The 57671-nt window shown below is 45.6% G+C and carries 51 protein-coding genes, 1 tRNA gene and 2 riboswitches (2 of these 54 running past the window's edge); of the genes, 33 read left to right on the forward strand and 19 right to left on the reverse strand.

Annotated features, from left to right (window positions below):
* Both MHB56_RS16825 and serS read right to left on the reverse strand, forming a co-directional pair.
* Window positions 1-1278, reverse strand: partial view of a 5'-nucleotidase C-terminal domain-containing protein gene (locus MHB56_RS16825; RefSeq protein WP_341143778.1) — the 5' portion only. It extends 5055 nt beyond the left edge of the window; only the first 1278 of its 6333 coding nucleotides appear in the window; it begins with the start codon at window positions 1276-1278; the stop codon falls past the left edge of the window.
* Window positions 1279-1693: 415 nt separating this feature from the next.
* Window positions 1694-2983 (reverse strand): serine--tRNA ligase, encoded by a 1290-nt coding sequence (gene serS, locus MHB56_RS16830; protein WP_076124541.1) that lies wholly within the window; start codon window positions 2981-2983, stop codon window positions 1694-1696.
* Window positions 2984-3384: 401 nt separating this feature from the next.
* Here serS and ssuE point away from each other — a divergent pair, with 401 nt between their 5' ends.
* Window positions 3385-3933 carry an NADPH-dependent FMN reductase gene (gene ssuE, locus MHB56_RS16835; RefSeq protein ID WP_036682586.1) on the forward strand — a complete coding sequence of 183 codons (549 nt, stop codon included), beginning with the start codon at window positions 3385-3387 and terminating at the stop codon, window positions 3931-3933.
* A gap of 179 nt (window positions 3934-4112) precedes the next feature.
* Here ssuE and MHB56_RS16840 read toward each other — a convergent pair whose 3' ends face one another.
* The 4 genes from MHB56_RS16840 to MHB56_RS16855 all read right to left on the reverse strand — a co-directional run bounded on the left by MHB56_RS16840 (window position 4113) and on the right by MHB56_RS16855 (window position 10315).
* Entirely contained in the window at window positions 4113-5144 is a 1032-nt protein-coding gene (locus tag MHB56_RS16840; RefSeq protein ID WP_036682584.1) for a ribonucleotide-diphosphate reductase subunit beta, read from the reverse strand.
* A 284-nt stretch (window positions 5145-5428) separates the two neighbouring features.
* Window positions 5429-7762: a ribonucleoside-diphosphate reductase subunit alpha gene (locus MHB56_RS16845; protein WP_076142084.1), complete on the reverse strand. Its 2334-nt coding sequence runs from the start codon at window positions 7760-7762 to the stop codon at window positions 5429-5431.
* 55 nt (window positions 7763-7817) lie between these two features.
* Window positions 7818-8333 (reverse strand): anaerobic ribonucleoside-triphosphate reductase activating protein, encoded by a 516-nt coding sequence (gene nrdG, locus MHB56_RS16850; protein WP_076124537.1) that lies wholly within the window; start codon window positions 8331-8333, stop codon window positions 7818-7820.
* On the reverse strand, window positions 8330-10315 hold the full coding sequence (locus tag MHB56_RS16855; protein WP_341143779.1) for an anaerobic ribonucleoside triphosphate reductase: 1986 nt from the start codon (window positions 10313-10315) through the stop codon (window positions 8330-8332). The genes nrdG and MHB56_RS16855 overlap by 4 nt, the downstream gene beginning before the upstream one ends.
* 242 nt (window positions 10316-10557) lie before the next feature.
* Window positions 10558-10792: riboswitch (cobalamin riboswitch) on the reverse strand.
* 378 nt (window positions 10793-11170) lie between these two features.
* On the opposite strand from MHB56_RS16855, the gene MHB56_RS16860 reads away from it, so the two are divergent.
* The 4 genes from MHB56_RS16860 to MHB56_RS16875 all read left to right on the forward strand — a co-directional run bounded on the left by MHB56_RS16860 (window position 11171) and on the right by MHB56_RS16875 (window position 13666).
* The gene (locus MHB56_RS16860; protein ID WP_339281612.1) at window positions 11171-11479 is read left to right on the forward strand and encodes an MTH1187 family thiamine-binding protein; all 309 of its coding nucleotides are present in this window, start codon (window positions 11171-11173) and stop codon (window positions 11477-11479) included.
* A gap of 93 nt (window positions 11480-11572) precedes the next feature.
* Window positions 11573-11644: transfer RNA gene (locus MHB56_RS16865), tRNA-Thr, on the forward strand.
* Between the two features lie 234 nt (window positions 11645-11878).
* Window positions 11879-12046: a hypothetical protein gene (locus MHB56_RS16870; protein WP_175618960.1), complete on the forward strand. Its 168-nt coding sequence runs from the start codon at window positions 11879-11881 to the stop codon at window positions 12044-12046.
* A gap of 816 nt (window positions 12047-12862) precedes the next feature.
* Window positions 12863-13666 (forward strand): undecaprenyl-diphosphate phosphatase, encoded by an 804-nt coding sequence (locus MHB56_RS16875; RefSeq protein WP_076220559.1) that lies wholly within the window; start codon window positions 12863-12865, stop codon window positions 13664-13666.
* Window positions 13667-13941: 275 nt separating this feature from the next.
* On the opposite strand, the gene MHB56_RS16880 is transcribed toward MHB56_RS16875, so the two are convergent.
* The 3 genes from MHB56_RS16880 to MHB56_RS16890 form a co-directional block, all read right to left on the reverse strand.
* Window positions 13942-14157 carry a hypothetical protein gene (locus MHB56_RS16880; protein WP_076124528.1) on the reverse strand — a complete coding sequence of 72 codons (216 nt, stop codon included), beginning with the start codon at window positions 14155-14157 and terminating at the stop codon, window positions 13942-13944.
* A 225-nt stretch (window positions 14158-14382) separates the two neighbouring features.
* The gene (locus MHB56_RS16885; RefSeq protein WP_076124526.1) at window positions 14383-14712 is read right to left on the reverse strand and encodes a hypothetical protein; all 330 of its coding nucleotides are present in this window, start codon (window positions 14710-14712) and stop codon (window positions 14383-14385) included.
* Window positions 14713-15590: 878 nt separating this feature from the next.
* Window positions 15591-15935, reverse strand: coding sequence for a DUF3221 domain-containing protein (locus MHB56_RS16890; protein WP_076124523.1), 345 nt, complete (start codon window positions 15933-15935; stop codon window positions 15591-15593).
* 355 nt (window positions 15936-16290) lie between these two features.
* On the opposite strand from MHB56_RS16890, the gene MHB56_RS16895 reads away from it, so the two are divergent.
* Complete coding sequence (locus MHB56_RS16895) at window positions 16291-16704, forward strand: ASCH domain-containing protein (RefSeq protein WP_280753282.1); 414 nt, start codon at window positions 16291-16293, stop codon at window positions 16702-16704.
* A gap of 199 nt (window positions 16705-16903) precedes the next feature.
* On the opposite strand, the gene MHB56_RS16900 is transcribed toward MHB56_RS16895, so the two are convergent.
* Window positions 16904-17296, reverse strand: coding sequence for a hypothetical protein (locus MHB56_RS16900; protein ID WP_051491249.1), 393 nt, complete (start codon window positions 17294-17296; stop codon window positions 16904-16906).
* 495 nt (window positions 17297-17791) lie between these two features.
* A riboswitch (cyclic di-GMP riboswitch) is annotated at window positions 17792-17882 on the forward strand.
* A 108-nt stretch (window positions 17883-17990) separates the two neighbouring features.
* Between MHB56_RS16900 and MHB56_RS16905 the strand changes: the two genes are divergently transcribed.
* The 10 genes from MHB56_RS16905 to MHB56_RS16950 all read left to right on the forward strand — a co-directional run bounded on the left by MHB56_RS16905 (window position 17991) and on the right by MHB56_RS16950 (window position 29939).
* The gene (locus tag MHB56_RS16905) at window positions 17991-20270 is read left to right on the forward strand and encodes a choice-of-anchor A family protein (RefSeq protein WP_341143780.1); all 2280 of its coding nucleotides are present in this window, start codon (window positions 17991-17993) and stop codon (window positions 20268-20270) included.
* Between the two features lie 107 nt (window positions 20271-20377).
* Window positions 20378-21352: an alpha/beta hydrolase gene (locus MHB56_RS16910; RefSeq protein WP_256717233.1), complete on the forward strand. Its 975-nt coding sequence runs from the start codon at window positions 20378-20380 to the stop codon at window positions 21350-21352.
* Window positions 21353-22171: 819 nt separating this feature from the next.
* Window positions 22172-22561 (forward strand): NusG domain II-containing protein, encoded by a 390-nt coding sequence (locus tag MHB56_RS16915; protein ID WP_036681022.1) that lies wholly within the window; start codon window positions 22172-22174, stop codon window positions 22559-22561.
* Window positions 22545-23102 (forward strand): Gx transporter family protein, encoded by a 558-nt coding sequence (locus MHB56_RS16920; protein ID WP_076124520.1) that lies wholly within the window; start codon window positions 22545-22547, stop codon window positions 23100-23102. The genes MHB56_RS16915 and MHB56_RS16920 overlap by 17 nt, the downstream gene beginning before the upstream one ends.
* Window positions 23103-23131: 29 nt before the next feature.
* Window positions 23132-23986, forward strand: a complete 855-nt coding sequence (locus MHB56_RS16925; RefSeq protein WP_076185195.1) for an ATP-binding cassette domain-containing protein — start codon at window positions 23132-23134, stop codon at window positions 23984-23986.
* Entirely contained in the window at window positions 23977-24879 is a 903-nt protein-coding gene (locus MHB56_RS16930) for an energy-coupling factor transporter ATPase (RefSeq protein ID WP_076124517.1), read from the forward strand. Before MHB56_RS16925 ends, MHB56_RS16930 begins: the two co-directional genes overlap by 10 nt.
* Window positions 24872-25663, forward strand: coding sequence for an energy-coupling factor transporter transmembrane component T family protein (locus tag MHB56_RS16935; protein ID WP_076193689.1), 792 nt, complete (start codon window positions 24872-24874; stop codon window positions 25661-25663). Before MHB56_RS16930 ends, MHB56_RS16935 begins: the two co-directional genes overlap by 8 nt.
* A gap of 43 nt (window positions 25664-25706) precedes the next feature.
* A complete protein-coding gene (locus MHB56_RS16940; protein ID WP_341143781.1) occupies window positions 25707-27632 on the forward strand; it encodes a peptidase U32 family protein in 1926 nt (641 codons plus the stop codon).
* 97 nt (window positions 27633-27729) lie between these two features.
* Window positions 27730-29016 (forward strand): aspartate aminotransferase family protein, encoded by a 1287-nt coding sequence (locus MHB56_RS16945; RefSeq protein WP_341143782.1) that lies wholly within the window; start codon window positions 27730-27732, stop codon window positions 29014-29016.
* Window positions 29017-29054: 38 nt separating this feature from the next.
* A complete protein-coding gene (locus MHB56_RS16950) occupies window positions 29055-29939 on the forward strand; it encodes a UbiA-like polyprenyltransferase (RefSeq protein WP_036681005.1) in 885 nt (294 codons plus the stop codon).
* Window positions 29940-30508: 569 nt separating this feature from the next.
* On the opposite strand, the gene MHB56_RS16955 is transcribed toward MHB56_RS16950, so the two are convergent.
* The 4 genes from MHB56_RS16955 to MHB56_RS16970 all read right to left on the reverse strand — a co-directional run bounded on the left by MHB56_RS16955 (window position 30509) and on the right by MHB56_RS16970 (window position 35023).
* Complete coding sequence (locus tag MHB56_RS16955) at window positions 30509-31489, reverse strand: polyprenyl synthetase family protein (protein ID WP_341143783.1); 981 nt, start codon at window positions 31487-31489, stop codon at window positions 30509-30511.
* Window positions 31490-31505: 16 nt separating this feature from the next.
* Entirely contained in the window at window positions 31506-31955 is a 450-nt protein-coding gene (locus MHB56_RS16960; RefSeq protein ID WP_076124508.1) for a hypothetical protein, read from the reverse strand.
* A 245-nt stretch (window positions 31956-32200) separates the two neighbouring features.
* A complete protein-coding gene (locus tag MHB56_RS16965; protein WP_076179739.1) occupies window positions 32201-34081 on the reverse strand; it encodes an FAD-dependent oxidoreductase in 1881 nt (626 codons plus the stop codon).
* 48 nt (window positions 34082-34129) lie between these two features.
* Window positions 34130-35023 carry an FMN-binding protein gene (locus MHB56_RS16970; protein ID WP_076124505.1) on the reverse strand — a complete coding sequence of 298 codons (894 nt, stop codon included), beginning with the start codon at window positions 35021-35023 and terminating at the stop codon, window positions 34130-34132.
* A 460-nt stretch (window positions 35024-35483) separates the two neighbouring features.
* Here MHB56_RS16970 and MHB56_RS16975 point away from each other — a divergent pair, with 460 nt between their 5' ends.
* From MHB56_RS16975 to MHB56_RS16995, 5 genes are all read left to right on the forward strand, one after another.
* On the forward strand, window positions 35484-35687 hold the full coding sequence (locus MHB56_RS16975) for a CsbD family protein (RefSeq protein ID WP_036682530.1): 204 nt from the start codon (window positions 35484-35486) through the stop codon (window positions 35685-35687).
* 169 nt (window positions 35688-35856) lie between these two features.
* A complete protein-coding gene (locus tag MHB56_RS16980; RefSeq protein ID WP_076179738.1) occupies window positions 35857-37269 on the forward strand; it encodes an ATP-binding protein in 1413 nt (470 codons plus the stop codon).
* A 95-nt stretch (window positions 37270-37364) separates the two neighbouring features.
* Window positions 37365-38639, forward strand: a complete 1275-nt coding sequence (locus MHB56_RS16985; protein WP_051491245.1) for an MFS transporter — start codon at window positions 37365-37367, stop codon at window positions 38637-38639.
* 19 nt (window positions 38640-38658) lie between these two features.
* Window positions 38659-39324 (forward strand): oxidoreductase, encoded by a 666-nt coding sequence (locus MHB56_RS16990; protein ID WP_339246153.1) that lies wholly within the window; start codon window positions 38659-38661, stop codon window positions 39322-39324.
* Window positions 39325-39417: 93 nt separating this feature from the next.
* Complete coding sequence (locus MHB56_RS16995) at window positions 39418-39798, forward strand: RidA family protein (protein WP_341143784.1); 381 nt, start codon at window positions 39418-39420, stop codon at window positions 39796-39798.
* 94 nt (window positions 39799-39892) lie between these two features.
* Here MHB56_RS16995 and MHB56_RS17000 read toward each other — a convergent pair whose 3' ends face one another.
* Entirely contained in the window at window positions 39893-40660 is a 768-nt protein-coding gene (locus MHB56_RS17000) for a TspO/MBR family protein (RefSeq protein WP_076124500.1), read from the reverse strand.
* A gap of 463 nt (window positions 40661-41123) precedes the next feature.
* On the opposite strand from MHB56_RS17000, the gene MHB56_RS17005 reads away from it, so the two are divergent.
* The 3 genes from MHB56_RS17005 (at window position 41124) to MHB56_RS17015 (ending at window position 46337) form a co-directional block, all read left to right on the forward strand.
* Window positions 41124-44219: a DEAD/DEAH box helicase gene (locus MHB56_RS17005; protein WP_076124498.1), complete on the forward strand. Its 3096-nt coding sequence runs from the start codon at window positions 41124-41126 to the stop codon at window positions 44217-44219.
* Window positions 44220-44252: 33 nt separating this feature from the next.
* Window positions 44253-45044 (forward strand): hypothetical protein, encoded by a 792-nt coding sequence (locus MHB56_RS17010; protein ID WP_076124497.1) that lies wholly within the window; start codon window positions 44253-44255, stop codon window positions 45042-45044.
* Between the two features lie 141 nt (window positions 45045-45185).
* A complete protein-coding gene (locus tag MHB56_RS17015) occupies window positions 45186-46337 on the forward strand; it encodes a WD40/YVTN/BNR-like repeat-containing protein (RefSeq protein WP_076282514.1) in 1152 nt (383 codons plus the stop codon).
* A gap of 364 nt (window positions 46338-46701) precedes the next feature.
* Here MHB56_RS17015 and MHB56_RS17020 read toward each other — a convergent pair whose 3' ends face one another.
* Complete coding sequence (locus tag MHB56_RS17020) at window positions 46702-47391, reverse strand: GTP pyrophosphokinase (RefSeq protein ID WP_051491247.1); 690 nt, start codon at window positions 47389-47391, stop codon at window positions 46702-46704.
* A 243-nt stretch (window positions 47392-47634) separates the two neighbouring features.
* Between MHB56_RS17020 and MHB56_RS17025 the strand changes: the two genes are divergently transcribed.
* From MHB56_RS17025 to MHB56_RS17040, 4 genes are read left to right on the forward strand one after another with little or no spacing between them, the layout of a single operon-like run.
* Window positions 47635-48426, forward strand: a complete 792-nt coding sequence (locus MHB56_RS17025) for a zinc ribbon domain-containing protein (protein WP_076193702.1) — start codon at window positions 47635-47637, stop codon at window positions 48424-48426.
* Window positions 48427-48466: 40 nt separating this feature from the next.
* Window positions 48467-49285, forward strand: coding sequence for a TrmB family transcriptional regulator (locus tag MHB56_RS17030; RefSeq protein ID WP_076124492.1), 819 nt, complete (start codon window positions 48467-48469; stop codon window positions 49283-49285).
* A gap of 25 nt (window positions 49286-49310) precedes the next feature.
* Window positions 49311-49613: a hypothetical protein gene (locus MHB56_RS17035; RefSeq protein WP_038568522.1), complete on the forward strand. Its 303-nt coding sequence runs from the start codon at window positions 49311-49313 to the stop codon at window positions 49611-49613.
* Between the two features lie 42 nt (window positions 49614-49655).
* Window positions 49656-50249 (forward strand): xanthine phosphoribosyltransferase, encoded by a 594-nt coding sequence (locus MHB56_RS17040; RefSeq protein ID WP_076101352.1) that lies wholly within the window; start codon window positions 49656-49658, stop codon window positions 50247-50249.
* Between the two features lie 113 nt (window positions 50250-50362).
* Here MHB56_RS17040 and MHB56_RS17045 read toward each other — a convergent pair whose 3' ends face one another.
* The 3 genes from MHB56_RS17045 to MHB56_RS17055 form a co-directional block, all read right to left on the reverse strand.
* Window positions 50363-51319, reverse strand: a complete 957-nt coding sequence (locus tag MHB56_RS17045) for a diacylglycerol/lipid kinase family protein (RefSeq protein WP_076193704.1) — start codon at window positions 51317-51319, stop codon at window positions 50363-50365.
* Between the two features lie 110 nt (window positions 51320-51429).
* Window positions 51430-51768 (reverse strand): DUF4870 domain-containing protein, encoded by a 339-nt coding sequence (locus MHB56_RS17050; protein WP_036682511.1) that lies wholly within the window; start codon window positions 51766-51768, stop codon window positions 51430-51432.
* A gap of 93 nt (window positions 51769-51861) precedes the next feature.
* Entirely contained in the window at window positions 51862-52851 is a 990-nt protein-coding gene (locus tag MHB56_RS17055) for a serine hydrolase domain-containing protein (protein ID WP_076146865.1), read from the reverse strand.
* Window positions 52852-53320: 469 nt separating this feature from the next.
* Here MHB56_RS17055 and MHB56_RS17060 point away from each other — a divergent pair, with 469 nt between their 5' ends.
* The 5 genes from MHB56_RS17060 to MHB56_RS17080 form a co-directional block, all read left to right on the forward strand.
* Complete coding sequence (locus MHB56_RS17060; RefSeq protein ID WP_019913840.1) at window positions 53321-53509, forward strand: hypothetical protein; 189 nt, start codon at window positions 53321-53323, stop codon at window positions 53507-53509.
* Between the two features lie 403 nt (window positions 53510-53912).
* Window positions 53913-54959 (forward strand): cytochrome c oxidase subunit II, encoded by a 1047-nt coding sequence (gene coxB / locus MHB56_RS17065; RefSeq protein ID WP_076124488.1) that lies wholly within the window; start codon window positions 53913-53915, stop codon window positions 54957-54959.
* Between the two features lie 126 nt (window positions 54960-55085).
* Window positions 55086-56933: a cytochrome c oxidase subunit I gene (ctaD, locus tag MHB56_RS17070; protein WP_076185229.1), complete on the forward strand. Its 1848-nt coding sequence runs from the start codon at window positions 55086-55088 to the stop codon at window positions 56931-56933.
* Window positions 56930-57556 carry a cytochrome (ubi)quinol oxidase subunit III gene (locus MHB56_RS17075; RefSeq protein ID WP_038568531.1) on the forward strand — a complete coding sequence of 209 codons (627 nt, stop codon included), beginning with the start codon at window positions 56930-56932 and terminating at the stop codon, window positions 57554-57556. The genes ctaD and MHB56_RS17075 overlap by 4 nt, the downstream gene beginning before the upstream one ends.
* A 5-nt stretch (window positions 57557-57561) precedes the next feature.
* Window positions 57562-57671, forward strand: the start of a protein-coding gene (locus MHB56_RS17080; protein WP_036682505.1) for a cytochrome C oxidase subunit IV family protein. It continues 217 nt past the right edge of the window; the window shows 110 of its 327 coding nt (coding positions 1-110); the start codon lies at window positions 57562-57564; its stop codon lies beyond the right edge, outside the window.

Below are 57671 nucleotides of genomic sequence, written 5' to 3' on the forward strand. Positions count from 1 at the left end.
TTGGCTAGCAGTCACCGTGCTGCCATTTACATTGTCTATGGTCACATTATTCATAGTTACCAGCTGAGCTTCGTGGCTTTCGCCGTTCGCGGCAGACAAGTCGGTTGCTGTAATCAATTTTGGTGCAGGCACCCCAACATTTTGTGCAGCTACATTGTATTGAAGTCCACTTTGGAATTTGATTTCTTGCAGGTTGCTGTAGATATCCATTGTGCCGCTTACTTCAACACGATCTCCAACGTTTGCGAACTCTGGGAAACCATAAAGTACGATCCCGCCGGATTCATCCTGAATATACATTTTTGCTGCATTAATGTGAGTTACGATACCTTCTGTTAAAATATTCTGACCTTTACTAGCAAGGCGTGCTGTTGCAACATCTGTTTTGGCCAGAATAGTGTAATCAAAAGTCGATATAGGGCTGTCTGGCATATTTGGTTCTGAAGCATACGCTTTAATCGTAGTGTCCTCAGTTAAGGTAATAGGCCCTGTGTAAGGTTGGAAATTAGTTGAACCACCTGATCCATAAACAGCTGCATAGACGGATGCTCCAACCGTTGGAGAATTCAAAGATATTTCTGTACCAGCCGGCCAGGCATTAGGGGCTGGTAAAGCTACTGCGGAACTAGCAGTTTCCGGTAATTCAGGTAACGTACCGTAGGTGCTGTTCCGTGGACTTGGTGCTTGGACAACAAAATCCGTAGAGTTGTTATCCGTATCTAGACCGCGGCTGTCTGCTGGTGCACCAGCCGCAGCTTTACGGATAGCGGCTGTCGTATTGGAGAGAGCAGCGGTCGCACTTCCCTCGACATTTGTAGCTGTTCCGTAGCCAACTAAATCAATTGTTGTACCTGATTTATCAACGAGGTCGACTTTGCCGTTTGTACCACTCATAGCAAGGATTCCCTTGCTAACATCAGGAGTAGGCAAGTCGGTAGTTCCTCCCGTTCCAGTGGCCTCCTCAATAAGGAAGTATCCATTTGCCGGGATGGTTCCATTTAAGTCTGTTCCGCTACTAAAGGTTCCGGCCGCTGAGGTATAGCGAACTTTCCATCCAGTCAAATCTACTGGATGATTTGTAGGATTGTATAATTCAATAAAATCATTTTTAAATTCCGCTCCGCCGTTTCCACCACCACCATAGACCTGCGAGATAACAATATTGCTATTATCCGGTGCTGCCTCGGCGGTCTGGACAGCTGGTAACACACTGCCGGCAACCATTAACATTGCCAGTCCAGTAGCGAACCATTTCCTTACTCTTGAAGAAATAATCATTTGGATAAGTCATTCTCCCCTCGAATCTTTTATTTACAACCTATTAAATCTTAGCATTCAAATGTAAAATGAAAGGTTGTCTTTCATGAATATAAATTAAAGTTTGCATCATTTAAATCTAAAAATTGAAATGTTGTGATTTTAGTATAAAAACAGTGCATAAATACAATATTAATTATAAATTTAGTATTTTTATGGTTAATAGATCACCGATATTTTAATTTTATGTTATATATATTGTTGAATTTATTATGGATTGCGACAAATTTATTCTAGAGTTTTGTTAATTTTTACATAGGGAAAACAATAGTGATTAGAATTATATAGAATGTATCGGAACAAAAATAATGCCCCTCCAGCTTCTTATCGAGAAGTGGAAGGGCATTATTAATTTTAAATCTACTTGGACAACACATCACTGCTGGTGCGGAAGCTCAAGCCGTTCAATTCCATCCATATATTTACGCAGTGCCTGCGGAATGTAAATAGATCCATCCTCCAGTTGATGATTCTCCAGCAGCGGAATTAGGATCCTTGGTGTAGCCACTGCGGTGTTATTTAAGGTGTGGCAGTATTGCAGCTTACCGTCGGCATCCCGGTAACGAATGCCCGAACGACGAGCTTGGAAATCGAGCAGGTTGGAAGCCGAGTGTGTCTCTCCGTATGCCTCTCTGCTTGGCATCCAAGTCTCGATGTCATACTGCTTATGTGTCTTCAGGGACATATCTCCTGTGCAGACAGACATGATCCGATAGGGAAGTTCCAAGAGCTGTAGAATATGCTCTGCATTCGCAAGAATCTCCTGCAGCATGCCTTCTGATACGCCCTCATCATTCCGACATAAGATAACTTGTTCAATTTTTGAGAATTGATGAACACGGTACAGGCCACGCACGTCTCGTCCCGCCGATCCTACCTCACGTCGGAAGCAGGCCGACATTCCGGCGAGTCGCATTGGCGAATCCAGTTCGACAATCTCATCGCTATACAGCGAGACAAGCGACACCTCCGATGTGCCTACCAGCCAGCGATTGTCTCCGTTTAGCTCATAGGTCTGATCCATCCCGCCGGGGAAGAAGCCCGTACGTTCCAGCGCTTCCGGACGGACAATTACGGGAACATCCATCACCGTGAACCCGCGGGCAGTTAGTACATCAATGGCCAGCCGCTGTACAGCGAGATGTAACAACAACCCTGCACCCTTCAGCACATAGCTGCGTGGGCCGCCTGCTTTGACGCCACGGGGGATATCGATGATATTGTGGAGCTCGCCTAGCTCTACATGATCACGCGGTTTAAAGCCGAATTCCGGCAGCGTTCCGGTTCGTCGCAGTTCTACATTATCTTTATCATCATGGCCAATCGGTGTATCCTGCGATACAGGGTTTGGTGCGAGCAGCATGAGTTCTCCACAGCGCCGGTCTGCCTCAGTTAGTTCTGCCTCATAGAGATTCAGGCGGTTGTTCAGTTCTCTTACTTGTTCTTTAACTGCTTCTCCTGCCACGCTGTCACCCTGTCGTAAAAGTCGTTCAACCTCTTTGGTCAGCCCGTTACGCTGGGCTCTCAACTGTTCCGTATCTTGGCGCAATTCGCGCCGTTTCTCATCCCATTCCAGCAGTTCATCCAGTGGGAAGTCGACTCTTTTCCAAGCCGTAATGTTTCTTACAAGTTCCTGATTGTCTTTGATCCAGTTCATATCCAGCATACCGTTTCGCTCCTTTTTGGTTAAAAAAACGCAAAAAACGCCCTCATCCATGGGACGAGGAGCGTCAGCTCGCGGTGCCACCCAGGTTGATCGAATCTCCTTAACTGCAGGAACAATCCGACCCTCTTTGGTCTTCGCGGTAACGGGCGAAACCCGGTGAACTTAGGGAGTTGTTGTAGACTCCGGTCGCAGACGCCTCACGGTTGGATGCCGATCATTGGCCTGATTGTTGGAATTAATATTGTTGCTTAGTATAACGTAAGAGCGGGAGGAGCGCAAGTGATTATGGTTTGACAAAAATATCAATTCTACGTTAGGATTAGTATTAATTTAAAGTAATTTTGTCGGGATAATAAATAAAGCAGTGTGAGCTGCTTAAGTGGGATGGAAGAGGTGGAAAAGTGGCTAAAATTGTTGTGATTAACGGAACGCCTTCCCTGGTATCGCGTATCAATGCAGCTATAGAATATGCGGAGGCCAGCTTAACCAATCAGGGCTTCGAGGTTGAGCGTATTAACGTAGCAGAGCTACCAGCGGAGGATTTGATTCACACTAAGTTTGAAAGTGAGTCTATCGTCAAAGCCAATGGCCTTGTAGCGGAAGCTGATGCGGTAATTGTGGTTAGCCCGGTTTATAAAGCTTCTTATACAGGCGTGTTGAAGACCTTTTTAGATCTGGTTCCACAAAAGGGATTGGCCGGAAAAGTTGTACTCCCGCTGTTCATGGGCGGCAGTCTTGCACATCTGCTCACAATTGATTACGCATTGAAACCTGTGTTGTCTGTACTGGGCGCGCGTTACATTCTTGGCGGCGTCTATGCCGTGGATTCTCAAGTGGTTCGTAATGATCACGGAGTGGTAGAGCTTGCTGAGGAGCTGAAGCTGCGCCTGAACGATGCATTAGATGAGCTTGCAGAAGAAACTACACATCGTGTGGAACGCAAGGCATAAGACTAAGTAGCATGCCTTCTGTGCTTAGTGCTAATAACAAACGTATAAGCGTCTCTTTCATCCCTGATACCAGGGGAGAGGGCGCTTTTTGCATTATATAAGCTATAGCAAAAAGGCCATCTCACTAAGAAAGTAGAGAATGGCCTCTTTTTTATATAGGGATCGTTATATATCCGGTCTTACAAATCGTCGAATCCGTTATCGTCGCCAACCTTACCATAGTTGCGGGACTTAGCTTCGAAGAAGTCAGTTTTGGTAGCATTAAGCGCATCATCGGAGAAGGGTTTGATCCAAGGCATACAGTTAACGTCAACACCTTGATAAGCTTTTTCCATACCCATCAAAGTCAGACGCTTGTTCGCTGTATATTTGATGTAGTCGCTAAGCTCGTTAAGATCAATACCACGCACGTTAGTAAGTGTGTAATAAGCCCAGTTGGTTTCGAGCTCTACCGCGCGGTCGATGGTACGGTATACGTAATCCATGTTTTCTTTGGTGTTCAGCTCAGGGAAGTCTACAAGCAGCTGCTTAAATACTTCTGCGAAGAAGTAGCAGTGCTGATTCTCGTCACGTTGAATATAAGAGATCATTTGGCTAGTCGCCATCATCTTCTGGTCACGGGCCAGATTGTAGAAGAAGGCGAAAGTGCTGTAGAAGAAAATTCCTTCCAAGATGAGATCTGCTACCAGCGCATGGAAAAAGGTCTGTCTCGTAGGGTTATCACGGAACTCTTGATAAATATCAGAGATAAACTGATTACGCTCCAGCAGGACAGGGTCTTTTTTCCAATATTCAAAAATTTCCTTCTGCTCACTCTCCGACACGATAGAGGAAAGAACATAGGAATAGGATTGGTTATGCACCACTTCTTGCTGCCCGATAATAGCGGAGATAGCTTCCAAAGAGGAATCGGTGAAATAACGCTTCACGTCGCTCACGAACATCGTCTGCATCGAATCCAGCACAGCGAGTAGGGAGATATTAATCTTAAATACGCGTTGTTCCTCGGCATCCAGCATCGGGAATTGTTGCGCATCCTTGGACATTGGAATTTCATCCGCGATCCAGTGATTAAGCAGCAGTACCTTATACAGCTTGTACATATGAGGCATGCGAATATCATTCCAGTTCAGAATACCTGAGCATTCACCGTCGATAATGCGTGTGGATTGGTTAGGTGCTTCAGTATTAAAAATCTTTTGTAATTGCATTTCTTATCCCTCCATTTTTTGCGCTGGTAATCTTTCTTGGTGTCTTGTTCATAGAAAGACGGTGATGGAGTAACGGAGAGGAAGTTTGGAGCTGTAGGAGCGTCAGCGTTCGCCCGAAAGCTTTCCGTAGGAAAGCTCGCATCGAAAGTATATGCTGTCATCGGATGTCATCCGCTAATAGCGGTAAAGATCTAGACCTCTGATGACAACAGCGGCCGGAAGCCCAAACATTCCTCGCAGTTACGAAATTCATCATCGTTTTTCTATTCAGGGCACTAAGATAATTAGCTAGCGCAAGATTCACACTCTTCTATAGTCAAAGCACGGCTACGCACATAATAAGTTGATTTCAAGCCGCCCTTCCAGGCATTCAGATGCAGTTCCAGGAACTCGGTAGCCTTGATGTCAGGACGGACATACAGGTTGAAGCTTTGGCCTTGATCGACGTGACGCTGGCGAGCAGAAGCCATGCGGATCGACCAGTTTTGGTCAATCGTAAATGCTGTCTTATAGTACCAGATCGTTTTGTCGGACAGATCCGGTGCTGGGTTAGCAATCTTATAAGTTGTTTTTTCTTCATAGGAAAGCAGTTCATACAGCGGATCAATGCTGGCGGTGGAGCCGGCAATAATCGATGTAGATCCATTCGGCGCAATGGCGAACATCCAAGCGTTACGTACGCCGTCCTTAGCTACTTCTTCTTGCAGCTCGCGCCATTGCTCAGTCGTTACATATTTACCTTCTTGCTCACCGCTAACATAACCGCGGGAAGTGAAGTATGCGCCAGTCTCCCAATCGGATCCAGCAAATTTCGGATAACGGCCTTTTTCACGGGCAAGCTCCATGCTCGAACGAACCAACAGGTAGTTGATATGTTCATATAAATGATTGTTATATTCTACGGCTTCATCGGATTCCCAACGAATGCCCTTGAGTGCCAATAGGTGATGCAGGCCGAATGTGCCGAGACCTACTGCGCGGTACTGGCTGTTCGTGTATTGTGCCTGCAGAACTTCAATATTATTAATGTCGATTACGTTATCAAGCATACGAACTTGGATCGGAACAAGTCTTTCTAATACGCCAGCTGGAATCGCCCGTGCTAAGTGAATCGAATTCAGATTGCAGACTACGAAGTCGCCAGGGATTTTGGAAATAACGATCCGGGTCTGGCCATCTTTAGTTACTAATTCTTCTTGCTCAATAACTGTTGCAGACTGATTCTGCATAATTTCTGTACACAGGTTGGAGGAGAAAACCATACCTTGATGACGGTTTGGGTTGGTCCGGTTCACGGTATCGCGGTAGAACATGTACGGTGTACCCGTCTCTAGCTGTGATTTCATAATCCGTTTCATGATGTCGATCGCAGGAACAGTGATCCGGGATAATTCCAGGTTCGCTGTAGCCTCAGCATATTTTTCACGGAAAGTACCTTTGCCAAGCTCTTCATCGTAGAAATCTTCCAATCCTAGTGGACGGCCATTTTTATCTGTCCAGCCCATGACCTTTTTCACCTCATGAGGGCAGAAGAGGTTCCAATGGCTGCGCGATTCTACAGCTTCCATGAACAGGTCAGGCAGGGAGACGCCATGGAACACGTCATGTGCACGCATGCGCTCGTCACCGTTGTTCAGCTTAAGATCGAGGAAAGCGAGAATATCTTTATGGAATACATCAAGATAAACAGCTACAGCACCTTTACGTGTGCCCAACTGGTCTACACTGACTGCTGTATTGTTCAACTGGCGAATCCAAGGGATTACGCCGGAGCTTGTGTTCTTGTGGCCACGGATATCCGAACCACGTGCTCGTACTTTTCCGAGGTAAACGCCGATGCCGCCACCCATTTTGCTTAGACGTGCTACGTCTGTATTGGAGTCAAAGATACCCTCTAGGGAATCGTCTACAGTATCAATAAAGCAGCTGGATAGCTGTCCAGCGACCTTTTTGCCGGCATTGGACATTGTAGGTGTAGCAGCAGTCATATAGATGTTGCTCATAGCCCAATAAGCTTCTTTTACAAGCTCAAGACGTTTCTCAGCTGGCTCACGGTGCATCAGGTACATAGCAATAATCATATAACGTTCTTGTGGAAGCTCCATTACACGGCCGTCAAAATCATGCGCCAAATAACGGTCGGATAGCGTAAGCAGACCGATATAGTCAAACAAAAGGTCGCGTGTATAATCGATACACCCGCCTAGTTCGATAATTTGTTCTTTGGTGTAATGACTTAGAAGTTCTTCGCGATAGATTCCTTTTTTCACGAGATCCGTAATTAGTGGATACAATTCACCGTAAGGCTCTTCCGGATAAGCTTTGTAGCGGCGATGGACGGCAGCTTTTTTATAAAGGGTAGTCAGAAGGGCGCGGGCAGCTGCGAACTTCCAGTTAGGCTCTTCTTTTGTTACAAGCTCTAGAGCGCTCATGGTGAAGGCGTTGCTGATTTCTTCTCCGCTTACCGAGTCACGACGCAGTTTGGAATTCACTCCACGCAGCAAAGTTTCTTTATTTAGTTGATCGAGACCTTCCAGAATACGGTCAGCGTAGACGGAAAGACGGTTCTCATCAAAAGCCAGTTGGCGATTATCCGGTTTTACTACGAATTGCGGCATGGTTAGTTCATCCCTTCTTATTTCAAATTAATTTTCAATATCAAAAATTGATATATTATAGCGCAGCAGGCTGCCACAGAAAGACCTCCGAGCCGTTCATGCTGGCCGGAATGTCGATAATGCGTTGGTTGGAGCTTCCCCGGTAGAGAAGCGTAGTATCTTTCAGTTCTTCTACAAATCTTCCATCTATTAACACCTGACACTGTTTAAGTAGATTCCACTCCGGCGTACCGGGAAGGGCTGTAAGTTCTTCGTACGTATAACCACTGTAAATCCAGATTGAGAACCCTGGCAGTACAGTGCGAAGCTCATGAATGAACCCCAGCAACTCTTCTGCTGAGAAAAAAGGATCGCCGCCTGCCAGTGTCAGACCATCCAGCAAAGGGTTAGCGGCGATTTCTGCGATGATTTCATGTTGTCGTTCTAAGGTGAAGACTTCTCCATATTTAAAGTTCCATGTCTCGGGATTAAAACATCCCGGGCAACGATGGCGGCAGCCGCTGAGAAAGAGGACGGCCCGCATGCCCTCTCCCTCGTTAATCGACTCCGGATAGTAACCGCAAATATTCATAGATGCTTAACGCGATCCCGAACTTCAGCTTGTTTGGCGGCATTAAAGCGGGTCTGATAGTCGCCGGTTAAATAACCTGTAACTCTGCGCAAACGGCGGATGTGCACGTCATTCTCATTTGCGTTGCAGGAAGGACAGTTTGTCCCAATTACGCCTTCGTATCCACAGCTGGAGCAGCGGTCAATCGGATGGTTAATGCTGAAATAACTGACCTCTTGTTCGAGCGCATATTTAATGATTTTGATAAAAGCCGATGGGTTGTTGCGGGCATTGCCGTTTAATTCGACATAAGAAATAGCCCCGGCATTGCAGTATTCATGGAAAGGAGCTTCCAAGCTGATCTTCTGAGCAGCACCCAGATCGAAGTATACAGGGATGTGAAAAGAGTTCGTATAATATTCACGGTCGGTTACGCCCGGAATGGAACCCAGTACCTTGCGGTCAACTTTGGTGAATTTACCGGACAAACCTTCTGCTGGAGTAGCGAACAGGGTGATGTTAAGATCCAGTTCCTCACTTTTCCGATCGCAATAGTCCCGCATATGACGCACGATAGCCAGCGCCTTGGCATGAACTTCCATATCCTCGCCATGGTGTTTGCCGTACATAGCTTTCATACATTCCGCCATACCGATGAAGCCAAGAGACAGACTGCCATGCTTCAGCAGATCGCCTACAGTGTCATCGGGTGCAAGATGTTCGCCGCCTTCCCAGACGCCTTCTCGCATCATGAAATCGGAAGCTTTAGCTTTTTGTGCGGTTTGGATGTGGAAGCGATGGAGAAGTCCTTCCAGCGCAATATCCATATAATGATTTAGATCTTCATAGAAGCCAGCTTCGTCTGCGACGGTACGTCTGCCTGTTACTGTGCCGTGTGCCAGACCTAGCCGAACCAGATTTAGTGTATTAAAGGAAAGGTTGCCCTTCCCAGAGCAATGATTACGCCCAAAACGGTCACCGAGCACTCGGGTTCGGCAGCCCATTGTAGCGAACTCCGTATCAGGATCACTTGAATCATAATACTGCAAGTTGAGCGGAGCGTCCAGATTAGCGAAGTTTGGATATAGTCTGCGCGCAGAACATTCAGCTGCTTTTAGGAACAGTTCATAGTTAGGATCGCCTTGCTGTTGATTGATTCCTTGCTTGCATTTGAAGATTTGAATCGGGAACACTGGTGTTTCTCCGCTGCCAAGTCCGTTCATAGTTGCGGTTAGCAGAGAACTGATCACAAGCTGACCTTCTGGTGAAGTACAAGTACCGTAGTTGATGCTGGTAAACGGTATTTGTCCACCGGATCGGCTGGACATGGTATTCAGATTATGTACCATACTTTCAGCCGCTTGCAGAGTTTCGATTTCGGTTTCCTTTAGTGCAAAACGGAACGCTCTTGGATATGACTCCGCCAGATCGGTCCGGCTCATCGTAATCTCGCCCAAAGATTCGTCAGCTTGTCCTTCTTCAAAATAATCCAGACCCTTGCGGAACAGCTTGGCGAAGGATTTGGTTACATAAGGTGCCAGATCGTAATCGAGTTTATTGGCGGATACACCACCATATTGAGCATTTTGCTGGGATTGGAAAATAATCGCTACCAGAGACATAGCTGTCATTATTGAGTTCGGAGGACGAACGCTGCCGTTGCCGGTATTGAAACCTTCACGGAGAAGTTTATCAAACGGGATAAAAATACAGTTCGTCGTTCCAATCGCGTATTGATCCAGATCATGCACATAGACGACATTGTCATCAATAGCCTGCACTAGCTGTGGCGGCATCGTAAAATTGCGGGCGTACCATTTTGAATATTCACTGCCGAACTTGCTCATTTTACCGGAGAAACTCTCTCCATTCAAATTGGCATTCTCGCGCAATAGGTCCATATCCCGACTGTCGATAATATCCCGGCCTAAATCAATGAGCTCTTCTAAAAGAACTTCCCGTGCATTTTCTACTCCATTAAATTGTCTCTCCAACAACGTCATTGTACAGCTCTCCTCTCAGTATAAAAGAAAAACATCTATCATCAAATCCATATATCCATAAGAAGTTGGACTGCTATAAGCAGTCGTATATTTGTTCAGATTACATAAAAAAAGCATCCCCTACCCGAGGATGGCAGAAAATGCCCGATGCGTTATGTAAATATCCACACGGATATTTGCAGAGGTCTCTACGTAGATGACCGCATGCGGACACCATCCCTGTTCCTCGCAGGCATCAATAGTTGGTGTCGTCGAAACAGGTAGGTCTCCTGGCTTCCGTGGGATCTCTCGGCGCCTTCCCAAGGGTGTTCCTAACCCTCAGTGGCATTTGCCGGGAGATGTGGATTCTCAAGCTTCCCAGAAGCTTAAGAAGGCCATCCGGTTACAGTGGCGGGACCGCAGCGGATTCTCACCGCGCTTCCCTATTAAGCTCTAAATCCGGTTAAGGATCAAAGCGCCTGTCTCCACTATATTTTGTTGTCGTTAGATAAAAATAACCCAAGATGTTGTGTTTGTAAACAGTTTTTTAGAAAACCCGCGCGGGGAGCGGGTTCTTTAAAAGTACTCCACAAATGATCCACAGGCTGTCCATAAGTAATCCACAATTGATCCACAGGGAGATGCGAAATGATTCATAAATTGTCCGAAAAGATGCCACAAAGAGTCCATAAATATAGTGCAGATGACCCTAGAATTTGCTCATGAGAAAATACTCTTAGCCCAAAGTCATATTTTGGAGTAATCAGAAGAAATAGAAGAGATAAGGGAGGATAATCTTGCTTAGTTTGTGACAGAGCGGTGGAATTGTTACAATGGAAGGAGACAGCTACTATAAAATTTCGAGGAGGTATTCTCATGCCTATTGCTGAAGTTACAGTTATTCCAATTGGAACAGGCAGCACCAGTCTTAGCAGCTATGTTGCGGATATGCAGCGGGTGCTGAAGACAGTAGAAGGGATTACTTATGAACTTACGTCCATGGGGACGATCATCGAAGGGCCTCTGCAACGCATTTTTGCCGCGGTAGAAGCTTTGCATGAGTCTCCTTTTGACGCAGGTGCAGAACGTGTCTCTACCTCACTTAAAATAGACGACCGCCGCGATAAACCCTCTACTAGCCGTGGAAAGTTAGAGTCTGTGGAGCGTAAGCTACAGGTGGATTAGCAGTTTAGAAGGGCGGAAAACAGGGAGAGATAGGCTTGCGTTTCTGGCTGGAAGTTGTATAATATTTTTTGTTTGACAGAAAAACAGCGTTAAGCTGGTGTAGCTCAGGGGTAGAGCAACGCACTCGTAATGCGTAGGCCGGGGGTTCAATTCCCTTCACCAGCATATCTAAGAATGGCGCAATGGCGCGGTTTTCCGGGATTCCGGGACCGTGCCATTTTTCGTTAAATCCCCCTGACTTCTTCCATTCTTCTACCCTTTATCCGAGTAAAGTGGGTGTCTCGTCAATTTTCTCCACTTCTTTTCGGGTTCCTAGAATAGAATCTCCGATACATCGGGGCACCGCTTCCTGCAGATTGGGGAGAACATGTGAATAAGTATCCAGAGTGATATTTATTGATGAATGGCCTAATCTTTCCTGAAGTCGAATATGATGGACAGCCCCTGCTGTTCCCTGTTCTTCTGGAGAAACGTATCAAGGAAGATAAGACATGGCGCGAAATCGGTAATGAAAACGGTATGACTAGTGGTCACTGTCGAGCAGATGGAAGGCGTGTCGCAAGCTGACAGCAATCAGAATGAAGGATGTGGCGGAGGTGCAGCATAAGCTGCTTTTCTCTTGCGGGGGCAGATCGGTTAGATGGTAATTACTATAAAAATAAAAAAGACACCACAAGGTGTCTTAGTACAGATACTTTTCGCTCGAATTTCACGAGCTCGTCAGTGAACTGAGTTCATAAGCAAGACTGGCTACGGCTAACAGATGAAGAGATAAAGTAATATCAATGTTAAAATGTGCGGTAATATTAATTTTCATAGATAACCACGCTCCTAAAGTATAAATACACATAAAGAAAACTTTATAAAGCGCTTGGCCTGCCATCATCAGTGCCAGGTAGCCATCCTGTACAGACGCCTTAGCGTTTCGACAATAACATTATACTTAATATTTTGTGTTTTGCCAAAAAAAGGACCCCCAATTCTTGGTCGGGGTGGCGGTTCTGTGTGGTTTCTCAGCGCTTTGGAATCATGATGGTCATTGAGGCTCCACGCACGCGGCTGCAGAATGATCAAATGGAAGTTACGTTTCGGTGTTCATATCTGCTGCATGCTCTGAAATTGATTATCCAAATAACGGGCAGCAAGTTCAGAAGGTTAACGGATTTTTTATTGATACAGGTTGAATTTAATGTTTGATACTGTTGTTATGCTAACGGGAAAGGATAGTTTAATAAAGGAGTTACTTAAGACTGGAATAATGAGCAATGTGACAATTATGTCATTCTGAATTGAATATTGTTAGGTTAATCGATGGGGAAGTTTACTTGTCTCCCTTATACTGGAAATTAAATGATTTTATTTCCGAAAGGGGACAATGCACTGATGACTGATGTAATTAAAGCAATAATACTTGGCATAATAGAGGGCTTAACTGAATTTTTACCAGTATCATCTACTGGACATCTTATTCTAGCAGGCGATTTGCTTAGCTTTGAGGGAGATGCTGCAATAACTTTTAAAATTGTTATTCAGTTGGGTGCAGTGATGGCAGTTTTAATTCTTTATTGGAAAAGGTATTTGGAGATTGGGGTTAATATGATTAGAATGGATTTTTCCAAAAGCAAAGGATTAAATGTCATTCATATGATTTTGGCTATGTTACCAGCATTAACCCTATATCTTCTCTTCAAGGACACAATAAAAAGCCAATTATTTGGCCCAACCCCTGTTTTGATAGGTCTAGTTGTTGGTGGCGTGTTGATGATCATTGCAGCGCGGAATAGGCGGACTGAAACCGCTGATACTATCGATGGGATTAATTATAAACAGGCTTTCGGAATTGGTCTGTTTCAATGCTTGGCGTTATGGCCGGGATTTTCGAGATCAGGTTCGACGATTTCAGGTGGCCTGTTGCTTGGCACTAGCCAAAAAGCCGCTGCAGATTTTACATTCCTTATTTCTGTGCCTGTTATGTTTGGTGCAAGCTTGTTGGATTTGTATGATAGTCGTGATTTGCTGAGTTCTGACGATTTGCTTCTAATGTTAATTGGCTTTGCGACATCCTTTCTTGTGGCAATGATTGCAGTAGTGACGTTCATCAAACTGATTAAGAGACTTCGATTGGAGTGGTTTGCTCTATACCGGTTTGTTTTAGCAGCTCTCTTCTATTTAATTGTCATACAGTAATTGGATTAGTCAATATGAACATCATGGGAAAGAAGCTTTTAAAAAGGCTATACATCATATCCTGCACAGATTTAACTAGAGGTTAAAACAAGGGGAAATCACCAAACAAGACAAAGCTCAAGTAGTCTATGAACTAAGGAATGAATTTTCGGTGTAAGCACTTCTACAGCTAGCCATTATCCCTCGTTTGTTTCTTCTACCATTAATATCACAAAGTGATTATACAAGTGTTTGGGAATATGAAAATCCCCACCAGTTTAAGGTGGGGATTTTGCTTACCAAGTATTATAGTTCGACTGATACTTAACATGTTTGTTCTCATAGCTCTCATTTGGGTAATCACGTCTGACAGACTGCAAGTAGCCTGAAATTGCAAATGCTGCAATAAGCCCTCCTATAATTCCTGTGATTAAGCTGAATGTTGAAAATCCGAATGTGGCAACTACTCCAATGGAAGACAATGCTACAAGCAATAGACTGAATATTTTCATCTTTATACACACCTTCATTTTGTATATATAGTAATTTGGAAATTAAGATTGATACGTTACCTTGTTTGATCGGTTTCGATAAAAATAATAAAAATTCAGCAAATCTTTAGACGGGCTTCATACTTATTTAAGCTAAGAGGATTATAGTAATTACATAACCCCCTTATAATATAGATCTAGACCCTGCCGGAAGTTGGTGGGGTCACTTTTTTGCACAGAGTAATTTTATAAATATGGTTGCCCAATATAGAAGAGAAACAAGAAATATAAAATGTAGAGAATGGGTAGCTTTATTTTTAATTTCTTGCAGGAATTTTTGAATTTTTCTGAGGTCTTGGACAGATTCTTCATCACATATCCATAAATGAGGAATTGTCCAATAACAAAGAAAATGAGCTTAAGGGGAAAGTTGCCCATTTTTATCTCAGTGAAAATAATAGTGAATGTGACACTCACAAAGGTTAGTGATACAACTTTTAAAAACTGTTCATAACGATCTTGTGGTTCTTTGATAGGATCCTGCTGCCCCCATTTTCTCTCATCAATTTCTGTCATGGTAAACCTCCAATCTACTGAATGTTATTAGTATTTCACCAGATTGAGATGCTTTTTGAACAGGGAGAATTAATTGGGAAACCATTATGAGTATAGTTGTCTGTTGCATCTTGTTGAAGGCTTACTTGTTGTGGAGATAGTACACTTGAATTTGATTGATTTGCTGATGCGAAAGGAGCAATTGCGGTAGTCAATAAAGCGATTGATAAAACTACGATTAGTTTTTTCATACTTTGATAATCCTCACATATGAAGTGTTTACTTACATGGATAATAGTAAATTTAATGGTTAATGATGTATATGAGCTATAAGATCGATTTGAAAAATGAGATGTTTTGTAAGTTTTTATAAATAAACGTCGAATATTATAATAAGAGAGTTTTATTGGTGTAGATGACCTAGGACTAATTAATTGTGATGAATTTTAAAAATACGAAACCCGCCGATGCATGTCTCGCGGGTTTGTGCTGATCCTGTATCTTCAAGTAGATCCTTCGTGTTATTAGGTACATTGCCAACAACTGTAGGGACTTTATAAGCTCCTATAGTTGTTACATGGTAAGGTTTCAGTAATTCCAACAAAGAGTAAATTCCCAAATGCTTGGGATTATGCCCACTGGCTTCGGTAGGTGAGCTTTTTTTGTTTACAGAATGTTCCAGAATTATTATATTCAGATTATGTAAATGTTTCGTCCGGAAGAGATTATTCATAGTATATGTTCGGAAGGGTATTTCTGCTTCAGGAATTCCCGTAACAGAGATGTTGAGAGTATATAATGTTCCATATTATATACTCTGATTTCTCCTTAAATCTACACAAAGAAGCGCCGTCCCTTTGGAGACGCCGCTTCTTTATAGTAGATTCTATTCTTTTTGCTCAATTCTTGATTTTGGTGATCTTTTTGGCGGTAACTTGTGCAGGGAATGAATCATCACTTACTTCAAAAAACACTTTAATCTCATCTCCTTTTTTATATTTAGAAGGTGCAACTTTATTTACCCAAATGGCTTGAGAGTACTCATTAGATTCGAGAATTTCCTTGTATTCCTTGTTCAAGTCTTCTTCTTTTAATTCAGAAATTACTAAAATTCTTTTATTTTCTACATCTATTGTGTGTACAATTCCTTTCAAAACTTCATCATTCTTACTACAGGCGGTGACTAATAACAAAAAAACAAAAATAAGAGTCCATTTAATAGTAGTACGTGGTTTTTGAATCATGGACCTTCCCCTCCAGTGGTTACGACATTAGTTTAACATCGGTTGCACAGGCATAGCAGTTAGTACATTACCAATATAAGAATAAACAGCAGCCTTTCCATTATGACGACCTTTATTGATTCTGGGGAGTTACAGGTGAATGTCTGTAGTATTGATATTTTCATAAGAACTTTTGTTTGTATATAATAAAAATAAATGTTCTTATTTTAGAGGCGATCAATGATGGAAATGAGTATCGACCAAACGGTTGGGATTATTTAATTTATCAGGTCAAGGTGAGCAAGATTACACAACGCGAGATCGAGATCCGTGCATCCGTGACAAACGTCCAACATAAACGAAGGGGATAAATATCATGCGGTGTATAACAATACGGCAGCCTTGGGCGACTTTAATTGCTCTTGGTGAAAAAGAGTTTGAAACTCGTTCATGGAGAACAGCCTACCGCGGCGAGTTAGGCATCCATGCCGGAATGAGGATTGACAAAAAGATTTGTGAACAGGAACCGTACAAATCAGTATTGGCGAAACATGGCTATACAGCGAATAATTTGCCGACAGGAGCTATTATTGCTACAGGTCAGCTCGCGGGATGTTATGTGGTTACTCCAGAGGTGGATTTAAGGGAATGGATCAATGGGAACGAATATGATTTTGGCGACTATAGTGAAGGACGGTTTGCCTGGAAGCTTGAACGGGTTCATCCATTAAGCCATCCAATTCCAGCTAAAGGTCGGCTAAGCTTGTGGGAGCACTCTAATCACTTCTGAACGGCGAACAATATTTTTAATGTAATTTTTATGTGCCTATCAGCTTTTTTTCAGGTTCGAGGTATATATTAGAGACACCAAACACCCCCCAGTGTTTTGTGGTATATCTCTCTCAGGTCTTGCCAACTCCCATGGTAAGGCCTATTTTTTTGTTCACTAATTGATTGGGGGGAGAGAGCGCAGCGGCTTCTATACAGCTTTACTTAATCTGGTACTGTTCTTCGTAACTCTTAAAAGATGAAATATCCAGCCCTAGGTATCTGCGCATATGGATGGCAGCCTGAGCCGCAACAATGTCATTCAACAGCAGCATTCGTTCATGATAGCCACGACATATATACTTGGCTTCAATTCCAGTATTAAGTCTGTTTTGCTCATACACCTTGATTCCCCGTCTTCTCATTTCTGCACGAACATCCCTTAGATCTGTTGTAGCTACTGCAGCAGCTGTTCCAAGCACCTCCAGATAAGGGGCGGGTGTTCGTAAGTGTGTAGATAAAATGGCGGAGTCCCGTTCGAAAGCTGATAAAATCATCGGAAGCAATAAATAAGATTTCACCAGCATGTTGTCCCTGCTTTCTGCTCTATGCATGAATCTCATCACCTCTAATAGGAACGTATATTCGTATTCTACCCCGATATTCCAAAAATAATCAATGGTATTTCTAAACAGTTTATCCAATGTGATTAAATTCACAACTTAATAACGAAGAATAAATTATATTAAAAATTGTAATAATAAAAATTAATGTATCGAACGCAAATAAAGGAGAATTATGATGGAAAAAGAGGGCAGCCTCCAGCGTGGATTGTTTTTTGGTTTAATTCTGAGTGTTCCCTTATGGATATCCATATTGGGCTATATACAGTTACTTTAAAATTTAATGAAAAACCTTATGCGAAGCGCCTTTAGGCGCTTTTTTTGTGTGGTACTAATGCGGGGAATTATCGAAAGGAATTGATTGACAATTGTGGGTGTCGGGAGCTAAACTGTTATTAATTCAAAAGTATTAAAAGTCATAGACTGTTATTGGATAGAATGCTTCAGCTACCAGTTCTGGACTTGCAGTGTAATACATATATATAGTCATGATAATAGCAAACCGTCTGAAAGGGCGGGACGCAAAGTCCAGGAGTCTAAAGTGTCTTAAAGGCACAATGACCGTCCGACTGCCATGAGAAGGGAATTTCACTTCTTTTTGGCGGTCTTTTTTGTTGTTAGGTCCTTTAGAGTTTCTGGTAATTATTCTGATTAATATAAATCATAGTTTTAGGAGGTGTGCCATTTGAAAAGAAGAATAAAACCGTTACTCTCGCTTGTATTAGCTGGGATTTTGACGGTAGGTAGTGGGCTTTCCTCATTGGGAGCTGGAGTTGCTGGAGCTAGTAGTTCTTCTACATTGGGAATTGCAGCGGTCTACAACGTGTTTATTCTAGGGGATATAACGACAGTTTCGGATACGGAAGGAAGGTTTGCTGCTGGAGGTAACGTTAACTTAACCAACTATAGTGTTGGAGATAGGTTGACCGCTGCAGAGGTTTCCCTGACTGACACACTTGTTGTTGGAGGGAATCTTACTTTCAACGGAGGTACTGTTTATGGGAATATCGTGCACGGGGGAGATTTTTCAGGGAATGTAACGCTCCTCAAGGGTGGTACAAAAAGACAGGGGAGTACGATTGACTTTTCAGCCGTAGGTCAGTCTTTGAAGGACAAATCAGCAGAACTTGCAGCATTGCCGGCGAATGGAACAACAGTGTACCAATATGGCAGCCTTACCCTGACAGGTACAGATCCTGCGGTCAATGTTTTTAATGTTTCAGGAGATAACGTCTCTAATACCTACGGAATTACAATAAATGTTCCTTCAGGATCTACTGCAATTATTAATATTGATGGTTCTAACGTAAAAATGAAAAACTTCGGATTTCTACCTAATAACGTGTTGAACAGCAAGAAAATTTTGCTTAACTTTAGCCAAGCTGCGTATCTTGATATGGCAGGCATAGGTGTAATGGGAAGCATACTTGCCCCCTATGCTCATGTTGATTTTATTAATGGTCAGATTAACGGTACTTTAGTGGCGGCTTCACTCAAAGGTACTGGTGGTGGTGAATTTCACCACTATCCATACGATGGTGATGAACCCGGACCAACGCCGACACCAACGCCGACACCAACGCCGACAGTGACGCCAACACCGACGCCGACACCAACGCCGACAGTGACGCCGACACCAACAGTGACACCAACGCCGACGCCGACAGTGACACCAACGCCGACACCGACGCCAACACCATGTCCGACGCCGACAGTGACACCAACGCCGACGCCGACACCAACGCCGACAGTGACGCCAACACCGACACCAACGCCGACAGTGACGCCAACACCGACACCAACGCCGACAGTGACGCCAACACCGACACCAACACCAACACCGACGCCAACACCGACGCCAACGCCGACAGTGACACCAACGCCGACGCCGACACCAACGCCGACGCCGACACCAACGCCGACACCGACACCAACGCCGACGCCGACACCAACGCCGACAGTGACACCAACACCGACGCCAACGCCGACACCGACACCAACGCCGACGCCGACGCCGACACCAACGTCGACGCCGACACCAACGCCGACACCGACACCAACGCCGACACCAACGCCAACGCCAACGCCGACACCAACGCCGACAGTGACACCAACACCAACGCCGACAGTGACACCAACACCAACGCCAACAGTGACACCAACGCCGACAGTGACGCCAACACCGACACCAACGCCAACACCAACGCCAACGCCGACACCAACGCCAACGCCGACGCCGACACCAACGCCAACGCCGACACCAACGCCGACAGTGACACCGACACCAACGCCGACAGTGACACCAACGCCGACACCAACACCGACGCCGACAGTGACGCCAACGCCAACACCGACACCAACGCCGACGGTAACACCTGAGGCGACGCCAACGCCATCGCCGACGGTAACGCCTGAGGCAACACCAACACCGACGGTAACGCCTGAGGCAACACCGACACCGACGGTAACGCCTGAGGCAACACCAACACCGACGGTAACACCAGAGGCAACACCGACACCGACGGTAACGCCTGAAGCAACACCAACACCGACGGTAACGCCAGAGGTAACACCAACGTCGACACCAGAGACTTCTGTGTTCCCGACACCAACGCCATCATCCGTAATTGGCACTATAGTTCTTGCAGAAGATCCTGTGCCGCTTGGGCCTGTAGCTTCGCCGACACCATCGCCAGTACCAACACCAACACCGTCGAATAGCACAGAAGTACTTGTTGATGATGATGAGATCCCATTAGGTCCGGTACCGGCAGTGACACCAACGCCAACACCAACACCTGATGAAATCATCGTAGTGGACGATACGATCCCATTAGGTAAGCCACCTGTGAAGGAATTGCCAAAAACGGGTGAATCAAGTCCTGCACCTTACTATGTAGCAGGTTTAGGTTTTGCACTTATCGGATTATTAATGAGAACCAAGTTCTCCAAAAAGAATAAATAATAAAGGGTAGATCAACATAGAGTCGCTTTCGGGAGTGTTCCGATGGCGGCTCTATTTGTATGTCATGATTGCGATAGTTTGGTGCATTCTAAGTAGATGGTATACTCTTGTTGGAAAAGAAATGTAGAGGGGATGGCGAAGGCGAATTGATATGGTTCATTATTAGCGCTGTAATCATCATAGGGATTCTAATCTATGTGGGATTTTTCTTCTATGGTATTGCTATTAAACGAGCGCCAAAGGTATTTCTAAGTAATAATCCTAATCTGAAGGCTGATCCTCCGGTTGCCGGAGCTTCTTGGGGGGAGGGGAAGGATTGGGTCTCTCGCCAGAGCTTCGAGAATATTGAGATCGTATCTGCAGATGGACTTAAACTAAGGGGTTACTTACTCCAATCTAATCGTGCTGCGGGACGCACAGCCATTCTAGCCCACGGTTATTCAGGTAAAGCAAAGGATATGGGGGCGTACGCCAAAATCTACTACGAGAACTTAGGCTTTAACATCCTAATTCCCGATGCAAGAGGGCATGGAGATAGCGCAGGGGATTACATTGGTTTTGGTTGGCCGGAACGAAAAGATTATTTGCAATGGATTGAATACATGATTAAAAAGACTGGGCCCAGTGCTCAAATTGTGCTTCACGGCGTCTCTATGGGCGGTGCTACAGTGCTAATGACCTCAGGGGAAGATCTTCCGCCGCAGGTAAAAGCTATTGTTGCGGACTGCGCTTATACCTCAGTAAAAGCACAATTATCTTACCAACTACGACGCATGTATCGCTTGCCAAGTTTCCCTTTCGTTCAAAGTGCAAGTCTAATCACCCGCTTGAAGGCGGGGTATGGTTTTGGTGAAGCCTCTGCATTAAAACAAGTGCGGAAAGCGAAGGTCCCGATTCTTTTTATTCATGGGGATGCGGATAACTTTGTACCTTTTGCTATGATGAATGAATTGTATGAGGCATGCCAGAGTCCAAAAGAGAGACTCATAGTGCCGCAAGCGGGGCATGGATTGTCTTATGATACGGATAAGGCGGGGTATATAGATGTAGTAACAGCTTTTGTAAGTCGATATGTAAAATAAGTCCTGAACGTAGACAGCGCCCGATATCCGCTAGGTAGCGGTTATCGGGCGCCTATATTTTTCCACACATGACGTAGTCCTTGAATAAGGATCGTACCGTCATGCTTTCTCGTTATATTCATCCCCCGCCGTTCGTGAGTAACGGGTGTCTTAATTCCTTGTTATTTCCAGCAGCCGTGTGGCGAGAATAATCCTTCCAATACGACAAAAGCCCTACCTCTCTTTTGCCCTTGCGGCTCCATTGACCGCGCCAGTGTGAATCGGAATGCTATATTTCGAATTTAATCTCATAAAAAGGAAGAGTACTGCAAGAAAACATAAAGCCTCTTTGTCCAAAATGCCGATGTGTATAATAGTCGGCCTGACATCTTCTTGGTGGGGATATTCAATATATCGAAAAACAAATACCATATAAATATAACACACTATTGTTTAAAAGGCAAATATAATAATGAATTCCAAGATAAGGTTTATTTGATTCTAGAGAGGAACAAACCTCGATAAGGGGCGCTTAGATTTTGAAAGTAACTTAAATTGGGTTAATTGTGAATTATTCCGGAAAAGCTAGTATACCAGAGGAGATGGGCGATCTCGGTGCAAATGGGCTAAAATGTAAGTTGGATATTTTTGCAAACGCTACAAACTTCAACTGAAAATGCCAGAGACGAATGGGTTGTGTCTGCTGGGGTTATTTTGCGTGCCTATTTTGTGAACAGCTCTCTAAAACTGACAATAAACTCCAACATTGATTGAAGGATTGAGGGTAGACCGTTATAATTAATAAGTCTGGATTTTAATTAAAAAATAAGGGAGATTTTTATGAAACGCGCAGATGTGTGGCTGATTTCCATCGTATTGATTGCTGCGCTCGCTTTTCTCGTACCGAGATGGTTTTCGGACAATGATGACAAAGGTGGGGCCGGTAAAAATCTCATAGCCAATGTAACGGTGGACGGTGAGTTATTTAAAACGGTAAAGCTTACAAAAGAAGAACAAACCATTGAGGTCCGCACGGAACGCGGCTATAACATTTTGAAGGTGCATGATTACGGGATTGAAATGTACGATGCCGATTGCGCTGATAAAGTTTGCCTAGGTTTTGGTTTTATTACCCTGCCCAAACAGACGATTGTCTGTCTACCGCATAGAGTATTAGTCGAAATCACCAGTGCGTCGGGGGAGGATGATATAGATGCCTATGTCCAGTAGTGAATCTGCAACAGCTTTAAAAAGAACAGTGATTATTGCGATTTTCGCCGCAGTGGCAGTAGTGTTAAGTTTAATAGAGGCACAGATTCCGTTATCCGGGATGGGACTGGTGCCGGGTGCTAAGCTCGGACTGGCCAACATTATGATTTTGACTTGTATTTACTTTTTACGTGGACGGGATGCTTTGCTGCTTGTCATCCTCAAAACACTGCTTACTGCATTTCTGCTAGGTACCTTCTCAAGCTTGCTGTTTAGTTTATTTGGTTCACTTTTTAGCTTTGTTGTTATGTTTGTGCTGATGCTGATTAGTGGCAAAGGTAAGAGTATAAGCTTGATCGGAATTAGTATAGCCGGTGGGATTGCGCATAATATCGGTCAGCTGCTGGCAGCTTCTATGGTATTTGCATCACTTAGTATTTTTTATTATCTTCCCATGCTGCTGATCACTGGGGTAGTAACAGGAATTGCCGTGGGCTATGCAGTCCGTTATTTGGTGGCGTCATTGTCAAAAATATCGCTGTTTGAAGAATTTTTGGACTGATTAGTCACATCAGCGGAAGGATGACTAACATGAATGAATCATACGAAGGTCAAGACTTAGAGGGAGAAGGACAAGCAGTCATCTCTCTGGATGGGGTATCGTTTGGCTATGATCCCGAGCATCCGATTCTTCACAATATAACGTTATCTATCTCTCAAGGACAATGGGTCAGCTTGGTTGGTCCTAATGGCTGCGGGAAGTCTACGTTGGTCAAGCTGCTCAATGCTCTGCTGCCTAAGGGGGCTGGTGAGATTGTGGTTAGTGGCATGCTGCTTAGTGAGGAAACGATCGGAAGCATTCGGCAATGTATCGGAATGGTGTTCCAAAATCCGGATAATCAGTTTATTGGAGCCACTGTAGAGGAAGATATCCTATTCGGCCTGGAAGGGCTTTGTTTGCCGTACGAAGAGATGGCTGAACGTTTGCACTCCTATACGACGAGACTAGGAATAAATCATCTGTTGTCCAAGCATCCGGGTGAGCTGTCGGGAGGTCAAAAGCAGCGTGTTGCTATCGCTTCCATTCTTGCTATGGAACCAGGCATCGTCATTTTTGACGAGGCCTCTTCTATGTTGGATGAAGGAAGCAGAAATGACCTTCTCGGTATTCTGCAGGATATGCGGGCAGAAGGAAAGTACACGATCCTCATGATTACGCATGATGCAGATGAGATTTTGGCATCGGATCGGGTGCTTGCGCTGCATGGAGGTGGTTTGGCTGCAGATGTTACACCGGCGGAGTTGTTCCGGAACGAGGAGCTTCTGGAAAAATGCCATCTGCGTGAACCTTATCCTTGGCGCCTTGCACGCGAGCTGCAGAACCAGGGTATTCATGTGGATGTTCCGACCAGTGAAAAGGAGCTTATAGACACGTTATGGCCATAGAATTACAGCAAGTAAGTTACACCTACGCTGACCGAAGCCTCTGGAAGCTGACGGCGCTCCGGGACATTAACCTCAGTGTACCCATTGGCTCGATGGTTGGTATTGCGGGGGCGACGGGCTCAGGTAAATCGACGCTGCTGCAATTGTTTAACGGGATACTGAAACCAACCGAGGGTACGGTAAAAGTGCTTGATGTAACCATTCAGGCTGGTGAGAAGTCACCTAAGCTAATGCCACTGCGCCGCCGAGTCGGATTGGTATTTCAATTTCCGGAGCAGCAGATGTTCGAAGATACGGTCGAAAAGGATCTCATTTTCGGTCCCCTTAATTTCGGCATGAGTCTCGAAGAGGCAAAGTCACGTGCACGTCAGGCCATGTCAGATATGGGGCTGGATCTCGCACTGCTAGAGCGGAATCCTTTCCAATTGAGCGGTGGACAAATGCGTAAGGCGGCTATCGCTTCCGTGCTAGCTATGGACCCTGAGGTCATCGTTCTGGATGAGCCCACGGCAACGCTTGATCCCATTAGCCGTGCAGAGCTAATCAGCTTGCTGGAGAGATTATGTCGTGAGCAGGGCAGAACGATCATTATCGTTACGCATCGGATGGATGAGTTATTGCCCTATGCGGACAGCTGGGTTGTACTTAAAGAGGGCAGCACGGCGTTTCAGGGCAGTGTAAAGGCGCTTGCAGATGATCCTTCGATTCTGGAACAGTGTGGTTTGACGGTTCCGCAGTCCCTTCGTTACTGGCGTGCAGTTGCTGATCATTTAGGTCTTGTGGATGAAGCCCCCCGCTTGACGGCTGAGAGTCTGGCAGAGCTTATAGCTTCGCTGCCAGCGGAATCAATAAGCACTGGTAAGCCCGATGGAAAGAGGGATGACCATGAATGAGAAACTGATCTTAGGTCGGAGTATTGAGACCGGTTCGTGGGTGCACAAGCTGGATGCTCGTGCCAAAATCACTGGCATGCTATTATACGTAGCTGTTATCCTGCTCTCACGTTCGTGGATGGCCATGGCTGTGCTGGCTATTTTTTCGATAGCCGTTATGGCTTCAACGAAGATTCCGCTTAAATACTTCCTGAAAGCAGCTAAGCCTTTACGTTATTTAATGTTGTTTATCTTTATTGTGCAGGTGGTGTCTGTAAAGACAGGGGAGGTAATGCTGACTCTTGGTTCCTGGTCTATCTATGAGGGAGGGCTAAGATTAGGGGCATTTTCGGTCATCCGCATGTTCTTTCTTATCACCTTTACAGCGCTTCTGACCTTCACAACAACGCCGGGGAAGCTGAATCAAGGGCTGGAGGGGATCTTGATACCCTTCAAAAAGCTTGGCTTATCCCCTGACCGTATCACGCTGATGATCAGCATTTCACTTCGTTTCATTCCTACGATTCTAGATGAATCGCAGATCATAATGAAAGCGCAGGCCTCAAGGGGAGCCGATCTGAAAGAGCTGCCTTTGAAGGAAAAGGGACGGATGTTAGTCTCCCTGCTGGTCCCGATTATCGCCAGTGCTTTTAGGCGTGCTCAGGATCTGGTGTATTCCATGGAGGCCCGCGGTTTTCGCATGGATGCTCCCCGCAGTCGGTATCACCGCCTAAGGTGGGGCAAATTCGATACTGTTTTTATTGGGATGTTTGTGGTCATGGGAATTGCAGTAGCTTTGTTATAATACTCATTCCCTATTAGTAGTATCAACTTGGGAGGGAACTTGAATGGCACGTTATTTTAACGGTAGAGAAGTCGAATTACTCGCACCCGCAGGAACGTTTGAGATTTTCAAGGAAGTGATCCAATCACGGTGTGATGCAGTTTATTTTGGTGGACCTGTATTGAATATGAGAATGATGCGTAAAGGTTATAACCTTACTCATGAAGAGATCGTAGAGGCACTTGATATCGCACATCGTCTAGACAAAAAAGTGTATATCACTGTGAATAATCTTTTTAGTGAGGAAGATGTGGAGGAAGCTAGAGAATACTTGCGTTTCCTTGATGGTGCTCGGCCAGATGCTTTGATTGTTCAGGATATGGCAGTGTTGGAGCTTATTCGGGAGATGGAGCTTAACCTTCCTATTCACTCTTCCGTAATGATGAATGTTCACAACCTGGAGATGATCTATGCGCTGCGTGATCTGGGTGTAACTCGTGTAGTTACCTCGCGGGAAATGGACCTGCAGACAGCTAAGCTGCTTGGTCAGCGGAGTGGTATGGAGCTGGAATATTTTATTCACGGGGATATGTGCTCTGTGCATGGTGCAAATTGTTACTTCAGTTCCCATGTTTTTGGCATGAGCAGCAACCGGGGAAAATGTATGAAGCCTTGCCGCTGGGATTATCGGGTTAAAAAAGACGGATATGTATATCCTGCTGAATATCCACTGGCTGTCAAAGATATGTTTATGTATGAGCATCTTCCGGAATTGATTGAATCAGGCATTACTTCCTTCAAAATAGAAGGCCGTATGCGTGATAAGGATTTTATGGTGATGCTGGCGAATAGCTACGGCGAAGCCATTGACCGATATATCGATGATCCGATTGGCTTTGATCGTACGGTTGATACTAAAGAGCTGTACAACAACCGCAAGCGTGACTTTTCGACAGCTTATGCTTTTGGTAAACCAGGGTTAGCTAACATTAACCGTCGTTATGAAGGTACGGGCAAATTCTATAGCACTGGAAAAGTATTTAGCACACCAACCGCAGAACGTGAGCTATCTGAAAAACGTGTAGAGGAATTGCGGGAACGTTTGGCGCAAGAAAAGAAACCAATGGCAACAAAAGCTAAGTTGGTTGTACGTGTGAATAATATGGAACAGGCGCGCGTAGTATTGGAGCTGGGTGTGGATAGTTTATACTTGCCGGGGGATGTATTTGAACCGGACAGACCTTTTACAAAACGTGATATTAAGGAACTTGGTGAGCTAAAAGGCGATAGCAAAATCTATTTAGGGTTGCCACGCATGATGACCGAGCTGCATTTTGATCAATATGATCAATTGCTTGGTGGAGAACGCTTGCCGATCGACGGTATAATCGTTACTAATTTGGGAGCGATTCGCAGATACAGTTCTACAGGTTATCCGTTAATTGGAGATGGTAGTTTAAATGTCTACAATCATCTTTCAGCCCAATTATATGCAAAATTAGGTTTAACTCAGCTTTCGGTTTCACCGGAAATGACGCTGGAGCACTTTGCTACCTTTGCCTCGCGTTGTGACACGCCTTTGGAAGTTGTTGTACATGGTACACCTGCACTAATGTATATGGAACATGACCTTTATGAGAATACTGAAGTAATGGAGCCTATCGCTGAAGAGGATAATCAATATGTGCACAATAATGTATTGGTTCTAAAAACAGACAAAGGTGAAAATCCGGTATATCGTGATCAGCACGGCCGTTGCCATCTTTTGTTCGCGAAAGAGCTCTGCTATTTACCGTTGCTTGGTGAGATGATTGATCTAGGCATATCTAGTTTCCGTATTGAAGGAGCGACATATAGCGCTCAGCAGTTGCGTGAAATTATAATTTCTTATCAACAAGCTATGAATCGTACTGAAGTAAAAGATGATATGCTAGGTGGTCTTGAGCCCATTTATGCGGGTTATACTCTAGGTTCGCTGCAATTTAACTAATTCTATTTTTTGGGGCAAAATACCGTCTGCTAGTAAGAAGAATGCACAGTACTCTATGAATAAGTTACTATTTTCACAAGAAGAGAGGGAATCAATCATGGAACAACAAGAATTCATCGGAAGAGAAGCCGTAGCGGCAAAGCGTAAGCAATATTTCTATCCGTGTACACAGCATTTTTACCGCGATGCGCCTCAGCTTGTGCGAGGTTCGATGCAGTTTGTGTATGATGAAAATGGCAAACAATATACAGATTTCTTCGCAGGTGTATCTGTAGTTGCCTGTGGGCACTGCAATCCAGCCATAACTGAACATACGATTGAGCAACTGCAGCAGCTGCAGCATACGTCTACGATCTATTTAACTCAGCCAAATGTGGATTTGGCTGAACGTCTGGAAGAGGTTATGCCAGGCGGTCTACGCCGAACCTTTTTCGTGAACAGCGGCTCAGAGGCTAATGAAGGCGCACTGCTGCTCGCTCGGATGTATACAGGACGCAAGGGGTTCATTGCACTGGAAAGTGGTCTACACGGCCGTACCAATCTAACTATGAGCGTGACAGGTCTGCCGATGTGGCGTACCGATAAATACTTGGATCATGACGTTGAGTTTATTCCTCGCCCATATCATCCAGAACTATCTCTAGAGGAAGCCGCTGCACTATCCCTGGAATCTCTGGAGCGAGTGCTTGAGGAGAAGGGGAATACTATCGCCGCAATGATCGTAGAGCCAATCCAAGGCAATGGTGGTATGATTATGCCAACGCCAACCTATTTCAGTGAGGTCAAAATGTTGCTGGAGAGATACGGCGTGCTTCTGATCGCTGATGAAATTCAAACTGGATTTGGTCGTACAGGCAAAATATTTGCTATGGAGCATTTTGACGTAGTGCCCGATATTATAAGTATGGCCAAGGCACTGGGGAATGGAATTCCGGTGGCAGCCTTTGCGACAACGGATGAGATTGCACTCGCGCTGAACCGTCCGTCGGCTTCAACCTTTGGAGGCAATCCGGTATCTGCTGCAACGGCGCTGGCTGTGCTTGATTATATTCGCGATGAACGGCTTCCTGAACGCTCAGTGCTGCTCGGAGAACGATTGAAAGCAGGGCTAAAGACCCTTCAAGACCGTTATCCTTCGCTTATTGTGGATGTACGGGGAATTGGGCTTATGTTGGGAGCGGAGCTTGCTGGTGAGGATGCAGAAGGCTCTGCGGCGCTTACAGATCAAGTACTGGAAGCGATGAAAGACAGAGGATACCTGATCGGCAAAAATGGCATAGGACGCAACGTACTAGCCTTTCAACCGCCGATGATTATTACGGAAGAGGATATCGACGGGCTGCTTTACAACCTGAATGAAGTCCTTGCGGAGCTTAATGACTAATATAATGAATTTCAAGTAGCGAAGAAAGAGGAAAACGAATGGCTATTCTAAACATTTTTAAAACTGCAGGCCTAAAGCTTAAAATGTTCAGTGAACTGGTGATGTTCTCTCATACGCTTTTTTCGCTGCCGTTTGCCATTATCTCGATGGTGTGGGCTGCTGGGGGCTGGCCATCAGGGCATGTGATGATCTGGGGTCTGATTGCATTGATCGGTGCCCGTAATGGCGCTAATGCATTCAATCGGCTGGCAGACCGTACGTTTGATGAACAGAATCCTCGTACGGCACATCGGCATTTGCCACAACGGTTATTGGCAGAAAAAGAAGTGGTTGTCTTTGTTATTGTCAATTATGCCATCTTTATTGTGGCTTCAGGCATGCTGAACTTGCTCTGCCTGCTCTTATCGCCGGTAGCAATCGTGTTAATATCGACTTATTCTTATACAAAACGTTTTACCTTTCTAAGCCATTTATATTTAGGCTTTGTTATTGCTTCCGCACCGATTGGTGCATGGTTTGCCGTAACCGGAAATATCGCATTTACCCCGTTTGTGATCGGGACGGTAGTTATGCTCTGGATTGCCGGATTTGATATTATCTACGGCACTCAGGACATTGAATTTGACCGGCGGCATGGGTTATGGTCTATTCCGAGCTTCTTTGGATTAGAGAATGCGCTGCGTATCGCCAAAGGTCTACACTTCATTATGATTATGCTGCTATTATTTCTATACGTATGGCAGGATCTCGGATGGATGTATTTAGTTGGGATTGGTATCGCTACATTGCTCCTGATGACCGAGCATAAGATTATAAAACCTTCGAATCGTAAGCTGATGAAGGTGGCTTCTTATAATCTAAATCAGGTAATCAGCATAGTGATATTATTGTGTACGCTGATTGATTTTTTCTATGTTAGTTAGGGGGCTGGCTTTGGTGAGCAGGCTGGCTGAGCATTGGCGCATTGCCCTCAAACTAACAACAAAAGACAATAGCCTACCCCTTTTGGGTAGGCAAGGGAATTGGAAAGCTGGCTACGCTAGCTTTCTTTTTTTGTGTTGACTCGGTTCCCCGCTCTGCAAGGGGGAAGCTACGAGTTGAATGCAAAGATTAGGGAAAACCTCCCTAATCTTATTGAGTTTTTTATCCTTTGACTCTGTTTTAGGGAATTTCTCCCTGAAATACAGCTGGTTACTCTTAAAAGCATGCTAAAGTGTACTTTATTAGGGAGGAATTCCCTAATATCGTGGTTTTCAAACGATTATTAGCTAATTTTAGGGAGGTTTTCCCTAATTATATCCGATGGAGTAGAATGACTAAATTAGCTCATGTGCGCTACGCTGCGTTTGCGTGTTTAGCTTGTCTTGTTGAAGCAGAAAAATAGCAGTTTGAATTTGCGACAAGATCAATGAAATGATTTGTTTAAAGCAAAAAAACGGATACCCCCAAGTGAATGGAGGTATCCGTTTTTATTTGTATTAGATCGTACGCTTTAGCGATCACGGTCCGCAAAATATTGCAGCAACGTTTCCAGATCAGCATGCGCCGGGTAGGAGGAGAGCTGCTGCACAATAGCTGCAGCTTTATCCAGATAGTTCTGGCTGACCCTTTCAGCGCGAGCGAGGGCATCGCTATTGTTAATTAGGGTGAGCACATATGCTACTTCAGCGTCGGAAGAATCCGGGCCGATTGCACGGATCACAGGCGAGAGCTTAGGGTCCTGCAAGGCGTACAGCACTGGCAGGGTGACCTGACCATGTCGCAGGTCGCTACCGGCAGGTTTGCCTAGGACATCGGCGGACTGTGTGAAATCTAGCAAGTCATCTTGTATCTGAAAGGACATCCCTAAGGCTTCTCCAAAATTATAAAGGAGATTGGCAACTTCTTCGGTGCTTTCAGTGGACAGTGCACCAACCCGTAAGCAGGTTGCCATAAGAAGAGCGGTTTTGTTTAAGGATTTCTCCAAATACTGATCCATTGTAATTTCATAATCAAAAGCATGTTCCATTTGCTGATATTCACCCAGACACAGCTGAGCGGTGGCTACAGAGGATAAGTCATGAACGTATCTGTTTTTATCTCCTGTATATTTGCTCAACAGCTCGATGACCCGAGCGGACATGTAATTACCAACATGTACTGCTGACAATGTACCCGTCTTAATATGTAAGGCGGGTACGCCCCGCCGTAACTCTGAACGGTCAATGATATCATCATGAATTAATGAGGCGGCATGAATAAATTCAGCAGCAGCAGCTAATTGAAGCGCTCTGCGACCGGTATCCTTACGGCCAAACCGACTGCCAACAATGACCATGAGGGGACGAAGGCGTTTACCACCGGAATTTATAAGCTCTAGAACACTTTGCGCGAGCTGAGATTTCTTAGGTACATCTTTATCACGCGTCACAAGGTTTACGATTTCGCGGTTGATTTCATTTATGTCTATATTTAAGGCCTCATGCAGCTTCATTTATGGATCCCACCTGTCAAATGGCTTTGCTTGTGCGACTACGCTGTCTGCACTCTTGAATCAAGAACTCTTCGATTCCAGTAGCTGGATCATGTTCCGCGAAGTCTCCATTTGACCGTCTAATCTGCATTTTTTTGATCGAAGGAGCTAGATAAGCAACTAAGTCGAGCTCACGGCATTTCACCGCAAACTGCAGGTAAAAGCTATACAAATAATCTCCATCCAAAATGTTGCGTGTAAGGTCGGGATGATGTGGGATACATTCCATATGGCGCTCTGCTGCCAAAGTGAGAATAGTGTAAATACCCAGCAAATTGACTTTGCGGCTGTATTCCAGATCATGGCGTTCCAGTACCGAGATTAGCTGTTCACATGCAGCCGGAGAGGGCTGAAGCTCAATTCCGGCAATAGGTGACATTTCAGTATGCAACAACCGGAGGGTATCTTCTATGAGTTGTTTGTTCACAAGATTCTCTCCTTCTTGTCGGTTTTGCCGGAAGAAACCATACCCCGATCATCCCTACAAAACCATTCATTCAAGAAAAAACCACCATTTCCTAGGATTAGGAAGGTTATTTTCTTCTTGTAAATAAGGAGAGTAATGTGTCCTAGGGACACATTACTCTGAAGTATATCCATATTTAACCCTAATAAAATACAATTTGCACATATGTTCTATATGATAAATTACACAAATTCAGGGTTTTATTATCAGTCGGTGTATAGATACCATCGTCTGACGAGCGGAATTCTCTTCCACTGTTTCTTAAGCCAAGGAAGTACATAGTAGTCTAGACCAAGTGTGCTTCCCGATCCGCCGATGCAGGCAATACCAGCAGCAACGTACCATAACATTTCTGTCGAGGCCATTTTGGTTGACCAAATCATGACCGACATGCCTACGGTCGCTATAGAAGCAAGTGCTGTGAAGAGACCAACGATGAGCATAATACCGAAGACGATTTCTGCACATACCATACCGATTTGGAACCATTTCGCGAGGAAAGTGTAACTTCCGTCGTTGTTGTAAAACATCAAATCCATGAACCAGTTTGTAATGTTGTATACGAAGTTAGGTACAGGCAACGCTTCAACTGCTTCTTTTGCAGTGGATACTGCTGAAGCTGCAGATTGTGCATCTACGGTGTCTTTAACTGCATCTACTGCAACACTGGCTGCTGATGAAGCATCCGTTGCAAAAGGAGCAGCTGGAATCAAGAAAATCTTATCTGGATCTTTCCAAATCTTTTGGATCTTCTCAATACCTTCGTATAACCACATACCCCCAAGTAGAACACGAAGTGGAACGAGCCAGAAATTAGGTGAACGTTTGGAGAAGTGACCACCCAAGAAGCTCTTGCGGTTCTCAACATGGAAGAATTCATGCATCATATATGTCCATACTTTATTGAATCCGACAACCTGAGAAAGGTAGAACATATTAATAAAGTGTTTAGATAGCATTGCCATGAATCCAGTAAGCATAAAGAACTTACCTGGCAGACCAACGTTTGCTACACCGTAGCGGCTACCAATGGAGACCATTGTACCGTGGAAACCTGGTTTGTAAGCTTTTTTAGCAGTGTTCTGAATGTCGGCGGCAATGTTGCCAGCAACAATCGGAGCGGCTTGTTCAGCGTTCTCAACCATTTGTGGTACAGGACGAGTTTCACCTTCAGGAATGTAGAAAATGTTGTCCCCTACTACGTAGACGTTCTTATGATCTACACTTTCCAGATTCTCATTCGTAACAATCCGTTTGCGGCCTTGTTGTTGAACTTCAAGTCCACCAACGATTTCGGAGCCTTCAACACCAGCAGTCCAAACAATTGTTTGGGAATCAACGACGTTTTTCTCACCAAGTGCAACACTACCATTGCCTACTTCGGTGATTTTAGCGCCAGTAACGATTTCCACGTTCAGCTTACGAAGGCGAGCTTCAGCTTTTTGAATCAGCTTATCTGGAAGGATAGGCAGAATCTTCGGAGCCATATCAGCCACAATCAGTCTTACTTCGGATGGGTCGATAAAGAACTCCTTGCATAATTCCTCGCGTTGTTCAGCCATTTCACCAACCAGCTCGACACCAGTAAAGCCGGCACCGATAATAACGAACGTTAGCATAGCACGGCGTACAGCTGGATTTTTCTCCATAGCCGCCTTGGTATACATATCGCGGATTTGGCGTTTCAATGCTACCGCATCATCGTAAGACCAGAAGGAGAAGGTGTTTTCTTCTGCGCCTGGAATGCCGAAGAAGGTTGGTTTGCTACCTGTGCCGATTACAAGGTAATCGTACGCGTAGGTAGCTTTATCGGACTTAAGTTTTCTGTTTTTGAAATCGATATTGCTGATCTCATCAAGAACAACATCTACTTTAAGGCCCGCAAAAATTTTCTTAAGATCGATCTTGATTGAATCCTCTGGAGCACGGTTCGCGGCAACCTCATGCAGCTCAGTCAATAGAGTGTGATATGGATTCCGGTCGATCAGTGTAATTTCAACATCTTTGTTTTTCTTAAATTTCTTTGCCAGTTTCTTAGCCGTGAGTACGCCGCCGTAGCCGCCGCCCAAAATGACTATTTTCTTCAAGAGAAATTCACCTCATTCGTCTGATTAGCTGCAGAAGGTCCTGCGAAATTATTTCGCGCCTTCGAGTGCTTTTTCTGCAAGTGTAAAATATTCACCAACATGAATACTCACGCCGGAAATTGCATCAGTTTTGCCTTCAGCATCAAGCGTTGGAGCAGTACCTTTGTTTTCAAGGAAGTATTTTTCAGCCAAAGCGATTTCTTCATGCCATTCAGCAGAAGCGCCGCCAGCTTTCATACCATATTTACCATCAACGGAGAATTGCTTCTTGTCATCGCCAGCAGCATTCAAACCACTGAATTTAACAGCTACAACATTACCGTTAGCAACAGTCAGGTCAACAGTGGATTTCCAACCGGATTCAGCGTCCATTTCGCCTTCAGCATGGTAGCCTCCGTCTTTATATTGACCAGCTTCTACTGGACCAGCAGCAAGAGCAGCTTGAGCAGCTTTTACAAAGTCAGATACGTGTACGGATACACCAGAGATGGCATCAGTTTTCCCCTCAGCATCAAAAGTTATAGCTGCTGGATCTTGTTTTTCGATCAGGAATTCTTCAGCTTTAGCTGCTTGCTCGTGCCATTCAGAAGAAGCACCGCCAGCTTTCATTCCATATTTACCATCTTCGGAAACTTTTTTCTTCAGGTCGCCTGCAGTGTTAACGTTAAAGGCATCCCAGTCAGCTTTAGTGATCTTTCCACCTTCTACAGTTAAGAGTGCGAAATATTGCCAGCCAGTTTTAGCATCAACGTCAGCAGTACCGTAGTAAACTCCGTCTTTGTACTGTCCAGCTTCAGTTCCAGCGTTACCGGAATTTGTTGCAGGAGCAGTTGTTTCAGCTGGTGCGTTAGTAGGGGCTGCGGCGTTGTCTGTGTTGTTACCACAACCTGCGAGCAATCCAAGGATAAGTGCGCTCGACAAGATAACAGAAGCTTTTTTCATTTCAAATGACCTCCAAAAATATAGTTTAAAATATATATATTAAAATGTAAAACATTTTAATAGTCGAGCGAAGTGATAAAAATCACTTTATAAATGATATTTGTCACTTTAATCTCATACCTCATTACCCGTTTGTAACAGTATCATGACTTATATCGGCATAGATTAGAAAAAAATTTAATGATGTTGTTTTATCTCCGATGGCATTCTAGCACATGGACTAGGAAAACATTTGTGAAATAAATCACTTAAAAAATTAAATATTTAATTTATATCTGGATTATATCAAATTTTAAAAGATTTGAATACATAAATTTAAAAATATATGTGACAGAATACGACTTAATTTGCTAATGCCATGAATGGTGGAAAGATTCATAGCGAATGGGGAAGGGTAAGTAAAGGTAACACAGGATAACGATCCTACCCTAATTAATTCAGCTAAGGAGATGAGCTTATAATGGACAACAATGTATTTAAAGGGAAATGGAAACAGCTCAAAGGCGAGGCCAAGAAGCAATGGGGCAAGCTTACAGATGATGATCTTGACGTAATTGATGGTGAAAAGGATAAATTAGTAGGTAAACTACAAGAACGTTATGGACACACGAAAGAAGACGCGGAAAAAGAGTACCAAACTTGGGGACGTTCCTACCGCGATTAATTCGTTACTAATGACGTTTATAATAAAATTCCAGAAGAAGAGCGCAAATCGCATCTGATTTGCGCTCTTCTTCTGCGTCCTTGGGCGGTTAGTTATCGAATAGGGCTTTAGTATGGTAGTATTATGAGATGAAAGTTGTAATTTATTTTGCCAAGGTGGGAGTGAATCTATGGGTTATCTTAAAATATTTTTTGGAAACACCGCGATGCTAATAGCTGTAGCCTATTTGGCTAATCTTATATATAAAAGCACCATTTCAAATGCAAGTGTAAGAATAAAGAAAGTAAGCTGGGTATTACTGGCCATCTTTGCCGGGTGGATTAGTACTCTTTTTGGATATAGGCTGGATGAGCATGTGATTTTTGATTTGCGTTTTGTGCCACTTATTATTTCAACGCTGGCTTATCCGCATCCTTTCATTCTTGTTTTGATTGGTATAGGAACAGGTCTTACACGGTTAACTTTTGGAGTAAATGAGGCAGCAATGGCTGGTACAATTAATTTGTCCATTCTAGGATTTGTTTGTGCTGCGCTTAGCTACTGGGTCAGACGATCTAGCTTATGTATAGTGAACAAAGGTTTGATCGTGATTCTAGTCGTAAATGTAATGAATGCAATCAACATTATGGTGTTTGGTGTGATTCCCGCCCCAGAGTACATAAGAGAGATTATGCCGATTACTTTCCCTGCGGGGTTGATTCTAAGTGTTCTATTCTCCTTAATTATTCGTGACTTTCAATTAGGACTCTTACGGAATGTGCAGATTCAGCGTGCTAATGAACAACTGTCTGCCCAGACGGAGGAGCTGCATAAGAATAAGATAGCGCTTGAAGAACGTGCCGATCAGTTAATGATGGCTTCGCAATTTAAATCCGAATTTTTGGCCAATATGTCTCATGAGCTTCGAACACCACTGAATAGCATCATTAATTTATCGCAATTAATTGAAGACAATGATAATTCTCTTACGGAAGCAGAAATGAGTGAGTATGCAGCCATTATCCGCCGTTCTGGTGAAGAATTATTGATGATAATTGGCGATATATTAGATCTGTCCAAAGTGGAAGCAGGTCGATTGGATATTATAAATGAAGATTTAAGTGTTATTGAGATCCCAGAGATCCTGGCTATGCAATTCGCTGTCACGGCTAAACAAAAGGAATTGGAATTTACTATTGCTATGGAAGAAAATATCCCGCAAATGATTCATTCCGATCCACAGCGGATTCAGCAGATCCTGCGTAATTTGCTCTCTAATGCTTTTAAATTTACAAAGTCTGGCCATGTCGCACTCCGTATTCGTCAAGAGGAACGTGGGGAAAGAGCTATTGTGAAGCATTGGATTGTATTTGAGGTAGAAGATAGTGGGATAGGTATTGCACCAGAGAAGCATGCCATGATCTTTGAAGCCTTCCAACAGGCGGATAGAACAATTAGTCGAAAATATGGCGGAACAGGATTAGGACTTTCTATTAGTAATGATTTGGCGAGACTGCTCGGAGGGTTCATTACTTTAGAAAGTGAGGAGGGTAAAGGGAGTCGTTTTTCGCTTTATTTACCCCTCGAATTCATAGAAGAGTAAGCTCCAATATTATTTGTTAATTTGGCGTATTGACAGTAGATTGATGCGGAGTAGAATGAAGCAAATGCCGCATCAAAGGAGTGTTACCCCTTTCTATGAACAACATGGAAACTAAGCACACAGTTACTAGTTCAAAGCGTGTCCGTAAAACCTCAGTACATCGCAGAAATTTGCGCATTGCTACCTGGGAAGGTGTGCCATCGACCATTTTCCAGGTCCTGCTGCAAGGGCAGTTTCTAACAGGATTCCTACTATATTTAGGAGCCACTTCAAGTCAAATTGGATTTGTGCTAGCGCTTACCACTTTGGTTAATGTGATGCAGATCGGGGTAGCTTTTTTGATCCAGAAGCTGCCAAGCCGCAAATGGGCTATGGTTACTTTTATCGGCCTGCATAGGATACTTTGGAGTTCTACGGGGCTAATTCCGTTTATTTTTCCTAAAGAGTATTGGGTCATGGCTTTTATAGCCTTATATACTACTGCATTTATTGCTAATACGGCAGGTGGTGTGCTATGGAGCTCTGTGATCAGCGATCTTGTTCCGGCACGTGTGCGTGGACGTTATTTTGGGATTCGTAATACGTTCCTGAATGCACTCGGTAGTCTGGTGATGTACGGTGGGGGTATCGTTTTGGATCGTTATCCCGGTAGCCATGGTTTTCTGATTCTTTATATTGTTGTGTGGATCTTCGCGATCTCTAACGTCGTTGTATTCTTTTTTTATCCCGACGTGCCTTTCGAGAAATCGGAAGAACATAAATTTTTGCCGATGTTTAAGAAACCGCTTAAAGATACTTTATTTATGAAGTCTACTTTGTTTCTGGCCGCCTGGTTGCTGCTGCAGAATTTAACTGTTCCGCTATACTCGTATGTCATGTTGCAGTTACTTCATATAAATTATGAAACGTTATCACTGCTTAATGTGTCCCAGACTCTTTTTATGATGGCTAGTTTCTACGTTTGGGGTAATCTAAATGCAAAATATAGCAATAAACGTCTGTTGTTCTTTACGTTGCCGATTATTGCCTTGTCCTCGTTGATGTGGGGACTCTTGTCTGTGTTGCCGATGCTGTTGGTGTTGTTTGCCGCTCATATTGTTTTTGGTGTAGGTGTAGGCGGTTTCAACCAGCTGGCCTTTAATTTTATTATTGGAGACACGCCGAAAAAAGAACGGCCTATGTATATGGCGACCTATGCGGCGCTTACGGGTTTATCATCCTTTTTTGGTCCCCTTATTGGGGGACAGCTGTATGAAAAAATTGCCCACTGGCCGCAATGGACCCAAGTATACGGTATGCAGTTGGTAGTGGGAACGCTTATGATCGCTCTTGCCTTCCTGCTGGGCCGTCGTATTCTAAAGGACGAATAGAAGTAAAGGGGACTATTCCATGTTAAGGATTGCGTTGGTATTAGGGGCTACTGGATTAGTAGGGAAAGCGGTTACGGAGGAATTGCTGAATCGTGAAGGTTGGGGTGAGGTGAGAGTGCTTGTACGGACTCCATTAGCTTTAGAACATCCTAAGCTTAAGCAAATCGTTGTGGATTGGGAGAGCCTGGCGGAGTATAGCGATTCGTTCGAAGGCGTTCATTCCATCTTCTGTTGCCTCGGGACTACGATCAAGAAGGCAGGTTCACAAGAGCAGTTCGAACGTGTCGATCTGGATTATCCGCTTGCAGCTGCTGCTATTGCGAGAGATCACGGTGTTAAACAGTTCTTGGTTGTTTCATCCATGGGGGCAGATGCCAAATCGCGCAATTTCTACAGTCGGACTAAGGGGAGAGCAGAGGAAGCGTTAAGCAAAATCGGTTTTCAAGGGCTGCATTTGTTTCGGCCATCCTTGCTGCTGGGTCATCGTAAGGAATTCAGACTGGGAGAACGCGTCGCGGCTAGATTGATGAAAGCGCTGGAGTTTGTGATGGTTGGCAAAGCGGCTAAATATCGTGCCATACCTGGTGTAACTGTGGCGAGAGCTATGGTTAACATTGCCTCTGCTGACACGCATGGTTTGCATATCTACACGAATGAAGTAATACATGTGATTGGAAAACGTTAAGTTTTTCGGGCTGCTAATAAATTTGCATTACGGTGAGAACAGGACTTACAATGGACAATAAATGATCAGCGTTTAATGGAGAGGGGTAACAAGATGAGTAAAAAACAAGTAGCTACTACAAAAGCACCAGGAGCCATTGGTCCTTATAGTCAAGCCATTACCACCGGTAGTTGGGTATACACTTCAGGACAACTGGGCCTTAATCCCGAGACAGGGAATTTGGCTGAAGGCGTTCAGGAACAAGCTCGTCAAGCACTTAGCAATGTACAAGCTATTCTTGAGGAAGCTGGTGCATCACTGGATCATGTAGTGAAGACCACCGTATTCCTAAAAGATATGAATGATTTTGCAGCAGTTAACGAGGTTTACAGCACTTTCTTTAAAGAACCTTATCCTGCCCGCAGTGCCATTGAGGTTGCTCGGCTGCCCAAAGACGGACTTGTTGAGATCGAAGCGATAGCACGTAAGAAATAAATATGATTTCGCACTTCTAGATTATTCTACAAAAAAAGGCGGGTTAAGGAGGATCACCTTCTTAGCCTGCCTTTTTATATTATCAAGAGGACAATCAATATCTGCTGTATCTTCTGCGGCGTGGTGTGAGCAATAGCCAAATGCTGTAGAGCAGCAGAAGACCTGCCGTTACTGTGCCCGTTACAAAGACTGCATTAGCTTCTCTATGTTCCAAGGCGATCGCGATGAAAGCCCATACGAAGACCAGAGGATAGATGCTGTCTCGGTTAGGATAGCTGACTAACACCGCAAGCAGTGTCCCCACGCAGAGCATGATCACGGCCCAAGTTATCCCGCTAAGTCCAAACCCATCCCAATGATTTTTCTCCAGAACAACGCTAACATTCACGATAGTCGCCACAGAGATCCAGCCAAGGTATATACTAAAGGGTAGCTTGATCAGCCATTTCTCACCTGAAGTAGGATTTGCGATCTGGCGCGTTCGGCGATAGATAACAATGATGGAAATTAACATTAACACCATGGCAATCAAAGAAAGCTCGATGTATAGATACTGCCAGAGGAAAAGCCAGCTCATATTAAAAACACAGCTCAGGATAAACCAGAACGAAATAGCTCGTACAGAATCCCTAGAACTTGTATAGGAGCGGAATTGATAAATAACGAAACCGGCTAACAAAAGGTAGATCAGCGACCAAATGGAGAACGCGTAGCCAGCAGGAGTCATGTAAGTCTTATATTTGTCAGAGATTTCTCCTGTACTGTTTCCGCCCAAAGGCAAGGTTACCGCCAGCACATTTACGATAATTACACCCACAAAGAATACGAGGTTCCACCATTTATAAGGATTATAACGTCTCAAATAATTCACTCCCTAGCTTTTTTAATAGGGTGTTGCTTATTTAGAATATACCCCTTTTTGGCCTAATTAAGACTATAAAAAGAAAAGAAGTGACTAGTGAGTCATAACATTCTTGGATAGCAGGGCAGTAGTGCGGGGTATTTTAAATGAATCAAATTACTGGGTGTTTCTATATCCTTCAACTTTATTTCATAAAAATCTACAGAAAATATGCAGAAATGTTTTTAAATCAGCGCTTTTTCGTATAAGATGAAGAGATGAAGATTCAAGAAAATATAAGTTTTGTCCTAGTTCTTTATCCTTATATTTACCGCAGGAGCGCATAGCCTCTCTAAAAGAGGAAGAAGCGGCTTCTACTTGTATAGCTTCAAAATTTATTTCTCGCGGAAAAGGTTGCAGTTACCCTTCCTGATGGTGGGGGGCTGGTTCTTTTTTTGCTTGCTTAAAAGACAGGAGATCACCGATGACTAAGCATCTGTATGCAATATGGTTAGGGGACGTTTTATTTTGCTTCTCTGGCGAAACTTCGGAGCCGAAGGTTGACGCTTGGACTCGCGTAGTGAAGCGGATGGAGCTACAGGGAGGAGTGCGTCCTTTTGCAACTGCTGCTCTGCGTCTGGCAGAAGTGAAATATCCGGCTCCCCCTGTAGAGGGGAAGCCAGCCCGGCGCGGATTGCCCGGACGAACGTTCGAAGGGCTCGCCTTGGTTCCTAGCGATGCATTTCAACTGCTTCTGGCATGGGATGAGACGTTATGCCGAGATCAGGGAGTGGAGCCAGGCGGCGAACTGCGTTACTGGGCAGCAGCGGCACGTTTTGCGCTGGAGCTGATGGGTACGGGCGGGATTACGCCGGGGGCCTTGCCACCACGCCCTGTGGGCTCACGTCGCCGCGGCGGCGAACAGGCGGCGACGGTCTGCTGGTCGCCAGCTTTCCGAAAGCAGGAGGACAAAGAGATCTTTCTGCAGCTGGCAGCATCCATGCCTGTTCTTGCACTAGGAACGCATATCGCAGAGGCAGGGGATTTATCCTCTCGTGATGAGGCTGGAGCATATGTGCTTTACTCCTTTATGCAGGCTGTAATGACTGCTGAGATAAAAAAAGTAATTGCGGGCATTGAAAGTGAGTTAATCCCTTATAAAGCGAATTATCGCCGGGGTTATTCCCCTTTAACTGAACTGTGGTGGAATAGCCTTCTCACGGGAAGCCGAGATATACCCGTGCAAGGAACTCCGGCAGAGGTGACAGACCTTTTGGTCACTGTGAACGAGACCGCTGGCAGCGATGTGCCACATTCAGAGCCAGAGGAAGCACGGAGCGGGCAGCTGGGTCTTGGGCTACGGCTGGAGCCGCCAGAAGACAATGAAAACAATAATGAAGTCTGGCGGTTAACCTTCTGGGCGGAGAATAAGGAAGAAGGGGAATTCTGGTTTCCCGCCAAATCGATCTGGAGTAGTAAAGAACGAGAGTTTACGTTATGGGGTAAACGCTATCGCAATATCCAGCAGCAGCTGCTTATAGCGCTGGGCCGGGCTGCGAAGATATCGCCGGATATTCAGCGCGCTCTTGCTAAGCCTGCGCCTACGGGGGCGGATTTGGAACCGGAGCGTCTTTATTTCTTTTTGAAGGAGACGGTGCAGCAGCTGCGCGATCGGGGAATAACGGTGCAGATGCCTTCGCGCTGGAGCCGTGAGGGACGCCGCCGCATTGGCATGAAGATGAAAATGCAGCCGGGCGTGAACGGGGGCGATAGTCCGGCGCCCGCAGCTCTGGGTATGGAAGAGCTGATCTCGTTCCGTATTGAGGCCTCGCTTGGAGATAGTACGATTAGTGAGGAAGAATTAAATGCATTAGTAGAGGCCGGTGTACCTTTTGTACGTTTCCGCGGGGAATGGATCGAGATAGATCCTAAAGAAATCCGCCAGGTTCTTAGATATATGAAACGCCATGAAAACGGAGAAATGACTGCCGCGGATTGGATGCGCCTAGAAGCCGAGGATGGTGAGGATCGGCTCTGGAAAGGAATGTCCGTCACTGGGATGGAGACATCCGGGCTGTTGGCATCACTTATGCGCGGAGATGTATTACGTAATCTTCCGGTGCGTCCCGTACCTGAAGGTCTGCATGGAACTTTAAGACCTTATCAGGAGCGGGGTTATCAATGGCTGGCCGAGCTCAGTGGTCTGGGTTTTGGGGTATGTCTCGCCGATGATATGGGTCTAGGTAAAACGGTGCAGGTTATCACCTGCCTGCTGGACCGGGCGTTAAGTGCTCCCCCTGAAGAGAAGCAGGAGCCTGTGTTGATTCTCTGCCCAACTTCGCTTCTTGGCAACTGGCAGCGGGAGCTGCAGCGCTTTGCTCCTTCGCTTAATGTACACATACATCATGGTGGACGCCGTGTTCGGGGAGATAGCTTCTTAGAACTGGCAACCAGTCATGATATCGTACTGACGACCTATCACTTGGCAGGGCGTGACAGCGAGGATTTAGCCAATGTCCAGTGGTCAACAGTAGTGCTGGATGAAGCTCAATATATTAAAAATCACCGGACGAAGCAGGCACAGAGTGTGATGAAATTATCGGCACCGCATCGCATAGCTATGACAGGTACTCCGGTAGAGAACAGACTTGGCGAGTTATGGTCTATTTTCCACTTTTTAAACCCGGGCTATTTAGGAACCTATCATTCCTTCCGGCAGCGTTATGTGTCTGGTGAAGGTGGGGAACGCCTGCGGGAGCTACATCGCTTGGTATCCCCCTTCCTGTTGCGGCGTCTGAAGAGTGACCCGGATATTTCTAAGGATTTACCGGAGAAGCTGGAGCTGAAGTCTTATTGCCCGCTGACCGAGACCCAAGCTGCCCTGTATCAGGGTGTCGTGGATGAAATGCTCGGTGTGATCGGGGAGAGCAGTGGTATGGCTCGCCGTGGACTGGTGTTATCCTCTCTGACGAAGCTGAAGCAGATTTGCGATCATCCTCAGCTATTCCGGAAAGAAGAAGGACGGAGTCCACGCAATGAACATTCCGGTAAAATGGAGGTTATGTTCGAGGTGCTGGACAGTGTCGCTGAAGTTGGCGAATCTGTGTTGATCTTTACGCAATACGTAGCGATGGGTGAGCTGCTGGTGAGCAAGCTTACTAAGCGTTATGGTACATCGCCGCTGTTCCTTCATGGGGGGATTCCAAAACGGGAGCGGGACGAGATGGTGCATGATTTTCAAGAGGGCAAGGGGCCAGCCTTCTTCGTGTTATCTCTTAAAGCGGGCGGAGTAGGTTTGAACCTAACCCGGGCCAATCATGTTATTCATTACGATCGCTGGTGGAATCCGGCAGTGGAGAATCAGGCGACAGACCGGGCTTTCCGAATTGGGCAGGATAAGAACGTACAAGTTCATAAGCTGATTTGCCAAGGAACGCTGGAGGAACGTATTGACGAATTAATTGAGCGGAAGAAAAGCCTTTCGGAGCAGGTTGTTGGTTCTGGTGAAACATGGTTGACCGAGATGTCTAATCATGAACTGAAGGAGCTTATTGAACTGCAGGATCAGGATTGGATGTAAAGAAAGACATGAGCAATACGGAGGGATCGAACAATGAGTGAACTGTTAGAGATGCGGCTGGAAGTTGTGCCTGGATTAGTAAAAGCAGCATGGACGGCTTCGCCCGGGAAAGTGACGGGAGGGTCGCGGGCAAAAGGTGAATGGAATGTCGGTACTTCTGCTGTTCCTCAGGGACAAAGAACGGAGCAACCTCTCTCTCTGAAGGTTCCAGTATGGCATGCTGCCCGTAGAAAAGAAATATTGCGGCGTCTGGCGCTAAGTCCGGATGAGGTATTTGCTTTGCTGCAAGGGAGATTGACGGGTGGGCTGGCGGAACTGGAGCTTCTGCCTACAGATACTGAGCTGGAGCAAGCCCTCTTTGAGGGGGAAGGGTTAGAGAACCAGGCGGAGACTCTGCAGCTTATAAAAGAACGACTTGCTGAAGAGCCGCTGCTGGCGCTTTCTCTGAGAGGATTTACTAAGGGAGAACTCCTGGATGGAATATTTGCCCTTTGGGCTGAAACTGATATAGCTGCCGATGATTCTGAGACAGAGGCAGCCCCAGCTAGTGAGCTTGCAACAGAATTAGCACGGCTAGAGCGCAAGGGCCCCGCAATTTCTTCTGGGGAATGGCTTGCAGAAGCGGCTGCTGAAGGTTCGCTTCACCAGCCGGGACCGCAGTTCCATGAGATTACGGCTAGACCATTTCCCTCATCGCCGGTAGTAGCAGCGGTAACGGAAGACTGGGGAGCTTTGCTGCCTCAGACACCTAAGGCTCTAGAAGGCCTAACTTTGATTATGAATCGAGTAGCAGAAGCTGCTGCCCGTCGTGCAAGTAAGGCGTAGTTAAACAGCAGTGGAGTTTAGAGAAGCCGCTTCCTATCTGAGGAGGCGGCTTCTTCTTTGTGTAAAGCTTCTGTAACCTTTTACTATTAAACTCTGTCTATGATTATAGAATAGAAGGAAATGGAAAAAGGAGGGTTTCATTTGAGACTATATGCCGTTTTTGCCCCGATAATCATTGCTGGGTTATTTCTGCAATCCTACATGGTAAATGATAATCTTGGTTTAGATTCGAGTATGGGGATAAATACCGCTGAGCTGAAGACGGATATGAATTCTTTGCAGGGGTATCCTGCTAAATTTAGCATGAATGACATAAAGCATGGGTGGGGAATAGATAAGACTGGATTATGGACTACGAACGATGGAGGAAGTAGTTGGTACCATCCGGACAGCAATATTGTTCCTATTCCACAAGAAACAGGCATCTTTGCCGCAGCAAGCTTTTTCCTGAATGCCACAAATGGCTGGATTATAAGTAGTCATGGTATAGGGCAACCTGTCCTGATCTATCATACCTCTGATCAGGGCCAGACCTGGAAGGAGACAAAACTTCCCGTCACGGAGGATTGGGAGCAAGGATACAGTGGCGGTTTTATTCATTTTATCGATGTGAATAACGGGTATGTGCTGCTGGATTCAGAACCTGGTCTCGGGATGATGGAGAAATCCTTGTATCGCACGGCTGATGGCGGGAACAGCTGGAAGCGAATCGGAAATCTAACGGAGAGTATTAAAGCCTATCCAACAGGGATAACCTTTCAGGATTCCCAGAATGGCTGGATCACCTCCAGCAACCATGGGCAAGAATACATTTTAACATTCAGAACTACGGATGGCGGGAAGAGCTGGAAGCCGGAGCAATTAAAGAAGCCAGCTGCTCTGGCAGCCTTTACTTACAGTAATAGTTATCCGCCTAAATTCTCAGGCAAAGACAATATGAAAGGCATCCTGCCGCTGGAGATCGTTGACGATGGGATTCGAAGTATGGTGTTTTACACAAGTGATAACGGAGGCAGGACATGGAAGCTTGGCCCTCAATTGCTCGGTACTGAGGCAGCGAGAACAACATGGCTGAACGCTCGTGAAGGTTGGGCTTTGCAGGAGGGCGGCAAACTGGTGGCGACTGTCAACGGGGGTGTAAGCTGGAGGTTGATTGCGACATCACAGCTATTCGCGAAGGCAGAAAACATTCAGTTCGTTACGCCGAAAAACGGTTGGTTGGCGGGTCCAGGATTTCTAAAGACCACTACAGATGGCGGCGTTACATGGAAGCCTTTGGTTAGTAAGCCTTGAGGCTGAATACAGCGGAACGCCGGGTCATGATTAGCCGTTGGTTGAGGTTTAGGGACTCAGGAGGCGTTATTCACACATTTATCGCCTATCCAGTATGTTTTCGGACTCCAGTGCAGCTATCCTATATAGGAGGGCGCAGATCCGGAGTTTTTTATGCCGTTAGCGACTTTGGGGTCCGTTAGTATGCAAAATGGAGGATTATTTTGCGAATAAGATAGGCTGTGTCCGATAGCACCTTGCTTCGGCGGCAAATGGTAACGATCAAACGGCCTAATCGATTAAAAAGAAGGGGGTGTCCCAGCAGCCATTGTCATGGCTTATGAGACATCCCCTTAATTTTTGAGAAATGTAGAAATATGAAAGCTTAAACCTGCCCGCCGGCAGGGGATTCCCCTTCTGCAAGTTCCAGAATCTCGCGGCGTAGGCGCAGCATTTTTTGATCCAGTTCATCGGCGGCGCGTGCGGCATCCTTCAATTCCTCCGCAACATGCGAAGGAAGCTGCTTATCGAATTTATAATACAGAATATGTTCCATACTTGCCCAGAAGTCCATGGCTAGGGTTCGCAGCTGTATTTCTGCTTTGACCCAGCGTGTTCCTTCCAGCAGGACGAGCGGAATTGCGACGATAAGATGCAGGCTTTGATACCCATTCGGCTTGGGATGGGCTATATAATCTTTGATCTCCAATACGCGAATGTCTTCGCGTGTGCTGAGGTGATCAACCAGGCGGTAAATATCTTTAACAAAAGCACATACAATCCGCATACCTGCAATATCGTGAATGTGCTGCTCCATATTTTCCAAGTTGAACTCGAAACCTTTGCGCTCCATCTTTTGAAGGATACTCTTGGGTTCTTTAATTCGGCATTTAACATGCTCGATGGGACTGAAGCCGTCACGGACCTGCCATTCCGTTTTGATCACATCGATTTTATTCTCAAGATCATTTAGTGCATGGCGATAGAGTGCTGGCAGAGACTTGAACTCATTGATAAGATTTGTGAAATCCTCGTTATCCTGCCAATGTTGCAGATCCTTAACGTGTACCTGCATCTGTTTTAGCGTAAGCTGTGTGCTGTCATGTTCTTCCACTGAAACTCTCCCAATTTCGTTATTTGTGATTAATTCTATTTTAACCGATGTAGAACCCCTGACGCAAAATAACGTCTGAAATCAGGGAAAATAAGAATTTATAGGAACATTCTCCGCTAAATCGCGTATTAAAGCACATTAATGAATCTGTTCGATACATTTGGTATGATAGAAACACGTATCGCTGGAGAGGGAGGAACTGTAATGAGTTTTATGAAACGAATCAAAGATAGTGCGAGCCGGGTTACCGAAAAAGCACAAAGCTCTGTTGAGATCGGCAAGCTGAACGGGCTTATTTCCGATATTGAACGTGAGATGGAAGTGGAATTCACGAAAATGGGCAGGCTTTTTTATGAAGGGTATCGCTCTAAGGATATGTCTGTAGCTGAAGGCAAAATGGTAGAACTGGCACGGACCTGTTCCAAGCTTCAGGAAAAAATTGAAGTCCAACGCGCAAGAATTGCTGAACTGAAAAATGAACGGTTATGTTCTTGTGGCAATGTTGTGGCGCTCGATGCAAATTTTTGTCCAAAGTGTGGAAGTAAGCTGGAGGAGCTAACCACATCAAGAAAGATTCCGTCACCGCCGGTATTCGTCAAAACTGTGGATGAGGACGAAGAGGATGAGGATCAATACTATGGTGCGGATGAGCTAACGGATGAAGAGAAGGAGATTGCAATGAAGCTCCATCCGCAAAGTGTGGTGTATTCTGAGATCCTGCCTTCAGAGGATGATGAGCTTCCATTGGAGGAATATGCGGCGAACGAACATGACATTGAACGGGATCGCAGACATGCTGATCAGCTGGAACGGGAAAGACAAAGACAGCTTGAGCTGGATCGTCGCATCCGCGATTGGAACGCGAATGAACATCAGGAGGAGTCCGCAGTCACCCAGGACAGTGGTGTTCGTGATATGATTAAGTGTCAAATCTGTCGGAATGAATTGCCCAAGGGCTCCTTATGGTGCCCGCGTTGTGGATCGGAGCAAATATAGTACAGATATCAGTCAGCTTAGGGCTTAGGGGGACAACAAGATGGAACAGCTGCTGCTGCATCTGCGCAATCTGGGCTTCACGGAGATGGAGTCCAAAATCATGGTCGAGCTTGCGACTAAAGGTCAGGCTTCTGGCTATGAGGTTGCCAAACAGCTCGGAGTTTCAAGATCAAATGTGTATGCGGCGCTTCAGCGCCTAACACAGCAGGGATATGTACGATGTGGTGAAGGAGAGCCTGCGCGGTATAGTGTTCTCAATCCGGAGGAGCTGGCGACGATGATCTCGGGAAGAGTTCAAGCTTCGCTGGCTTATATGGAAAGTGAGATGCCTCGCGGAGGGCCTGTTAGTCCTTCTTTTTATAATGTAGAGGGCGACCGCAATGTAATGGGGGCGCTGATTCGCCAGCTTAACATGGCAGAGCAGGAAATTGTAGTGGATATGTGGCGCGAGGAAGCATCGCTTCTGCGGAGCGAACTTGAACAGGCCGAACTGCGTGGCGTTAGGCTTTTATGGGCTTTTGACGGTGGCAATGCTGCTGCTGCCTCTTACCCAGTATGGCCGTCATTCGGAAAAAATTCGCAGCGGGCGGATGGACGGAAGTTCTCATTTGTGATTGACCGGAGCTGGTGTATGCTGGGGATGCGTTATGATGATGGATCCGCGCAAGCAGTGGTAACAGAGCACCCGGTGTTAGTGGAGCTGCTATTAAATCATTTTACACAGGAAATGGTCTTGTTCGAGCTGGAGCAGGATATGGGCGCAGAATTAGTAGAGCGTTATGGAGAACGTTACAGCAAAATTCATAGCAAATATGTTATGTATGATCAAGGCGATGATGGGGAAGAACAGGCGCAGTAGTTATTATCATAGGGAGGTGAGAAGCATGGAATGTATCGTTCATTTTGAAGTGGTGCACAATGATGGTCCTAAAAAATTGCGTGGACTGTTGTTTCTGGATAAGGGAGCATCTCCTGGAGAAGCAGAATTAGTCGAAATGTTTAAGGATATGAATTTTAACGTGAGACTGGAAGACCGCGAAAAATTGATTTTTAAACCGGTAAATCCGGGGGATTTCTTGGAGATTCGAATTACGGGTTATGATAACGGTCAGGAAAAGAGCAAGGATGATCATAATTTAAAATCGATCGTTGGAAATTTATTGCCTCAGAAGCCGACAGGTCTGTAATGTGGGGAGAATGGATTCAATGATGGGAGAAGGAGGAGCACTATGGAGCTGTTGAGACAAAAAGTGTTGAAAGAAGGTATTGTACTCGGGCAAGGAGTGCTCAAGGTGGATTCTTTTCTGAATCATCAGATGGACCCCTTCCTGATGCGTGAGGTTGGCCGTGAGTTTATCCGCCGGTTCGCTGGCGAAGAAATTACGAAGGTGCTGACTATAGAATCCTCGGGGATTGCTCCAGGGATTATGACAGCATTAGAGCTGGAGGTTCCGCTGATTTTTGCCCGTAAGCAGAAATCGCTGACGCTGACAGAAGACATTTACGTGGAGAAGGTCTACTCCTTCACGAAGAAAGAAACGAATGAAATTACCGTTTCGAAGAAATTCATTGCTCCCGGAGAACGGGTGCTGATTGTTGATGATTTCTTGGCGAATGGTGAAGCCGCCTTCGGACTTGCCCGTATTGTTGAGCAGGCGGGAGGAAGTGTGGTTGGAATTGGCATTGTGATCGAAAAAGCGTTCCAGCCAGGGAATCGGCTGCTGCAGGAAGCGGGATATCGCGTAGAGTCACTTGTGCGTATTGCTTCACTGGAGGACGGAAGAGTCACTTTCGTGGAAGACGAGGAAGAGCCTCTTGTTTGAGGCTTTTGGAATGCATTCTCAGTCAAAAGCTATAGGATATACAAAACAGCAAGCGAACTGGTAATGAACCAGTCGCTTGCTGTTTTTTGTGTGTATGGTATGCACGGGTCAGGTTACCCGTTGCTGCCGCATGCCGCTGCAGTGTCGGCGGGCAGCTGTACGCTGTCCGCCGCCAGCGGCGATAGCACCCGCAGCGCCCCCGGCTCGCAGCGAACGGCCAGCGGCCCTTTGCCGAGGCTCTCGCCGTCGCCGATCGCAGGCCGGGCCTCGGCAAAGCCCACAGCTACGCTACGTCCGCGCAGCATAGACACGAAGGGCAACGCCACATGCTTGCCCTTCAGTACCGTGGGGAACAACCGCAGCAGCTGCCCGCGGCTGCACCCATGCACGACGCAGACGTCAAGCTGGCCGTCATCGGCCTTTGCCTGCGGGCAGATCAAAAGCCCGCCGCCGTAGCTGGGCAGGTTGCAGATCGAGACCAGCCATGCCTTCTCGAAGGCGTGCTCCGTACCGTCGCAGACTACGCTTACCCGGCAGGGCTTGAATGTCATCAGCGTATGCAATATGCCGATGATATACGCGAGCTGGCCTGCTCCAATGGCATTGCACAGCCTTTTGTATCGGCTGGCATTCACATTCTCGGCCACTTGAGCATCAAAGCCATTGGCAACGGCTGTTACGGTCAGTCCGTTTGCTCCTGAAAGCAGGTCTGCTTCGATATACCGCTCGCTAAGGGCGGCCTCCAGCGCGGCTTCTATTGAAAGTGGAATGCCAAACCCCCGGGCGGTGTCATTGCCGGAGCCGGCAGGGATTACGCCCATGGGGATATCTTTGCCGCAAAGTGCACCCAAAATGCTATGGAGCGTGCCGTCACCACCGATTACAATCACGGCTTTCCAATCCTCGCGATGCTTTAGTGTATTTAAAACAAGGGCTTCTGCACCCTCTACGCTGTGCGTAAACAAGGACATGAAAGGCAGCGAACGCTCCTTCATGAGCGCCTCTACAGTATGCCAGGTCCGGCCGCCTGCTCCCCCGCCGGAACGCGGGTTTATGATAAATAGATACATATGATTTCCTCCAGCCTGTAGAATTCCATTGATGCCCTTTCTACATTGTAAGGAGTGGATGGGCAAAAGGGAATACTTTTCAGCGATCAGAGGGGCTGCTTTTTGGGGGATTACAGATGGCGAATCTGACTTTCTGCGATATCACCTGCCCAAGGGAGTTTATACCACCTGCCACTTAAGGCATGGTAGATCATTAACAGCCACACCCCAAAGCTGCAAAGAGAGACGAGGGCACTCATCAAGGGACCGAGGAATGGGACCAATCCGGTTAGAACGTGGAGGATCATCAGCACCCCGAAGGTAATCAGTGATTGCAGCGAATGGAACAGCACAAAGCGGCTGCGTTTCTCCAATGCGAGAAAGACGACGCCGCCGAGAAAAGGGAAAAAGTAACACAACGCGCCCGCTATATTATCGGGCAATCCGGTGGATGATTTAAAAGGGGACAATGGGCTCACTCTCCTTCTGCTTGGAGAAGAAGGGGCTTGATTGTTCGAATCCTTCTTCCTTACAAGCCTATGACTTGTCAGGAAAAAGTATGTTTAGCTCATTGAAGGGAGAACATACTTTTCAAGCAGCCTGCGAGGGTTCTTCCAGTTGTTTGTCTTGCTCTCTGCTGTAAAGACCACTACAGCATCCAGATTGGGAAAGAGCAGAATCTGCTGCCCGCCATGCCCGTGGGCGAGCTTGTAGGGCTGCCCGCTCATCGTACCGATCCAAAACTGATATCCGTAATCACCAAACGCTGGATATCCCTTAGCTTGAGCGGTAAGTGCATCCTGCAACCAATGTTCTGGGATGATTTGCTGCTCTGCAAACACTCCATTATTCAGCAGGCAGATTCCGAATTTAGCCATATCCCGAGACGTTAGGTGCAAACCGATATGACCCATGCTATGTCCTTCGGGGCTAGGTAACCAAGCGGTATTAGCCATTCGGAGTGGAGTGAATAAATGCTGTGCTGCATAGGAAAATGCATCAAGACCTGTAGATTCACTAATCATTATCGAGATTAGATGTGAGTCGATGCTTCGATATTGGAACTGGCCGATTTGTTCTGGAATAATGTTCAAGCTAAGGCCAAAGGAACCCCAGCGGCGGCTGCGATGGAGGTTCCGAACAAGCGGTTCACCAAGCTTCTTCCCTGTGATCCAGCTAAAACCGGAAGTCATGGTAAGAAGATGACGGAGTGTGATCTTTGAGAGATGTGGGGAGTGAAGGTATGGAATATGCTTGCGAAGAACCTCGGACACAGAAATATGGAGATCAGGCATCTCTCCACGGCCGATAGCGATTCCCGTAAGGACGCTGACAAAACTTTTGGTGGCAGAACGGAGATCATTTAATGCTCCAGCATGATGGTCGTTATAATAACGTTCGAAGATAAGTTTTCCGTGACGCACAATAAGCATGCTATGCATCTTGGGGTATTCTTTTAGGATAGCTTGATGGGCTTGTTCAAGACACTCCAGGCGTGTATCGGTGTCTTCTGGCGCTGCGGTAGTCATTAGGGGAATTACAGGCTGAGCCATAACGATCTCCTTCTCATTTGTTGATAAATGCAGTTTCCCTTGCTGTTTAGGTTATTTTATTTTAACCAGTTTGGAGACATCTGACTTACGAAGGCAGCTGTAAAAAATAATATTTTCCAAATAGTACATTTTACAAGGAAAGGTGGAAGTTAATCCGGAATATGATACAATATAACGATAAGGCCCGAAAGGAGTGATTCAGTAAGTGGCTCTTCGGGTAATAAAAGTGTCAAGGAGCTATCGTTCATCAGGCGTCCTTACTCTCAGCCCAAATCACGACGAACCTGCTTCACCGGCAAGGCGGTGTTTCAAAGGCTAGATTTAGCTTTAGATTCCACGTGTTGACGGATAGTGCAAGCCACGTATGTGTAATGGATACTTCACTTGCATTCGAGGTTACGGCGTACTTTTCATCATGCATTCTCTACAACGGAGCATTCATTTTCAATGTTTTGGGAGGGAACTGATCATGGCAAGTAAAGGTCATAACGAAGTCAAGGAAAGTCTACGGGAAATGACACGCATTTTCCGGCCCAAAGATCCCAAGAAATTCGTAAAGGAGTACGTCCGAAAGTATCGGATTACAGGAGGCTATGAAGAAGAACTGACCATGGTCGTGGAACACGAGTTGGTACGGATGAATTCATCCGTCTCCTAGCTAACAGATACGTTTGTCACTTGCTTAACTTTAGACATCATTTTGAGTAATAACATCCACGAGGATTCTTATAAACCGTGCCCGAGCGACTTTTGTTGCTGGAATCGGTTTTTTTTGTATGTCCATTTACGAATAAGGAAAAGTCTTCCTAATAGAATAGTCAAATGAATTAATAGACACATTTTAAATTGAATGCGCTTTCTTTATTATTTTTTATTTGTTTGCGTTTTCATAAAATGCTATAAAATCCAGATGGGACAAGGGTTTATTGTGTCGTAAATTACAATGTGAACTAGTTGTGAACGATTGACAAAACTTTCCCTTAAACTTATATTAATAGTGATTGTTATAATTGACAGAAAAAAACAGGAATCTACGAAATCGGGAAAAGCGGGGTAGATCAATGATGAAAACGTGGCAGGCTGTAAAGCGACTCCTTCCCATGACCGCTATGTTTGGACTCTTTCTTGCCGGGTGCGGTCGTGAGGACTTGTCAGTACTCAGACCACAGGGACCTGCAGCAGACAGATCTTACGGATTAATGGAGCTGTCGATCAGCATTATGATCGTGGTGTTGCTGATTGTCTTTACGATTGCAGCTTATGTACTGATCCGCTTCCGCAGAAGACCAGGTCAGAATGAAATCCCTGAGCAGGTTGAGGGCAGTATGAAACTTGAGATTCTCTGGACAGTCATTCCGCTCATCCTTGTTGTAGTACTGGCCGTGCCAACGGTTAAAGCTGTGTTTGCCGCTGGAGATGATCATTCCAATGACAAGAATGCGATCAAGGTTAAAGTAACCGGCCACCAATACTGGTGGGAGTTTGAGTATACCGACTATAAGGTAACTACAGCGCAGGACCTGATTATTCCGGTGGGCAAAGATATCGCCTTTGAACTGGAAACTAAAGATGTGCTGCACTCCTTCTGGGTCCCTTCTCTTTCCGGTAAAATCGATACTAACCCAGCTGGAACGATTAACCGCTTTAGCTTTAGTGCGCCTAATGAAGGCGTTTACCGTGGGAAATGTGCGGAGCTATGTGGTCCTTCTCATGGATTGATGGAATTTAAGGTGAAATCAGTTAGTGAACAAGAGTTTCAAAAGTGGATTGATTCTATGAAAGCACCTGTAGCTGTGCTGCCAGAGGATCCTGCTTTAGCTGAGAAGTTCAAAGCGGCATGTCTGACTTGCCACGCTGTAGGTGATCAAGGGATTAATAATGCGCCGAACTTGACCGGAATTGGTTCTCGGGAATCGATTGCTGGAATTCTTCTCAACGACGACACGAGGGAAGATGGTGCGCCGATTGAAGAGAATCTCAAAACCTGGCTGCACGACCCGCAATCCGTAAAACCAGGCAATCTGATGCCTAACCCCAAAGATCTGGGCCTGAGTGATGCTGAGATTGATGGCATTGCAGAGTATCTGGCCAACTATAAGCTGGACTAATGCCTTAGCCTAAAGGCGGGCGGAACTTTCGAAAAGGGGGGACGAACTTTGGCTCAAGCAGCGCATACCTTGAATTCATCCAAGCCTCTGGGGCACGGCCACAGTGTGAAGCGCCATACAGGACTTATGGATTGGCTAACAACCGTCGATCACAAAAAAATCGCGATTTTGTACCTATGGGCCGGAGGATTATTTTTTGGCATCGGGGGAATTGAAGCGCTTCTGATTCGTTGGCAGCTCATCAAGCCGATGAATAACTTTTTGGATGCACAAACGTTTAATGAACTCATAACCATGCATGGTACGACGATGATCTTCCTCGGCGTCATGCCAGTCATCTTCGCACTCATGAATGCCGTCATTCCGCTACAGATCGGTGCACGTGACGTAGCCTTTCCTTTTCTAAATGCACTTGGTTTCTGGACCTTCCTGTTCGGCGGGATTCTACTGAATCTTAGCTGGGTTATGGGTGGTGCTCCTGATGCCGGGTGGACCGCCTACACCCCACTATCTACGAGTACATACAGCACTACACACGGTGTAGACTTCTATACGATCGGCTTGCAAATTGCCGGATTAGGGACCCTCATCGGGGGGATTAACTTTCTAGCCACGATCATTACGATGCGTGCGCCGGGAATGACCTATATGCGGATGCCGATGTTCGCCTGGACCACATTTATCACTTCTGCCATTATTTTATTTGCTTTTCCAGCAATAACGGTAGGTTTAGTACTGCTGACATTCGACCGGATTCTAGGAGCCAATTTCTTCGAAGTCGGAGCCGGAGGAAGTCCAGTGCTATGGCAGCATATCTTCTGGATATTTGGTCACCCGGAAGTGTACATTCTCATTCTGCCTGCCTTCGGGATTATTTCCGAGGTCATCCCAACCTTTTCGCGTAAAAGACTGTTCGGATATAGCTCCATGGTGTTTGCAACCATCTTGATCGCCTTTTTAGGTTTTATGGTTTGGGCTCACCACATGTTCACAACTGGACTTGGACCTGTAGCTAACGCGTTGTTTTCCGTATCAACGATGTTAATTGCGGTTCCGACCGGGATTAAAATTTTTAACTGGTTGTTCACGATGTGGGGCGGGCAAGTACGTTTCACAACCCCTAACCTGTTCGCTGTAGGATTTATTCCTACTTTCACTATGGGGGGAGTAACTGGAGTGATGCTGGCGTCCGCACCTGCTGACTTTCAGTTCCATGATACGTATTTTGTTGTAGCGCATTTCCACTATGTTATTGTAGGTGGCTTGGTGCTTGGCCTGTTCGCAGGTCTGCACTACTGGTGGCCCAAAATGTTCGGAAGGATGCTGAGTGAGACGCTGGGCAAGTGGACTTTCTGGACGTTTATCATCGGATTCCATCTGACCTTCTTTGTACAGCATTTCCTTGGGCTTATGGGGATGCAGCGCCGCGTGTTCACTTATTTACCAAATCAGCAATTTGATTTGCTAAATTTAGTCAGTACCATTGGTGCAGGTCTTATGGGTGTTGGTATGATTATTTTCTTGGTGAACATCTTCCTGACTTCCAGAAAACCGGCGGATGCAGGCAATGATCCGTGGGAGGATGGACGTACATTGGAATGGACCATTCCTTCACCGCCGCCAGAATATAACTTCAAGCAAACACCTCTTATTCGGGGGATTGATGCCTTCTGGAAAGAAAAAGTAGCAGGGAATAAAGGCATGACACCAGCAGAGCCGGTGGGCTCAATTCATATGCCGTCGGCAACGATTTTACCGTTTACGATGTCTGTCGGAATTTTTATCGCTGGGCTTGGCTTTATGTTTAGCCGTGATGAATTCGGCAATGCTTTTATGAGCTTCCTGTTTAATAATTATATCGTTACAGCCATCGGTCTTATTATTACATTTGGATCCATGCTGATGCGTTCGCTGTATGATGATCACGGATGGCATATTGAACCTGAAGAGCTGGAAGGAAGTGAGCGGACATGACAACGGCACATGCAGAAGCTTCTAAGGATACCTTTCCGCACGAGCCGGAAAAAGCTACGCTCGAAGGACGCAACAAGGTTCTTGCCTTTTGGTTGTTTCTAGGCGGCGAAGCGGTATTGTTCGGCACGTTGTTCGCTACTTTCCTCGCACTGCGTAATCAGACGAATGAGGGGCCTTCGGCGAATGAACTGTTTCATCTGCCGCTTGTAGCCGCTGCAACATTCATCCTGCTGGTAAGCAGTCTGACGAGTGTATTCGCTATTCAAGCAATGCACAGAAATCGGCCGGCACTGCTACGGAATTGGCTTTTAGTTACTGTAGGTTTAGGTTTAGGTTTCCTGGTTTTGGAGATCTATGAGTTTACTCAATATGTAAGACACGAAGAATTCGGAATGACCACAAGTGCATTCAGCTCGGCATTCTACACACTGGTAGGATTTCATGGTGCGCACGTAGCTTTCGGGATCGCTTGGATCTCCATCTTGATCGGGCAGCTCGCCCGCAAGGGGTTAACGGTAGTTACTGCACCAAAAGTGTATGTGTCAGCCATGTACTGGCATTTTATCGATGTAGTATGGGTCTTCATCTTTACGGTTGTATACCTACTCGGAAAGGTGGGCTAGGCACTATGACGACGGATCAGCATATGCCAGATAGCGGCGGGTATAAGCAACGTCATCGGCATGAAGGACCACAGAAACATATTGTTGTCTTTATTTTCTCCATTGTCTTAACATT

Origin of the sequence: Paenibacillus sp. FSL H8-0315 (genome assembly GCF_038005365.1) — a bacterium.
In the GTDB taxonomy this organism is placed as follows: domain Bacteria; phylum Bacillota; class Bacilli; order Paenibacillales; family Paenibacillaceae; genus Paenibacillus_AQ; species Paenibacillus_AQ odorifer.

What these genes read in the sequence shown, in the direction of transcription:
- serS (WP_076124541.1), bottom strand. Translation starts at nt 2,983, where the DNA reads ATGCTGGATATGAACTGGATCAAAGACAATCAGGAACTTGTAAGAAAC.
- MHB56_RS16840 (WP_036682584.1), bottom strand. Translation starts at nt 5,144, where the DNA reads ATGCAATTACAAAAGATTTTTAATACTGAAGCACCTAACCAATCCACA.
- MHB56_RS16845 (WP_076142084.1), bottom strand. Translation starts at nt 7,762, where the DNA reads ATGCCGCAATTCGTAGTAAAACCGGATAATCGCCAACTGGCTTTTGAT.
- nrdG (WP_076124537.1), bottom strand. Translation starts at nt 8,333, where the DNA reads ATGAATATTTGCGGTTACTATCCGGAGTCGATTAACGAGGGAGAGGGC.
- MHB56_RS16855 (WP_341143779.1), bottom strand. Translation starts at nt 10,315, where the DNA reads ATGACGTTGTTGGAGAGACAATTTAATGGAGTAGAAAATGCACGGGAA.
- MHB56_RS16860 (WP_339281612.1), top strand. Translation starts at nt 11,171, where the DNA reads ATGCCTATTGCTGAAGTTACAGTTATTCCAATTGGAACAGGCAGCACC.
- MHB56_RS16870 (WP_175618960.1), top strand. Translation starts at nt 11,879, where the DNA reads ATGAATGGCCTAATCTTTCCTGAAGTCGAATATGATGGACAGCCCCTG.
- MHB56_RS16875 (WP_076220559.1), top strand. Translation starts at nt 12,863, where the DNA reads ATGACTGATGTAATTAAAGCAATAATACTTGGCATAATAGAGGGCTTA.
- MHB56_RS16880 (WP_076124528.1), bottom strand. Translation starts at nt 14,157, where the DNA reads ATGAAAATATTCAGTCTATTGCTTGTAGCATTGTCTTCCATTGGAGTA.
- MHB56_RS16885 (WP_076124526.1), bottom strand. Translation starts at nt 14,712, where the DNA reads ATGACAGAAATTGATGAGAGAAAATGGGGGCAGCAGGATCCTATCAAA.
- MHB56_RS16890 (WP_076124523.1), bottom strand. Translation starts at nt 15,935, where the DNA reads ATGATTCAAAAACCACGTACTACTATTAAATGGACTCTTATTTTTGTT.
- MHB56_RS16895 (WP_280753282.1), top strand. Translation starts at nt 16,291, where the DNA reads ATGCGGTGTATAACAATACGGCAGCCTTGGGCGACTTTAATTGCTCTT.
- MHB56_RS16900 (WP_051491249.1), bottom strand. Translation starts at nt 17,296, where the DNA reads ATGCATAGAGCAGAAAGCAGGGACAACATGCTGGTGAAATCTTATTTA.
- MHB56_RS16915 (WP_036681022.1), top strand. Translation starts at nt 22,172, where the DNA reads ATGAAACGCGCAGATGTGTGGCTGATTTCCATCGTATTGATTGCTGCG.
- MHB56_RS16920 (WP_076124520.1), top strand. Translation starts at nt 22,545, where the DNA reads ATGCCTATGTCCAGTAGTGAATCTGCAACAGCTTTAAAAAGAACAGTG.
- MHB56_RS16925 (WP_076185195.1), top strand. Translation starts at nt 23,132, where the DNA reads ATGAATGAATCATACGAAGGTCAAGACTTAGAGGGAGAAGGACAAGCA.
- MHB56_RS16930 (WP_076124517.1), top strand. Translation starts at nt 23,977, where the DNA reads ATGGCCATAGAATTACAGCAAGTAAGTTACACCTACGCTGACCGAAGC.
- MHB56_RS16935 (WP_076193689.1), top strand. Translation starts at nt 24,872, where the DNA reads ATGAATGAGAAACTGATCTTAGGTCGGAGTATTGAGACCGGTTCGTGG.
- MHB56_RS16940 (WP_341143781.1), top strand. Translation starts at nt 25,707, where the DNA reads ATGGCACGTTATTTTAACGGTAGAGAAGTCGAATTACTCGCACCCGCA.
- MHB56_RS16945 (WP_341143782.1), top strand. Translation starts at nt 27,730, where the DNA reads ATGGAACAACAAGAATTCATCGGAAGAGAAGCCGTAGCGGCAAAGCGT.
- MHB56_RS16950 (WP_036681005.1), top strand. Translation starts at nt 29,055, where the DNA reads ATGGCTATTCTAAACATTTTTAAAACTGCAGGCCTAAAGCTTAAAATG.
- MHB56_RS16955 (WP_341143783.1), bottom strand. Translation starts at nt 31,489, where the DNA reads ATGAAGCTGCATGAGGCCTTAAATATAGACATAAATGAAATCAACCGC.
- MHB56_RS16970 (WP_076124505.1), bottom strand. Translation starts at nt 35,023, where the DNA reads ATGAAAAAAGCTTCTGTTATCTTGTCGAGCGCACTTATCCTTGGATTG.
- MHB56_RS16975 (WP_036682530.1), top strand. Translation starts at nt 35,484, where the DNA reads ATGGACAACAATGTATTTAAAGGGAAATGGAAACAGCTCAAAGGCGAG.
- MHB56_RS16980 (WP_076179738.1), top strand. Translation starts at nt 35,857, where the DNA reads ATGGGTTATCTTAAAATATTTTTTGGAAACACCGCGATGCTAATAGCT.
- MHB56_RS16985 (WP_051491245.1), top strand. Translation starts at nt 37,365, where the DNA reads ATGAACAACATGGAAACTAAGCACACAGTTACTAGTTCAAAGCGTGTC.
- MHB56_RS16990 (WP_339246153.1), top strand. Translation starts at nt 38,659, where the DNA reads ATGTTAAGGATTGCGTTGGTATTAGGGGCTACTGGATTAGTAGGGAAA.
- MHB56_RS16995 (WP_341143784.1), top strand. Translation starts at nt 39,418, where the DNA reads ATGAGTAAAAAACAAGTAGCTACTACAAAAGCACCAGGAGCCATTGGT.
- MHB56_RS17005 (WP_076124498.1), top strand. Translation starts at nt 41,124, where the DNA reads ATGACTAAGCATCTGTATGCAATATGGTTAGGGGACGTTTTATTTTGC.
- MHB56_RS17010 (WP_076124497.1), top strand. Translation starts at nt 44,253, where the DNA reads ATGAGTGAACTGTTAGAGATGCGGCTGGAAGTTGTGCCTGGATTAGTA.
- MHB56_RS17020 (WP_051491247.1), bottom strand. Translation starts at nt 47,391, where the DNA reads ATGCAGGTACACGTTAAGGATCTGCAACATTGGCAGGATAACGAGGAT.
- MHB56_RS17025 (WP_076193702.1), top strand. Translation starts at nt 47,635, where the DNA reads ATGAGTTTTATGAAACGAATCAAAGATAGTGCGAGCCGGGTTACCGAA.
- MHB56_RS17030 (WP_076124492.1), top strand. Translation starts at nt 48,467, where the DNA reads ATGGAACAGCTGCTGCTGCATCTGCGCAATCTGGGCTTCACGGAGATG.
- MHB56_RS17035 (WP_038568522.1), top strand. Translation starts at nt 49,311, where the DNA reads ATGGAATGTATCGTTCATTTTGAAGTGGTGCACAATGATGGTCCTAAA.
- MHB56_RS17040 (WP_076101352.1), top strand. Translation starts at nt 49,656, where the DNA reads ATGGAGCTGTTGAGACAAAAAGTGTTGAAAGAAGGTATTGTACTCGGG.
- MHB56_RS17045 (WP_076193704.1), bottom strand. Translation starts at nt 51,319, where the DNA reads ATGTATCTATTTATCATAAACCCGCGTTCCGGCGGGGGAGCAGGCGGC.
- MHB56_RS17055 (WP_076146865.1), bottom strand. Translation starts at nt 52,851, where the DNA reads ATGGCTCAGCCTGTAATTCCCCTAATGACTACCGCAGCGCCAGAAGAC.
- MHB56_RS17060 (WP_019913840.1), top strand. Translation starts at nt 53,321, where the DNA reads ATGGCAAGTAAAGGTCATAACGAAGTCAAGGAAAGTCTACGGGAAATG.
- coxB (WP_076124488.1), top strand. Translation starts at nt 53,913, where the DNA reads ATGATGAAAACGTGGCAGGCTGTAAAGCGACTCCTTCCCATGACCGCT.
- ctaD (WP_076185229.1), top strand. Translation starts at nt 55,086, where the DNA reads ATGGATTGGCTAACAACCGTCGATCACAAAAAAATCGCGATTTTGTAC.
- MHB56_RS17075 (WP_038568531.1), top strand. Translation starts at nt 56,930, where the DNA reads ATGACAACGGCACATGCAGAAGCTTCTAAGGATACCTTTCCGCACGAG.